Source organism: Streptomyces sp. NPDC001985, assembly GCF_040296845.1.
Taxonomy (GTDB): domain Bacteria; phylum Actinomycetota; class Actinomycetes; order Streptomycetales; family Streptomycetaceae; genus Streptomyces.
Map to the genome: position 1 here is coordinate 1 of NZ_JBEOYB010000020.1, position 57,509 is coordinate 57,509.

Sequence of the window (57,509 nt, forward strand, 5' to 3'; positions counted from 1 at the left end):
GGGGGCCCCGAAGACCCGGGGGCCCGGAAGACCCGGGGGCCCGGAAGACCCGGGGGCCCGGAAGACCCGGGGGCCCGGAAGACCCGGGGGCCCGGAAGACCCGGGGGCCCGGGCGGCCCCGGGCCCCCGCACCGGAGCGTGCCCGGTGGGCCGGAGGGGAGCGCCGGGGAGCCATCGGTCCGGATCGGGCCGGCTCAGCGAGCGGGGTCCGGTGCAGGGCGCCGCGAGGCGGACGATTGCGCCACTGCGGCGCCCGGGCGCAGGGGTGGGGGGTATCTTTCATGCCCGCCGGTGCACAGGGCAGGGAAACCGCCCGTACACGCCAGGCCACAGCGTGGAGGAACCTCCCGCGCCCACCACGGCACAGGGCGAGGGAACCTCCCGTACCCGCCGGCGCACAGCCTGGGGAAACCACCCGCACCCACCACGGCACAGGACAGGGAAACCACCCGCACCCGCCGGCGCACAGGGACCCCTCCGCGAGGAACGACAACGCGGCCAGGTGCCGTGCAGGGCACGCCGGCCCAGCCCGATCCCGGCCGGAAGGCCCTACCGTGGCGGCGCCTCGCACGAGCCTTCGGGGGCGCAGGTGCCGGCGGGGGGCGCCGGGGTGGGGGTGTGGTTCTGCCAGGCCTGCTCCAGGGCCTTGGTGAACAGCTCGGCCGGCTGGCCGCCGGAGACTCCGTAGCGGCCGTCGAAGACGAAGAACGGCACCCCGGTCGCGCCCAGCTCCGCCGCCTCCCGCTCGTCGGCGCGGACCTCGTCGGCATAGGCGCTCTCGTCGGCGAGGACCGCCCGCGCCTCGGCCGGGTCCAGTCCGGCCTCGACGGCGAGTGCGGCCAGGGTCTCGGGGTCGTAGACCGAGCGCTCCTCGGCGAAGTTGGCACGGTAGGCGCGGTCGAGGAGTTCGTTCTGGAGGCCCCGGGCGCGGGCGAGGTGGAGCAGCCGGTGGATGTCGAAGGTGGAGCCGTGGTCGCGGCCCTCGGTGCGGTAGCCCAGCCCCTCGGCGCGGGCGTTGGAGGCGACGTGCTCCTCCATCGCGAGGGCCTCCTCGCGGGTGCGCCCGTACTTCCGCGCCAGCATGTCCACGACGGACCCGGTGTCGCCCTTGGCCCGGGCGGGGTCCAGCTCGAAGGAGCGGTGGACGACCTCGACCCGGTCGCGGTGGGCGAAGTCCGCGAGGCCCTTCTCGAAGCGCGCCTTTCCGATATAGCACCAGGGGCAGGCGATATCGGACCATATTTCCACGCGCATGCTGTTCTCTCCAGAATTCGTGCGGGGCCGGGGGCCGGTTACGGGGGAGGGCGGGCGAGGCCGCCACCCCAGGCACAACGCGTACGGCGCCCGGCGGATTCCGCCCGTACGGCCGGGAATGTGCGACGGGAATGTACGACGAGGATGCGCGGCAGGGATGCGCGGCAGGGGCGTACGGGAGGGCGCCGGCTCCGCGCGGGCCCGCCGTGAGCGCTCAGGAGCCGTCCCGCAGGCCCGAGGGGGCCACCGCCCGGTACTCCACCCGGTCGAAGGCCACCTCGCACCCCTCGCCCGCAGGCGACTGCGCCAGAAAGCCGACCCGCGCCGCCCGCGCCTCCTCCTCTGTGCCGAGGGCGAAGAGCCGTGCGAAGGTCCAGCGGACGCCGTCCGCCGAGGCGTGGAAGGCGAAGGCCCGGCCGGTGCGGCTGACCCGGAGCCAGGCGGTGCCGTCGCCCGGCACCTCGTACGCGTTCGCGTCGTCGGAGTGCCCGCGCGTCACCACCGTGCAGATGGTGGGGCGCTCCGGGGAGCGCTCAAGACAGAGCTTGGCCCACTCCCGCTCCCCGGTCCGCACATGGAGCGCCCCGGCGTCGAAGGCCGCGCGGAAGTCCACGGCGACCCGGGCGATGAGCTGGAAGTCGCCCGCGGGGACGCCGAGCAGCCGGGGGGCGTCGGAGGCGGGGTCGAGCGCGGTGCCCGTCGGCGGGACGAAGAGGTCCTGGCGGGGGCCGGCCCGGCCGGTCAGGGTCCCGTCCGCGTACGCCCAGCCTCCGTCGGGGCCGTGGGCGCGCAGCGGGAAGGGGAGTTCGGGCAGGCGCGTCGGGTCGGTCACCGGCTCAGCCTCCCGCGCTCTCCGGGCGCCCGTCCACCCGCCGGGGCAGACCGAGCGGATTGTCCTCGCGCAGCTCCGGCGGGAGCAGGGGTCCGGGGGTGGTCTGGTAGGTGACCGGCCGCAGCCAGCGCTCCACGGCGGTGATCCCGACCGAGGTCCCGGTGGAGGTGGTGGCCGGGTAGGGCCCGCCGTGGTGCTGGGCGTGCGCGACGGCGACCCCGGTGGGCCAGCCGCCGATGAGGACCCGCCCGGCGAGCGGGGTGAGCAGCCGGACCAGGTCGGCCCCCCGCCCGCCGTACTCCGCCTCGGTGAGGTGGAGGGTGGCCGTGAGGCTGCCCGGCAGCCGGGACAGGACGGCGGCGATCTCCTCGTCGGAGTCGTAGCGGGCGACGACGGTCACCGGGCCGAAGCACTCTTCGAGGAGCAGATCGTGCGGCCCGGCGGCGGCCAGCAGCCGGGCCGGTACGCGGAGGTGCCCGGCGCGGACGGTGTGGTCGCCGCCGGGTCCGGGGAGCGGCGGGGCCTCCACCCCGGGGAGCGCCGCACGTTCCCGCACCCCGTCGAGGAAGGCGGTGCGCATCCGGTGGTCGAGCATCACCCCGGGGGCGGTGTCGCCGAGGGCGGCGGCCAGGGCGGTCAGCAGCCGGTCGCCCGCCTCGCCGGCCGGGGCGAGCACCAGGCCGGGCTTGGTGCAGAACTGCCCCTCCCCCAGGGTCATCGAGGCCGCGAGCCCGGCCCCGAGCCGGTCGGCCTGTTCGGCGGCGGCGCCCGGCGTGATCACGACGGGGTTGAGCGAGCCGAGTTCGCCGTGGAAGGGGATGGGTACGGGACGGGCCGCGGCGGCGTCGTGCAGCGCCCGCCCGCCCCGCACGGAGCCGGTGAATCCGGCGGCCGCGATCAGTGGGTGGCCGATCAGCCGGACGCCCGCGTCGAAGCCGTGGACCAGGGTGAGGACGTCCTCGGGCAGTCCGCTGTCCCGGGCGGCCCCGCGGAGCAGCGCGGCGCAGAGTTCGGCGGTGGCGGGGTGGCCGGGGTGGGCCTTGACGACGACCGGGCACCCGGCGGCGAGGGCGCTCGCGGTGTCGCCGCCGGGGACGGAGAAGGCGAGCGGGAAGTTGCTCGCGGCGTAGACGGCGACGGCCCCGAGGGGGATCTTGTAGCGGCGCAGATCGGGCCGGGGCGGGGTCGTCGTGGCGTCGGCGTGGTCGACGCGGATGTCGAGGAAGGCGCCCTCGTCCACGGCGTCGGCGAAGGCCCGCAGCTGCGCGGTGGTGCGGGCCAGCTCCCCGCCCAGCCGGGTGGGGCCGAGCGCGGTCTCGGCGTCGGCGGCCCCGACGACGGGCCCCGCGGCGCCGTCCAGCGCCGCGGCGGCGGCCCGCAGCAGCCGGGCGCGGGCGGACCGGTCGGCGAGTGCGGCGCGGGTGCCGTGGGCGGCGGTCACCGCGCGGTCCACCTCGGCCGCGCCCGACTCGGACGCGACCCGCTCCCGCGGGTTCCCGGTTCGGGGGTCGACGCTCCAGACTGGTGCTGCTGTCACCGCGGCTTCCTTCCGGATTTCCGCACCAGAACGCCCCCCACCAGCAGTTGTTCGGTAGTGTGAACAGCGTTCCCGGTGCTGAATGGTAAGGGGACTCTATTTCCGCGCGTTCCGCACGGTCAAGAAGGAGCGATACAGCGATGCCGACGGCCGATTCCGGTGGAGCACAGGTCAAGTCCGCTGTGCGGACGGTGGAGTTGCTGGAGTTCTTCGCCGGGCGCCCCGGCATGCACTCGCTCGCCGCAGTCCAGGAGGCCGTCGGCTATCCCAAGTCGAGCCTGTACATGCTGTTGCGGACCCTGGTCGAGCTGGGCTGGGTGGAGACGGACGCGACCGGCACGCGGTACGGCATCGGGGTGCGCGCCCTGCTGGTCGGCACGTCCTACATCGACGGGGACGAGGTGGTGGCGGCGGCCCGCCCCACCCTGGACCGGCTCTCCGACGACACCACGGAGACCATTCACCTGGCCCGGCTCGACGGCACCAATGTGGTGTATCTGGCCACCCGCCAGTCGCAGCACTATCTGCGCCCCTTCACCCGCGTCGGCCGCCGGCTGCCCGCGCACTCCACCTCGCTGGGGAAGGCGCTCCTCGCGACCCACAGCGACGAGCAGGTGCGGTCGATGCTCCCGCCGGCGCTGGCCGCGCTGACCGAGCACACTCTCACGGACCGCGAGAAGCTCATCCGGGAGCTGCGGGTCATCCGGGAGCAGGGCTATGCCGTGGACCGCGAGGAGAACACCCTCGGGCTGCGCTGCTTCGGCATCGCGATCCCCTACCGGACCCCGGCGCGGGACGCGATCAGCTGCTCGGTGCCGGTGGCGCGGCTCACCCCGGCCCATGAGCAGCTGATCAAGGACGCCCTGTTCGACGCGCGGGACCGGCTGACGCTGGCGACCCGGCGGCTGTGACCCGTACGCCCGGACATATGAGGAATTCCTGAGAAGCGGCCGGACCGGGAACGGCCGGGCGGGGGCCGTTCGTCTATCGGTGGGATGAACAGGACGATCAGACACTCCGCCGTCTTCAGTCTTCTCCTGGTGCTCGCCCTGCTGGTCAGGGCCACCTGGCTCCAGGCGTACAAGGCCGACGCACTCGCGGAGAACGACAGGAACCCGCGCCCGACCATCGCCCGGTACGCGCAGCCGCAGGGCGATGTCATCGTGGCCGGAGCCCCGGTGACCGGTTCGGTGAAGAGCTCCGGCGACACCTTCGCGTACCAGCGCGACTACCCCCACGGCGGGCTGTACGCGCCGGTGACGGGGTACAGCTCGCAGGCGTACGGCGCGACCCAGCTGGAGGGGATCCACGGCGACGTGCTGGACGGCTCCGACAGCCGGCTGAAGAACCCGGCGGACGCGCTCACGAACAAGCGGCAGGAGCCGGGCGATGTGCTGACCACCATCGACCCCGCCGTGCAGAAGGCGGGGTACCGCGCGCTGGGCGACACCAAGGGCGCGGCGGTGGCGATCGACCCGGAGAGCGGGGAGATCCTCGCGATGGTGAGCACCCCGTCGTACGACCCGTCCACCATCGCCGGCGCCTCGGACGGCGAGGAGTGGCGAAAGCTCCTCGCGGACGAGGACAAGCCGCTGGTGAACCGGGCGCTGCGGCAGCCGCTGCCGCCCGGCTCGACCTTCAAGCTGGTGGTCGCCGCCGCGGCGCTGGAGGAGGGTCTCCACGGCTCGGTGGACGAGCCGACCGACAGCCCGATGCCGTACACCCTGCCGGGCACCGTCCGGGAGCTGCCCAATGACATCGCCGGCGCTCCCTGCGAGAACGCCTCGCTCCGGACGGCCCTGCGGTACTCCTGCAACAACGTCTTCGCCCAGATCGCCGCCGATCTGGGGCAGGACGCGGTGCGCGCCACGGCGGAGCGGTTCGGCTTCAACGAGAAGGAGCTGGACGTCCCGGTCCGCGCGCACGAGAGCATCTATCCGACCGGGATGGACCAGGCCCAGACGGCCCTGACGGGCATCGGGCAGTTCGAGGTGACCGCGACCCCGCTCCAGATGGCGATGGTCTCCGCCGCGATAGCCAACGGCGGGGAGCTGAAGGAGCCGCACATGGTCTCCGAGGTGGTCGACGGCGACGGGAACACGCTGGACGCGTACGACGGCGGCGACCCGAGGCGGATCGTCTCCGCCGAGACGGCCGAGCAGCTGCGCAGCGCCATGGTCACCGTCGTGGAGGACGGCACCGCCTCCAACGCCCGGGTCGCGGGCGCCGAGGTCGGCGGCAAGACGGGCACGGCCCAGCACGGCGAGAACAACAGCGAGACGCCGTACGCCTGGTTCACCTCCTACGGCGAGACCGGTGACCGGCAGGTCGCGGTGGCGGTGATCATCGAGGACGCGGGCGGTCCGCGCTCCGAGGTCAGCGGCAACGGCCTGGCCGCGCCCGTCGCGCAGAAGATGATGGCCGCGGCGCTGAAGTGAGCCGGCGCTACCCGGCGTACGGATCGGGGGTGCGGCCCTCCCGGGCGAGGAAGCCGAAGTCGCAGCCGGTGTCGGCCTGGGTGATGTGCTCGGCGTAGAGCGCGCCGTACCCCCGCTGGAACCGTTCGGGCGGGGGTGTCCAGGCCGCGCGGCGGCGGGCCAGCTCCGGGTCGGGGACCTCCAGGCGCAGGGTGCGCGCGGGCACGTCGAGCGTGACGGGGTCACCGCTGCGGACCAGCGCGAGAGGGCCGCCGACATGGGACTCGGGGGCGATGTGCAGCACGCACGCGCCGTAGCTGGTGCCGCTCATCCGGGCGTCGGAGATCCGCACCATGTCCCGTACCCCCGCCCGCAGCAGGTGGTCGGGCAGCGGCAGCATGCCGTACTCGGGCATGCCGGGGCCGCCCAGGGGGCCCGCGTTCTGGAGGACCAGCACATGGTCGGGGGTGATGCCGAGCGCGGGGTCGTTCAGGGTGCGCTGGAGGGTGCGGTAGTCGGGGAAGACCACGGCGGGCCCGGTGTGCCGCAGCAGCCGGGGCTCGGCCGCGATGTGCTTGATCACCGCTCCGTCCGGGCAGAGGTTGCCGCGCAGCACCGCCACTCCCCCCTCGGCGGCCAGCGGGTCGTCCCGCTCCCTGATCACCCGGGGGTTGTGGACGCGCGCGCCCGCGAGCTGCTCGCGCAGGGTGGCGTGGGCGACGGTGGGCCGGTCCAGATGGAGCACGTCGAGGAGCCGGGTGAGAAGTCCGGGCAGCCCGCCCGCGAAGTGGAAGTCCTCCATCAGATAGCGGCCACCGGGGCGGACGTCGGCCAGCACCGGGACCGTACGGGCGATCCGGTCGAAGTCGTCGAGGGTGAGGCGGACCCCGGAGCGTCCGGCCATCGCGATCAGATGGATCACGGCGTTGGTGGAGCCGCCGAGCGCGAGGACGGTGGCCACGGCGTCCTCGTACGCCTCCCGGGTGAGGACGGCACGGGGCCGCAGGTCCCGGTGGACGAGACCGACGATCAGCCGGCCGGACGCGGCGGCCATCCGCTCGTGCGCGGAGTCGACGGCGGGGATGGAGGAGGCGCCGGGGACGGTGACGCCGAGGACCTCGGCGGCGGCCATGAGGGTGGCGGCGGTGCCCATCGTCATACAGGTGCCGGGCGAGCGGGCGAGGCCGTTCTCCAGCTCGGCCAGCTCGGCGTCGCCGATGAGCCCGGCCCGCCGGTCGTCCCAGTACTTCCACATGTCGGTGCCGGAGCCGAGGATCTCGTCGCGCCAGTGGCCCGGCAGCATCGGGCCCGCCGGGACGAAGACGGCGGGCAGACCGGCGCTGGCCGCGCCCATCAGCAGGGCCGGGGTGGACTTGTCGCAGCCGCCCATCAGCACCGCGCCGTCGACGGGGTAGGAGCGCAGCAGCTCCTCGGTCTCCAGGGAGAGCAGATTGCGGTAGAGCATCGGGGTGGGCTTCTGGAAGGTCTCGGAGAGGGTGGCCACCGGGAACTCCAGCGGGAAGCCGCCCGCCTGCCAGACCCCGCGCTTCACGGCCCGGGCGCGCTCCCGGAGGTGGACATGGCAGGGGTTGATGTCGGACCAGGTGTTGAGCACCGCGATGACGGGCTTGCCGAGGTGCTCCTCGGGAAGGTAGCCGAGCTGCCGGGTGCGGGCGCGGTGGCTGAAGGAGCGCAGGCCCTCGGCGCCGTACCACTGGTGGCTGCGGAGGGCGGGGCCCCCGGGGCCGGTCACGCGTCCCAGCCCCGCACCAGGGCGGCGACCTCGGCCCGCCGGCCGGCCGGGAGTGTCCGGGCGGGCGGGCGGACGTCCCGGCGGCAGAGGCCCAGCGCGGCGAGGGCCTCCTTGACGACGCTGACGTTGTTCGCCGAACCCTCCTCGGCGCGCAGCTCCTCGAAGGGCCGCACCCGCTCCCAGACGGCCATGGCCTCGCGGTACGCGCCCGCCCGCAGGGCGTCGCGCAGCGCCAGGGAGAGCCGGGGGGCGACATTGACGAGCCCGGAGGTGAAGCCGGTGGCGCCGCCCGCCCAGTAGGAGGGGGTGTACAGCTCGGCGAGCCCGGCGACCCAGACGAAGCGGCCGAGTCCGGCGTCCCGGGCGAAGGCGGCGAAGGCGGCGGCGTCGGGGACGGCGTACTTCACCCCGACGACATTGGGGCAGCGCCGGCCCAGTTCGGCGAGGGCGGCGCCGGTGAGCCGGGGAGCGCGGATGTACGGGACGACCCCCAGCTCCGGCACGGCGTCGGCGATCCCCCGGTGGTAGTCGACCCAGCCGCCGTCGGAGACATAGGGGTTGACCGGCTGGTGGACCATGACCAGCCGGGCGCCCGCCGCCGCCGCGTGGCGGGCGGCGGCGACGGCGGCGGGCAGCTCATGGCCGACCCCGGCGACGACGGTGGCGCCGGAGCCGGCCTCCTCGACGGTCACCTCGACGGCGCGGCGCCGCTCGTCGGGGGTGAGCGCGTAGAACTCACCGGTGTTGCCGTTGGGGGTGAGGGTGGTGACACCGTGGCCGACGAGGCGCCGCAGCAGCAGCCGGTGGGCCTTCTCGTCGACGGTGCCGTCCTCGGCGAAGGGGGTCACGGGGATCGCCACCACATCGGCGAGCGCGGCGCGCACGGGGTCGGTGGGCCGGGTGTCCGTCATCTGCTGTCCTCCGTCGGGGGGTGCCGCCGTCAGGGGCCGGGGCCCGGGTGGCGCAGCCGGGTGAGGCCGCGGGCGACCGCCGCGAGGTCCTCGTCCGACGCCAGCCCGGCGTGGTAGAGCCGGAGTTCGCCCGCGCCCAGGGCGGCGGCCCGGCGGGCGTCCGCCTCCAGGGTGAGCGGGCTGCCGCCGAGCCCGCTCACCACGGTGAGGTTGGCCGCCAGCACGGAGCCCTCGGCGCGGCGGGCGGCGAAGGGCTTCAGCAGCTGGGGGCCGCCCGTACAGGGGACCACCACCCCGTCGGCCACCGACAGGATGTGCGCCGGGTCGACGCCGGCGTTCGCCCCGCAGTGGTACGCCACCGGGTCGGCGTGCAGCAGTACCCGGAAGCCCGCCGGGGCGGCGGCGCGGACCGCCGCGACGATGTCCTCCTGGAGGGTGCGGGCGGTACGGGTCCGGTAGTCGAGGGTGCCCGCGGTCAGCTCCGCGCCGAGGAGCTGCTCGATCCCGGCGCCGGGCGGCGCGCACCCCGCCCAGACCGGCTCCAGCGCGGTGCGCACGGCGGCGGCCAGCCGGTCGGGGTCCAGTCCGTGGCGGGCGCAGCCCTCCTGGCAGGCGGCGCAGAAGCAGAGGGACATCAGGTACTGGGCCGCGTCCCCGAGGGGGACTCCGGCGGTCTTGTCGTGGGCGTGCAGATGCGCGAGGCCGTACCAGCCGCAGGACTCCAGCTCGCAGCCGCGCGCGCCGGGCCGGACGGCGGCCTCGACGGCGAGTTCGGTGAGCAGGGCGCGGACATCGGGCCGGGCGATGCAGGGCGCCCAGGGGTAGCGGTCGCCGTAGGCGTTGACGGTGCAGACCTGGGGGTGCTCGGCGCCGAGGCGGGAGTTGTGGGCGAGCACCACCCAGGTGTGGACGTCGAGTCCGGCGCCGGTCAGGGCCGCGGCGGCCCGGCCGAAGGCGTCCCCGGGGGCCCAGTCGCCCGCCGGGGCGGGCCGCAGCTCGCGCCCGGCCCAGCGCCGCTCGTCCGGTTCGTAGAGCACCGAGGCGTACTCGGCGGTGACGATCCGGTGCCGGGGGTGGCGCGGGGTCAGCGCCCGGGTGGAGTGGTAGGCGGCGGCGAGGGTGACCTGTCCGGCGCCGAGCGCGGCGATCCGGGCGGGCGCGTCCGGATCGCCGACGACATCCCACGGGTAGAGGAAGACCGCGGCCTTCACCCGGCCTCCGCCAGCAGCGCGCGCCCCTGGTCGAGCAGGGCCGCGAGGGTCTCGACCTGGGCCGCCGACGGATCGCTCAGCGGTGGCCGCACGGGGCCCACGGGGAGCCCGGTGAGCCGTACGCCGGCCTTGACGAGCGAGACGGCGAAGCCGCGCCCCTCGTTGCGCAGGGCGACGAACGGCGCGAAGAAGCCATCGATGAGCCGGTTGGCGGTCCTGTCGTCGTGGCCGGTGAGCGCGCGGTGGAAGGCGAGGGCCAGATCGGGCGCGAAGGCGAAGACGGCGGAGGAGTAGAGGGTGATGCCGATGCCCCGGTAGGCGAGGCCGGTCAGCTCCGCGGTGGGCAGCCCGTTGAAGTAGAGGAAGTCCCGTCCGGGGGCGTCGCGGCGGACGGCGCTGACGACGCGCCGCATCAGATCGAGGTCGCCGTGGCCGTCCTTGAGGCCGGCGATATTGCCGGTCCGGGCGAGCCCGGCGACGGTGCCGGGGGTGAAGACGGCGTTGTCGCGCTGGTAGACGATGAGTTCCAGCGAGGTGGAGGCGGCCAGCCGGGTGTAGTGGCGCAGCAGACCGTCCTGGTCGGCGTGGACGAGATACGGGGGCAGGGCGAGCAGCCCGTCGGCGCCGGCCGCCTCGGCGAGCCGGGCGTACTGGACGGCGAGGGCGGTGCCGTAGCCGGTGCCCGCGATCACCGGGACCTCGCCCCGGGCGGCGGACACGGCGGTCTCGGTGCACCGGCGGAACTCGTCCGGGGCGAGGGCGTGGAACTCGCCGGTGCCACAGCAGGGGAAGACGGCGGCGGCGCCGGCCTCGATGCCGCGTCTGACGTGGTCGCGGTAGACGCCGAGGTCGAGTGAGCCGTCCGGGCCGTAGGCGGTGACGGGGAAGAACAGCGGGCCGGGGACCCGGGTGAGGCGTTCGGCGAGCGGGGCTGTGGTCACGGGCGCTCCCTGGCCGTGCGCCGAGCCGGCGGCGACTCGTGCACCGATCTGATCGATGTCCATGTCCCTGAACGCCGTCACGCTAAGGCAGCCCCCCGGGGGCGGTCAAGACGGAAAGCCGCAAGCGAGAGACGGATTCCGGTCCGCCGCGCCACACTTGACGGTGTCGGGACCACTCCCTAGCGTGTCCATGGATGTGAACAACATCCATGGACCTGAGCATCCCAAGGAGACTCATCCATGCCCGCACCCCGCACCGTCCTGCTCACCGGCGCCGCAGGCGGCCTCGGCACGCTGATGCGGGGGCTGCTGCCCGCGTACGGCTACACGCTCCGGCTCTTCGACGCCGCGCCCATCGAGGGCGAGCCGGACGCGATCACCGCCGACCTCTCCGACCGGCGGGCGCTGCGCGAGGCGGTATCGGGCGTCGACGCCGTCATCCATCTGGCGGGCATCTCGCTGGAGGCGCCCTTCGAGAAGATCCTCCACTCGAACATCGAGGGCGTGTACCACCTCTACGAGACGGTCCGCGAGGAGGGGATCGCCCGGGTGGTCTTCGCCTCCAGCAACCACGCGGTCGGCTTCACCCCCCGGCCGCGCGGCGAGCCGCCGCACGGCGCGGGCGAGCTGATCCCCGTGGACACCCCGCGCCGCCCCGACACCTACTACGGGCTCTCCAAGTGCTTCGGCGAGGATCTGGCCCAGCTCTACTGGGACCGGCACGGCGTGGAGACGGTCTCGGTCCGGATCGGCTCCTGCTTCATGGAGCCCTCCACGGTGCGGATGCTGTCGGTGTGGATGAGCCCCGGCGACGGCGCCCGGCTCTTCCACGCGGCCCTGACCGCCGAGGGCGTGGGGCACACGGTGGTCTACGGATCGTCGGCCAACACCCGGCTCTGGTGGGATCTGAGCAGCGCGCGCGCCCTCGGCTACGACCCCCGGGACGACTCGGAGCAGTTCGCCCCGAAGCTCGTCGCCGAGCAGGGGGAGCTGGAGCCGGGGAATCCGGCGCACGCGCGGCTGGGCGGCCATTTCGTCACCGATCCGCCGCGGTGGCCGCACTGAGACCGAGGCGAGGGGGGCGAGCGGGCGAGCCGCGGCCGGGGAGCGCGGCGGAAACAGGCAGGGGAACGGTGAACCGCCCTCGCTCGTTACTCCCGGCATGACAGCTATGACCCCCGGCTCGAACATCCCCCTCTCCGCCGCCCGCGTCACGGTGGACGTCGCCGCCCCGGTGCGGCTCGACGTATCGGGCCTGCTGCTCACCGCCGACGGCAAGGTGCGCTCCGACGACGATTTCATCTTCTACAACCAGCCGACGGGCCAGGGTGTGACCTACCGCTCCGGCGGCGGCAGCGCGCCCGACGCGATCGTGGTGGACACCGGAGCCCTCCCGCCCGGCATCGAGAAGGTCGTCGTCACGGCCAGCCCCGACGCCGCGGGCCAGACCTTCCAGGGCGTCGAGCCGACCGCCACCATCCGCACCGCCGACGACGGCGGTGTGCTCGCCACCTTCACCCCGCCCCGGCTGGGCACCGAGACCGCTCTCGTCGTCGTGGAGATCTATCTGCGCAACGGCGTCTGGAAGGCCCGCGCGGTCGGCCAGGGGTACGCCAACGGTCTCGCGGGCATCGCCACCGACTTCGGTGTCTCCGTCGACGAGGAGCCTGCGGCCGCCCCGGCGCCGGTCGCACCCCCCGCCCCGGCGGCCCCGGCGGCCCCGGTCCCGCCGTCCGCCCCCGTGGACCCGAGGGTGGCGGCGGCGCCCGCCGCTCCGGCCGCTCCCCCGGCGGCGCCCGCCCCGGGCACCGGAAAGATCAACCTGGACAAGGGCCGGGTGAGCCTCCAGAAGAACCAGACGGTCTCCCTGGTCAAGGGCGGCCGTCCGCTGCTCTCCCAGGTCAGGATGGGTCTTGGCTGGGAGCCCGCGTACCGGGGCAAGGACATCGACCTCGACGCCTCCGTGATCGCCTACGGCCCCAACCGCAACCACCTGGACAGCTGCTACTTCGGCAAGCTGTCCATCCTCAACGGCTCGGTCAAGCACTCCGGTGACAATCTGACCGGCGAGGGCGCGGGCGACGACGAGGCCATCACCGTGGACCTCGGCCGTCTCCCGGCGGAGGTCACCGGCCTGGTCTTCACGGTGAACTCCTTCACGGGCCAGAAGTTCAGCGAGGTCGCCAAGGCCTACTGCCGGCTGCTGGACGCGGCGACCGGTGAGGAGCTGGTGCGCTTCGACCTCACGGGCGCCGAGCCGCAGACGGGCGTGATGATGGCGAAGCTGATCCGGCAGTTCTCCGGCGAGTGGGAGATGACCGCGATGGGCGAGTTCGTGAAGTCACGCACCGTGCGGGGCATGGTGAAGCCGGCCGGGAAGGCGCTGTAGGGAGTTTCTTCCGGATCAGCCGTCGGGGCGCGGGGCGGGCGCGTCCGGGCCGGACATGCCGCCGGGGCCCACTGCCTATGGCGGCGGGCCCCGGCGGGGATCGGTTCTCAGAGCTTGGCCAGTTTGGCGAAAGGGCTCAGAATCCTGCCCTTGCGCCCGGAGAAGTCGACAAGCACCGCGGCGTTGTCGTTTTCGACCGCGATGATTCTTCCCAGGCCGAATTGATCATGTGAGACCCGGTCGCCCACCGCGTACTGTTCGATTGGCGGGGCTGCCGGGTTGTTGCGGTTGAAGGGACTGGACGGCAGGTGGCGCCGGGAACCGGCTGACTTCGTCATTACTGCAAGTATGGTCTCTCCGACCGTAATGCGACAGCGCCCGCGTCAACCGTGGTCAGATCGCAACCGGAGTCGGCCGCCGAAACCCCCGGTCGGCGGGGCATCGGGAACGACTGAACACCAGGTCAGAACGGCTGGCCGGAGGAGCGGGCCGGAGGCCGCGACCGTCCGACGACCCCCCGGCGCGGGCTCGGCGGACGGTCGTACCGGATCTCGATCACCCCGGCGGTGACCAGGTCGATCACCCCGGCCACCGGCTCTCTGCCGTGCGCCGGGCCGGTGGGATCGCGCTCTCCGCGCGCGGGCGCCGGGCCGCCGGCTCCGGGGCCGTCCCGGCAGGCATTCCGCCGGGCCCCGCACGGCGCGCCCGCGCGGCTCGCGCTCCACTCCAATGAGCGATGCGGCGTTCCGCGCGATCCGCTCCGGGGCCGGCGGCGCGACCGGGTGCCCGTACCGCCGCGAGGGGCCGTGCGGGCACCCGGCGGAGCGCTGTCAGTCGCGGTGCGCGTGGCGCTTCCAGGGGCCGGTGATCGCGAACATGATGCCGGGGCTCTGCATGTTCGCGTACAGGGTGCGGCCGTCGGCGGAGAACACGACCCCGGTGAACTCGCTGTACTCCGGGGCGTCCTCGGTGCCGAGGTTCCGTTCGTTGCGGGCTATGGGGTAGGTACGGCCCCGGTCGGTCGCGCCGAAGAGGTGCTGGGCTCCCTCGCCGTCCTCGGCGATGATCAGCCCGCCGTACGGGGAGACGGTGATGTTGTCCGGGCCGTCGTAGCCGCCGCCCCGGGTGGGGTCGTCGCTGACACCGAGGAGCACCTTCAGGGTGAGGGTGCGGCGCCTGGGGTCGTAGAACCAGACCTGCCCGGAGTGCGGGCCGGGGCTGTCCCCACGGGCGTACGAGGAGACGATGTACGCCCCTCCGTCGCCCCACCACGCGCCTTCGAGCTTCCGGCCCCGGGTGACGGCGCCGTCGGCGAACTGGAGCCGTACGGGGGTGGTGCGGGCGTCCCGGTCGGGTACATCGGTCCAGTCCACGCCGTAGACCGTGCCGAGCCTGGTGGCCCGGGAGAGATCGTCGACGAACCGGCCGCCGGAGTCGAAGCAGCGGGGGGCCTGGAGCACCCCGGCGTCGTCCGCGAGGGTGCGGAGCCTGCCGCGCCCGTGTTCGAAGCCGGCCGGGGGGACCCAGCGGTAGAAGAGGCCGTGGGGTTCGCCCGCGTCCTCGGTGAGGTAGGCGTGGCCCCGGCGGGGGTCGATGACGACGGCCTCGTGGGCGTAGCGGCCGAAGGCCTTGACCGGGCGGGGGTCGCGGTTGGCGCGGCGGTCGTAGGGGTCGACCTCGAAGACATAGCCGTGGTCCCTGGTCATGCCGTTCTGGCCGGCCAGCTCCTCGGTCTCCTCGCAGGTGAGCCAGGTGCCCCAGGGGGTACCGCCGCCGGCGCAGTTGGTGGAGGTGCCGGCGACGCCGACCCACTGGGCCACCTCGCCGTGCCGGTGCGCCTCGACGACGGTGCAGCCGCCCGCAGCGGCCGGGTCGTAGACGAACCCCTCGGTGAGCGGCACCGGATGGCGCCAGCGGGGGCGGGTGCCGCGCAGCTCGTGGTTGACGACGAGGAGGTTCACACCGCGGGGGCCGGGGAAGGCGGCGGTGCCGTCGTGGTGGGACGGGGTGAACTCGCCGGTGTCCAGGCGGGTGACACCGGCTTCGGTCAGGACGCGGTAGGAGAATCCTTCCGGCAGTGCGAGCAGCCCGTCCGGGTCGGGGAGCAGCGGCCCGTAGCCGGGCCCGTGTTCCCCTTCGTCGTCCCCGCCCCGCTCCGGTGAATCCTCGGCGGCGAGGGCTCCGGGGGCGGTGGCGAGGGCACCGACGGCACCGGTCAGGGCGATGCCCGCGCCGGTGAGCGCGGAGTGCCGGCTGAACTCTCTTCGGGTGAAGGGCATCGGGTGTCTCCTGAGGGGGGTCGGGGAGGGGAGTGAGCAAACGATTCCTCCCTCGTGAGGGAGGGGTTTGAACACGCGCTCGCCGCAGGGAAAGGAACTGGCCACGGGGATGGCTTGACTTCCCCCCTCCCCAACGCCCCAGGACGGCCCCCGCGCCCCGGTCCCCCGCACGGTGCGGGCCACCGTCGGGGGCCCGCCCCCGAACCCCCGCGCCTCAAACGCCGGCGAGGCTGAGAATCGCACCCCAGCCCACCCGGCGAGACTGAGACACCCCAGCCCGCCCGGCGAGGCTGAGACACCCCCAGCCCGCCCGGCACTTGAGGACAGACCCGCACACCCCCAGCCCGTCCGGCGCTTGAGGACGGACCCTGAGCCACAGGACCCCGCACAGACCCAGCCCCGTCCGGGGCACCTCCCAGAGGTAGCTCTGGGGGAGGTTGAGGACGCACCCCGCGCCACAGGAAACCCGCACCCGCGGGGGCGGACCCTCAGGCTCGCTGGGAGCGGGACTTGAACGCGGCCTTCTTCGCATCCTTCGCCGCCCGCTTGTCCGGGTGCACGCGCCCGATCGCGTCCAGCACCTCCGCGGTCGCCGGATGATCCACCCGCCAGACCGCGTCGAAGAACCCACTGTGCTGCCCCGTCAGCCCCACCACCAACCCCCTCAGCTCCTCCGTCTCCCCCTCCGCGTCCAGCTGCGCCGCGATCGTGTCCACCGACAACCAGAAGATCATCGCCTCGGGCGGCGCCGGCACATCCCCCGCGCCCCGCTCGGCCAGCCACACCCGCGCCAGCCCGCCCAGCTCCAGATCGTCCAGGACCGCCCGGACCTCCCCCTCCGCCCGCTCCCCCACCAGGGTCAGCGCCTGCTGGCAGCGCAGCCGCCGCAGCGGACCGCCCTCGTCGGCGCCGCGGGCCGCCGCGAGCAGCTCATGGGCGGCGGCGGCCGGCTCGCGCCGGGCCAGCCACTGCTCGGTCTCGGCGCGCGCGGCCGGCTCGGGGTAGTGGGCGATCCCGTCGAGCAGCGCGTCCGCCCCCTTGTCCGCCAGCTCCCCCACCGCGGGCGCCCCCACGCCCGCCTCCAGCATCCGGGCCCGGATGCCGTAGAGCCCCAGGGGGGTGAGCCGGACCAGTCCGTACCGGGAGACGTCCTCGTCGTCGACGGAGGGCGCGGCGGCCCCCGCCGCCTCGCCCTCCTCGATCATCAGCGACTCGTCCACCGGCTGGTAGTCCACCAGCCCCACCGGCTCCAGCAGCCGGAACTGGTCGTCCAGCCGCATCATCGCCACCGACACCTGCTCCAGCACGTCGTCGGTGGGCTCCCCCATGTCGTCGGGGACGATCATCGAGGCGGCGAGCGCGGGCAGCGGCACCGGCTGGTCGGCCGCGGCGCCGTCCGAGACGGTGAGCAGATACAGATTGCCGAGCACCCCGTCGAGGAACTCCGCCTCCGCCTCCGGGTCCCAGTCCAGCAGCCCGAGGTCGATCTCGCCGTCGTCGCCGATCGCGTCGGAGACATCGTCCAGCAGCGGGGCGATGGCGTCCGCGTGCACGGCCTCCAGCGCCTCCAGCCAGATGGTGAGGATGTCCTGCGGGCTCCCGGAGGTGATCAGCGCCAGATTCTCCCCCGCGGTGACCGTGCCGTACTCCGCGCTCTCGTCCTCGGGGTCCTGGACCTCCACCAGACCGGCGTCCACAGCGGTCCGCCAGGCCTCACTGGCGTACGCCGGTCCGTCCTCGTCCTCGCCGAGCCCCAGCTCCCGCGCCGCCGCGGGCAGTTGCTCGTCGGCCAGCTCGCCGCCCGCGCCCACGCGGGTCTCCGGCCCGGCCCAGCGGGCGAGCCGGACCGCCCTGGTCAGCAGGGGGGCGGCGAGCGCGTCCCGCGCCAGCTCCGCGTCCGAGAGCAGCCGTACGGGCGGGAGGATGGGAGCGTCTTGGGACATCTGGCGGTTTCTCCTCGGGGCGTGCGGGGTCCTGACGTGACCCCGGGACGCTCTCCAGCGTAGACGTATTTCACCGGGTTTCGCCGCCCGGACGGCGTTCCCCGGACACCCCTCGCGGCGCCCGGACACCCGGCGGACGACCCCGTGCGCGCCGGCCGCGCCCCCTTTCATCCGCCGGACCCCCGCCGTCCATCCGGAGGCTCTTGACAAGTTCCCCGCCCACCCAAGAGATTGACGCGCGTAGAGCACCGCCCCCGGGGTCGTCCGGCCCCACCACCAGCGGTGCGACCCGCACTCCCCGCCCCTCGATCCCGGAGCACTCGATGCCTTCCTCCGCCGTACCGAGAACCGCCGCCCTCGCGGCCGCCGTCGCCGCAGCGCTCGCCGCCGGTCTGCTCACGGGCTCCGCCGCCGCGGCCGGCCCCTCGGCCGACGATGTCCGGATTCATGACATCCAGGGCACCACCCGGATCTCCCCGCTGGCCGGCCGGCAGGTCGCCGGGGTCCCCGGCATCGTCACCGGCGTACGGACCTACGGCTCGTCGCGGGGCTTCTGGTTCCAGGACCCGGACGCCGACACGAACCCGGCCACCAGCGAGGGCGTCTTCGTCTTCACCGGCGCCGGCTCCACCCCGGGTGTGCGGGTGGGGGACGAAGTGCTGGTCTCCGGCACGGTGACCGAATTCGTCCCCGGCGGCGCCGCGTCCGGCAACCAGTCGCTGACCCAGCTCTCCCGCCCGGCGGTCACGGTGGTCTCGTCGGGAAACGCGCTGCCCGCCCCGGTGACCATCTCCGCCCGCTCCGTCCCCTCCGCGTACACCCCGGCGGGCGACCCCGCCGCCGGGGGCAGCGTCAACGCGCTGCCGCTGAGGCCCCGCGCGTACGCCCTGGACCACTACGAGTCCCTGGAGGGCAGCAATGTCCGGATCGGCACCTCCCGGGTGGTCGGCGCGACCACCCCGTTCTCCGAGCTGTGGGTGACGGTCAAGCCGCACGAGAACCGCACCGGGCGCGGCGGCACCCGCTACGGCTCGTACACCTCGCAGAACACCGGCCGGCTCCAGATCCAGTCGCTGACCCCGGTCGCGGAACGGCCCTTCCCGAAGGCGGACGTGGGCGATGTGCTCACCGGCCGGACCGAGGGGCCGCTGGACTTCAACCAGTTCGGCGGCTACACCCTGACCGCCCGGACCCTGGGCACCCTCGACGACAGGGGGCTCGCGGCCGAGCGGACCCGTCCGCAGCACCGTGACGAGCTGGCGGTGGCGACGTACAACGTCGAGAACCTCGACCCGTCCGACCCGCAGGAGACCTTCGACGCGCTCGGGCGGGCGGTGGTGGAGAACCTGGCATCGCCCGACATCCTCGCCCTGGAGGAGATCCAGGACAACAGCGGCGCGAGGAACGACGGCACGGTCGCCGCCGACCGGACGGTCCAGAAGTTCACCGAGGCGATCGTCGCGGCCGGCGGACCGGCGTACGACTGGCGCTCGGTCTCGCCCGAGGACGGCAAGGACGGCGGCCAGCCCGGCGGCAACATCCGTCAGGTCTTCCTCTTCAACCCGGAGCGGGTCTCGTTCACCGACCGCGCGGGCGGCGACGCCACCACCCCGACCGGTGTCGTGCGCGACCGGGGCCGGGCGGCCCTGACCCTCTCCCCCGGCCGGATCGACCCGGCCGACAGCGCCTGGGAGTCGAGCCGCAAGCCGCTCGCGGGCGAGTTCGGCTTCCGGGGCCGCCCGGTGATCGTCATCGCCAACCACTTCGGCTCCAAGGGCGGCGACGAGTCCCTCGTCTCGCACCACCAGCCGCCGAACCGCTCGTCCGAGGTCCAGCGGCTGCGGCAGGCGCAGTCGGTGAACGCCTTCGTCAAGGATGTCCTCAAGGCCGACCGGCGCGCGGACGTGCTGGTCGTCGGCGACATCAACGACTTCGAGTTCTCGGCGACGACGGAGGCGCTCACCGACGGCGGGGCGCTCCACCCGGCGGTCGAGTCCCTGCCCCGGAAGGACCGTTACTCCTATGTCTTCCAGGGCAACAGCCAGGTGCTCGACCAGATCCTGACCAGCCCCGCGATCGGCGGCTTCGCGTACGACAGCGTCCACATCAACGCGGAGTTCGCGGACCAGAACAGCGACCACGACCCGCAGGTGCTGCGCTTCCGTCCCTGACGTACCTGACGTCCCTGACGTACGGGGCCTACGCGCCCGGGTGGAGGCTGAGCCCGGGCGCGTAGCGGTTCACCCGCGACACCCGCACCCCGGGGTAGTCCCGCACACGGTGCCAGGGGCCGGTGTCCGAGCCGACGCCGGCGCCGGGGGCCGCGAGGGCCGCCCGGTGGGCGTCGGCGCTCTCCCACTCGGCGTAGTTGAGAACCCTGGTGCCGTCGGTGCCGAGATGGAACGACCCGGAGATCCCGCCCGCGCGCTGCCCGTCGGGGGCCGCGGCGTCGGACCCGATCGCGGTGAGCACGGTGTCCGCCCACTCCCGCTGCCGCACCGGGTCGGGTCCGTCGAACTCGACTTCGACGATCACCACACAGCCGGGCACCCGGGGGTCGTCCGGGCCTCCGCCCACGGACTCGTACAGCTCGTACGAGTGGAGGCCGAGCCGCTCGATCCCGGGCACGGCGGCGTCGATCTCGGCGTTCTTCTCGTCCCGGTAGCGGGCGAAGAACTGCTGGTAGGCCTCCTCGGCGGTCCACTGCGAGTAGTGCAGCAGGGTATGGCCGTCCTCCCCGATGTGGACGGTGTAGGAGAGCAGCCCCACATCCGGCCACTCCCGGCTGTGCCAGGCGCGGGCGATGGCGTCGACGGCCGCCCGCTGGCGCTCCGGGGTCCCCACCTCCCAGGTGGAGATCTTGACCAGGCCGACCCCGGGACGGCGCGGATCGGGACGGGCGTCGGGCTGCTCGACGACGGACTGGGACACGGCGGGACCCCTCTCCCCGGCGCGCCCCGCTGGCGCGCCGTCGGTCACCATCGTGAAACGTCAACTCCGCTTGAGGTCAAGGGCGCGGCCAATCTTCAGTGCTGCTTACAGGTGAACCGGAGCGGAACTAAGTGGACCTTGACGGTCGGCTCACCGAAACTGCCGGACATGAGCACACCACGCCCCTTCGCCCGGGCCCTCTGCGCCATGGTCACTCCCTTCGCCGCCGGCGGGGGGCTCGATCTCGCGGCGGCGGCGCGCCACGCGGTCCATCTGGTGGCCGGGGGCTGCGACGGCCTCGTCCTGAACGGGACCACCGGCGAGTCGCCCACCACCTCCGACGCCGAGAAGACCGCGCTGGTCCGGGCGGTACGGGAGGCGGTCGGCCCGGGGGTGCCGCTGATCGCGGGCGTCGGCAGCGCGGACACCCGCCACACGGTGGAGCTGGCCCGCTCGGCCGAACGCGCGGGAGCGGACGGGCTGCTGGTGGTCACCCCGTACTACAGCCGTCCGCCGCAGCCGGCCGTCGAGGCCCACTTCCGCAGGGTCGCGGACGCGGTCGGCGTGCCGCTGATGCTGTACGACATCCCGGGCCGCACCGGCACCCGTATCGAGGTGGAGACCCTGCTGCGGCTCGCCGGCCACCCGAGGATCGTGGCCGTGAAGGACTGCGCCGGTGATCTGGCCGGCTCGGCGAAGGTGCTGGCGCGCACCCCGCTGGCGTACTACTCCGGCTGCGAGGAGCTGAATCTGCCGCTGTACGCGATCGGCGGCGCGGGGTTCGTGAGTACGGTCGCGAATGTGGCGCCGGGTCCGCTGCGGGCGGTCCTGGACGCCTTCGACGCCGGGGACACCGCGCGCGCGGCCGAACTGCACCGGCGGCTGCTGCCGCTGACCGAGCTGATGATGGCCTCGGGGCTGCCGGGCACGGTGACGGCGAAGGCGCTGCTGGGCGCGGCCGGCGGGGCGGGGCGGATGCGGGAGCCGCTGCAGCCCGCCGGGCCGGAGGTGGCCGACGGGCTGCGCCGGGCGTACGAGGAGCTGACCGCCGGTGTCCGCGATCCGGGTGTCGTCCGTGTCTAGTTGTGGCTGTGGAGCACGTCGTTGAGACCGCCCCAGACCGCGTTGTTCGGGCGGGCCTCGACGGTGCCGGTCACGGAGTTGCGGCGGAAGAGGATGTTGCTCGCGCCGGAGAGCTCCCGGGCCTTGACGACCTCACCGTCGGGCAGGGTGACCCGGGTGCCGGCCGTGACATAGAGCCCGGCCTCGATGACGCACTCGTCGCCGAGCGGGATGCCGACCCCGGCCTCCGCGCCCACCAGGCAGCGCTCGCCGATCGAGATGATCACGCTGCCGCCGCCGGAGAGGGTGCCCATGGTGGAGGCGCCGCCACCGATGTCGGAGCCGTCGCCGACGACGACTCCGGCGGAGATCCGGCCCTCGACCATGGACGTGCCGAGCGTCCCGGCGTTGAAGTTGACGAAGCCCTCGTGCATCACGGTGGTGCCCTCGGCGAGGTGCGCGCCGAGGCGGACGCGGTCGGCGTCGGCGATGCGGACGCCCTTGGGGACGACGTAGTCGGTCATCCGGGGGAACTTGTCGATGCTGGTGACCGCGAGGTGCAGGCCCTCGGCGCGGGCGTTGAGACGGACCGTCTCGATCGCGTCCACGGCGACCGGGCCGAGCGAGGTCCAGGCGACATTGGCGAGCAGGCCGAAGACGCCCTCCAGGCTCTGGCCGTGCGGCTTGACCAGGCGGTGGGAGAGGAGGTGGAGGCGGAGGTAGGCGTCGTGGGCGTCGAGCGGCTTCTCGTCGAGCGAGGAGATGACCGTCCGGACGGCGACGACCTCGACGCCCCGGCGGGCGTCCGGTCCGATCGCCTTGGCGGCGCCCGCGCCGAGGAGTTCCGCGGCCCGCTCGGCCGAGAGCCGCTCGGTCCCGGAGGGGCCGGGCTCGGAGAGCAGTTCGGGGGCGGGGAACCAGGTGTCGAGGACGGTGCCGTCGGCGGTGAGGGTGGCGAGGCCGGAGGCGGCGGCGCCGGGGGTGGTGATATCGCTCATGGGGAGAACCTAACGCGCCCCCGGCCCCCCGGGCCAACCGTCCTCCGCCCGCTTCCCGGGAGCCCCCGGCCGACCGTGACCCCCGGCTGCCCGGGGTACTCATCATCCGGCTCCCCCCGGCCAAGGCCGAGCCGGCGACTCCCGGACCCACCCCGCCCCACGCGGGCACCTGTGACGCGGGGTCCGCCCTCAAACACCCCCAGAGCCGCCTCCGGGAGATGCCCCCGGACAGGCTGGGTCTGCCCGGGCTCCCCCAGTCCGCCGCCTCCGGGAGGTGCCCCCCCAGACGGGCTGACACACCCAACCCCGCCGGAAACCCGGGCAAACCCAGCCCCGCCGGCGATTGAGGCGCGGGGGCTCGGGGGCAGGCCCCCGACCGAGGCCCGCACCACGCGGGCACCTGTGACGCGGGGTCCGCCCTCAAACACCCCCAGAGCCGCCTCCGGGAGATGCCCCCGGACAGGCTGGGTCTGCCCGGGCTCCCGCAGTCCGCCGCCTCCGGGAGGCACCCCCAGACGAACCGGGGTTCACCCAGCCTCAGCCGAAGACCCCGGGCACGAAAGCGCATCGCCCCCGAAAGACGGAAACGGCCGCGCCCACCGGTGGTACCGGTGGGCGCGGCCGTGTCCCGTGCGTCCTCAAGACCTCTCAGACGTTGAACCCGAGCGCCCTCAACTGCTCGCGCCCATCATCCGTGATCTTGTCGGGCCCCCACGGCGGCATCCAGACCCAGTTGATCTTCAGCTCGCTGACAATCCCGTCCGTCGCCGACTTCGCCTGGTCCTCGATCACATCCGTCAGCGGACACGCCGCCGACGTCAGCGTCATGTCCAGCGTCGCGATGTTCGCGTCGTCGATGTGGATACCGTAGATCAGCCCGAGGTTGACCACGTCGATCCCCAGCTCGGGGTCGACCACGTCGTACAGCGCCTCGCGGACCTCTTCCTCCGAGGCCGGCTTCAGGGCCGCTCCTGTGTTCTCCGTCATGCCGTCTTCCTCTCAGGGCTTTCACCCAGAGCCTGGGCGGTCGCGTCCTTCCACGCCATCCAGCTGAGCAGCGCGCACTTCACCCGGGCCGGGTACTTGGAGACACCGGCGAACGCGACCGCGTCCTCCAGCACCTCCTCCATCGCCTCGTCCGGTTCGAGCTGGCCGCGCGACTGCATCAGTTCCAGGAAGGTCGCCTGGATCTTCTGCGCCTCGGCCAGTTCCTTGCCGACCAGCAGCTCGTTGAGGACCGACGCACTGGCCTGGCTGATGGAGCAGCCCTGGCCGTCGTACGACACGTCCTCGACGCGCGAGCCGTCGTACTTCACGCGCAGGGTGATCTCGTCGCCGCACGTCGGATTGACGTGGTGCACCTCGGCGTCACCGTCCCGCAGACCGCGCCCGTGGGGGTGCTTGTAGTGGTCGAGGATGACGTCCTGGTACATCGAATCAAGCTTCACAAGGGCTCCGCTCTACCCGAAGAAGTTACGGACGTGCTCCAGCCCGTCGACCAGCGCGTCGACCTCACCGGGCGTGGAGTACAGATAGAACGACGCCCGCGTGGTCGCAGGAATTCCGTACCGCAGACAGACCGGCCGCGCGCAGTGGTGGCCGACCCGGACCGCGATGCCCTGCTCGTCCAGGACCTGGCCCACGTCGTGGGGGTGGATGTCACCGAGGGTGAAGGAGATCGCGGCGCCGCGGTCCTCGGCCGAAACCGGGCCGATGATCCGCAGATCCGGGACCTCCAGGAGGCGCCGGACCGCGTACTCGGTGATCGCGTGCTCATGCGCCGCGATCTTCTCCATGCCGATGGCGTTGAGATAGTCCACCGCCGCGCCGAGGCCCACGGCCTGGGCGACCGGCGGCGTACCGGCCTCGAACTTGTGCGGCGCGGGCGCGTAGGTGGACGAGTGCATCGACACGGTCTCGATCATCTCGCCGCCGCCGAGGAACGGCGGCAGGTCCTCCAGCAGCTCCTGCCGGCCCCAGAGCACCCCGATACCGGTCGGACCGCACATCTTGTGGCCGGTGAAGGCCACGAAGTCCGCCTGGAGCGCCTGCACGTCCAGCGGGGCGTGCGGGGCCGCCTGGGAGGCGTCGATCAGCACCAGCGCGCCGACCTGCTGGGCGCGGCGCACGATCGCCTCGACCGGGTTGACCGTGCCCAGGATGTTGGAGACCAGCACAAAGGAGACGATCTTCGTCTTCTCGGTGATGACCTCCTCGATGTTGGACAGATCGAGCCGGCCGTCGTCGGTGAGACCGAACCACTTCAGCTTCGCGCCGGTGCGCTGCGCGAGCAGCTGCCACGGAACGATGTTGGAGTGGTGCTCCATCTCGGTGATGACGATCTCGGTGTCGCGGTCCACGCGGTAGGGCTCATCGGCCCAGCCGAGCATGTTGGCGACCAGGTTCAGCGACTCCGAGGCGTTCTTGGTGAAGATCACCTCGTCGCGGCTGGGCGCGTTGATGAAGGACGCCACCTTGGTGCGGGCGCCCTCGTACAGCGCGGTGGCCTCCTCGGCGAGGACATGCACTCCGCGGTGGACATTGGCGTGGTGCTGCTCGTAGTAATTGCTGAGCGCGTCGATCACCTGACGCGGCTTCTGCGAGCTGGCCGCGCTGTCCAGATAGACGAGCTTCTTGTCACCGTGGATCACCCGGTCGAGGATCGGGAAGTCCTTGCGGATCGCCTCTGTGTCGAGGAGGCCGGGGAGGCCGGGGAGCCCCTGACGGGGGTCGGTCACTGGGATGCGCCACCCTTCGCGTAAGCCTCGTAGCCCTCCGCCTCCAGCTTGTCCGCCAGCTCGGGGCCACCGGACTCGGCGATCCGCCCGGCCGCGAAGACATGGACGTGGTCGGGCTTGATGTACCGGAGAATGCGGGTGTAGTGCGTGATCAGCAGGGTGCCGACCTCACCGGACTCGCGGACGCGGTTGACGCCCTCGGAGACGACGCGCAGGGCGTCGACGTCGAGGCCGGAGTCGGTCTCGTCCAGGATCGCGATCTTCGGCTTGAGCAGCTCCAGCTGAAGGATCTCGTGGCGCTTCTTCTCACCGCCGGAGAAGCCCTCGTTCACATTGCGCTCGGCGAAGGCCGGGTCCATGTTGAGGCGCTCCATGGCCTCGCGGACCTCCTTCACCCAGGTGCGCAGCTTGGGGGCCTCGCCGCGGATCGCGGTGGCGGAGGTGCGCAGGAAGTTGGAGACCGAGACGCCCGGGACCTCGACCGGGTACTGCATGGCGAGGAAGAGCCCGGCGCGGGCCCGCTCGTCCACGCTCATCTCCAGGACGTCCTCGCCGTCCAGGGTGACCTGGCCGCCGGTGATCGTGTACTTGGGGTGGCCGGCCAGCGAGTACGCGAGGGTGGACTTGCCGGAGCCGTTGGGGCCCATGATGGCGTGGGTCTCGCCCTGCTTCACGGTCAGGTCGACGCCCTTGAGGATCTCCCGGGAGCCGTTGTCGGCTTCGACGGAGACGTGCAGGTCGTGGATTTCAAGCGTTGCCATGGGTGACTCAGGACTCCTGGGTGACGGAGACGAGCACATCGTCCCCTTCGATCTTTACGGGGTATACGGGGACGGGGCGCGTCGCGGGCAGCCCGGACGGCTTGCCGGTACGGAGGTCGAACGCGGAGCCGTGCAGCCAGCACTCGATCTGGCAGTCCTCCACCTCGCCCTCCGAGAGCGAGACATTCGCGTGCGAGCAGATGTCGTGGATCGCGAAGACTTCGCCCTCGGTGCGGACGACCGAGACGGGGGTGCCGCCGAGTTCCACCCGCAGCGGGGTGTCCTCGTCCAGCTCGCTCAGCCCACAGGCTCGGACGAAGCTCATCAGACCGACGCCTCCAGCTCTTCCTCGATCTTGGTGATCAGGCGCTCCTCGACGTCCGGCAGACCGATCTGCTGGACCAGCTCGGCGAAGAATCCGCGGACGACCAGACGGCGGGCGTCCTGCTCCGGGATGCCGCGGGCCATCAGATAGAAGAGCTGCTCGTCGTCGAAGCGACCGGTGGCGGAGGCGTGGCCGGCGCCGACGATCTCACCGGTCTCGATCTCCAGATTGGGTACCGAGTCGACCCGCGCGCCGTCGGTGAGGACGAGGTTGCGGTTCATCTCGTAGGTGTCGGTGCCCTCGGCGTTGACCCGGATCAGCACATCGCCGATCCAGACCGCGTGGGCGTTCTCGCCCTGGAGAGCGCCCTTGTAGACGGCGTTCGACGTGTTGTGCGGGTTGTTGTGGTCGACCAGGAGGCGGTGCTCCTGGTGCTGGCCCCGGTCGGTGAAGTAGAGCCCGAACAGCTCCGCCTCGCCGCCGGTGGCCGCGTAGGCGACCCTCGGCTGGAGCCGTACGAGATCGCCGCCGAAGGTGACGATGACGGACTTGAAGGAGGCGTCCCGGCCGACGAGGGCGTTGTACTGCCCGACGTGGACGGCCTTGTCGTCCCAGTCCTGGACCGAGACCACGGTGAGCTTGGCGCCGTCGCCGATGAGGTAGTCCACATTGGCGGCGAGGACCGCGTCGCCGGTGTGGTCGATGACCACGACCGCCTCGGCGAAGGGGGCCAGCTCGATGACCTGGTGGCCGTAGGCGACACCGCCCTGGCCGTGCACCGCGATCCGGATCGGCTCGGTGAGCACGGTCTCCTTGGGAACGGTGACGACCGACGCCTGCTCGAAGGAGGTGTACGCCTGTGCGGCGACCCGGTCCACGGGGGTGCCGGCCCGGCCGAGGCGGGCGTCGTCCCGGCCGACGGTCTCGACGACGACGCCGTCGGGCGCGTCGATGACGACCTTGACGCCGTCGCCGGTGGCGACGGCGGTGCCGTCGTGGAGGCCGGCGAGGCGCTCCAGCGGGGTGAAGCGCCACTCCTCCTCACGGCCGTGCGGAACCGGGAAGTCCGCCACGTCGAAGGACGGGGGCGCACTCATACGGGTGGCGACGGTCGACTCGGCGGCCACCGCGATCGCGCCGGCGGTGGTGGAGCCCGCCGGAATGTTCTGAGCCTCAGCCATGGCTGTCGTCGTGCTCTCTCTCTGCCTTCTGGGTCAAGAAATCTGTCGCTGGCGGGGCGGGCGGCGGCGCCGCCCGTCCCGCGGAGGTCGCCGGGGTCAGCCGACCGAACCCTCCATCTGGAGCTCGATCAGCCGGTTCAGCTCCAGCGCGTACTCCATCGGCAGTTCCTTGGCGATCGGCTCGACGAAGCCGCGGACGATCATCGCCATCGCCTCGAACTCGGTCATGCCGCGGCTCATCAGATAGAAGAGCTGGTCCTCGGAGACCTTGGAGACGGTGGCCTCGTGGCCCATGGAGACATCGTCCTCGCGGACGTCCACATAGGGGTAGGTGTCGGAGCGCGAGATGGTGTCGACCAGCAGCGCGTCACAGAGCACATTGGACTTCGCGCCCGGCGCGCCCTCGCCGATCTCGATCAGACCGCGGTAGGAGGTCCGGCCGCCGCCTCGCGCCACCGACTTGGAGACGATGTTCGAGGAGGTGTTGGGGGCCATGTGGACCATCTTGGCGCCGGCGTCCTGGTGCTGGCCCTCGCCCGCGAAGGCGATGGACAGCGTCTCGCCGCGGGCGTGCTCGCCCATCAGGTAGACGGCCGGGTACTTCATGGTGACCTTGGAGCCGATGTTGCCGTCGACCCACTCCATGGTCGCGCCCTCGTAGGCGACGGCGCGCTTGGTCACCAGGTTGTAGACGTTGTTCGACCAGTTCTGGATCGTCGTGTAGCGGCAGCGGCCGCCCTTCTTGACGATGATCTCCACCACGGCGCTGTGCAGCGAGTCGGAGGAGTAGATCGGGGCGGTGCAGCCCTCGACGTAGTGGACGTAGGCGTCCTCGTCGACGATGATCAGCGTCCGCTCGAACTGGCCCATGTTCTCGGTGTTGATCCGGAAGTAGGCCTGGAGCGGGATGTCCACATGGACGCCCTTGGGCACGTAGATGAACGAGCCGCCGGACCAGACCGCCGTGTTCAGCGAGGCGAACTTGTTGTCACCCACCGGGATGACGGTGCCGAAGTACTCCTGGAAGAGCTCGGGGTGCTCCTTCAGCGCGGTGTCGGTGTCGAGGAAGATGACGCCCTGCTCCTCCAGGTCCTCACGGATCTGGTGGTAGACGACCTCCGACTCGTACTGCGCGGCGACACCGGCGACGAGGCGCTGCTTCTCCGCCTCGGGGATGCCGAGCTTGTCGTAGGTGTTCTTGATGTCCTCGGGCAGGTCCTCCCAGGAGGCCGCCTGCTTCTCCGTGGAGCGGACGAAGTACTTGATGTTGTCGAAGTCGATGCCCGACAGATCCGAGCCCCAGCTCGGCATGGGCTTCTTGTCGAACAGCCGCAGGCCCTTGAGGCGCAGCTTCAGCATCCACTCCGGCTCGTTCTTCTTCCCCGAGATGTCGCGGACGACATCCTCGGAGAGTCCGCGCTTGGCCGCGGCACCTGCCGCGTCGGAGTCGGCCCAGCCGAATTCGTACGTGCCCAGCCCTTCGAGTTCGGGGTGGGCAGTCTCCGTGGGGAGAGTCATGCGGGGTTCCTCCCGGCCGTGCTTCCAGATGCTGATGGTGTGGTGGTGCTGCGCGGAATGAACGTCGTGCACACTCCGTCGCCGTGGGCGATGGTGGCGAGACGCTGCACATGGGTCCCGAGCAGACGGGAGAAGATCTCGGTCTCCGCCTCGCACAGCTGCGGGTACTGCTCGGCGACATGGGCGACCGGGCAGTGGTGCTGGCAGAGCTGCTCGCCCTGCTGCGGGGTGGGGGCGCTGCGCGCCGTAGCAGCGTACCCGTCGGCGCTGAGGGCCTTCGCCAGCGCTTCGGTGCGCTCCTCGGGGGGCGCCGCCTCGACGGCCTCGCGATAGGGCCCGGCCTGGGTCTCGGCGCGGTGGCGCGCGAAGGCGGCGACCGCCTTCCCGCCCGCCGTGCCGCCGCCGGCGGCCTGCTCGATCCAGCGCAGGGCGTCGACGGCCAGGGAGTCGTACGACTGGTCGAAGGCGTCCCGGCCGCAGGCGGTCAGGGCGAAGACCTTGGCGGGCCTGCCCCGGGTGCGGGCGCCGTAGACCCGCTGCTCACGGGCCTCGACGACGTTCTCGGCGACCAGGGTGTCCAGGTGCCGGCGGACGGCCGCCTGGGTGAGCCCGAGACGGGCGGCCAGATCGGCCACCGTGGACGGGCCGTGGTCCAGGACGGAGCGCGCGACCCGGTTGCGCGTCGGATGATCGGCGCGTGTCCCGGTCGCGAGTTCCTCCTGAGGGGGCTCGCCAACGTTTTTCACAACACCATTGTTGCGTAATTCACGGGAGGGTGACAACCGCCGTCCACCCCGGGGCGCGGTGCGCTTCGTCACTTAGGGTTACCTAAGGAAAGGGCTTCCGGAGGGGGGTTCACACTTGGTCTGACCAGCGATTTTACCCCCGATCAGGGGGCTGTGCGACCTCCGTCCGCCCCCTGCGGGACCGGCGCTTCACTGGCAGATACATGCCACGTCCGTGCCATGCGCACCACGCCGGACAGGTGCCCCGTACGGCGCAGAGCGCGCGCGGCACGTGCGCGGGGACCCGCGCCCCCGCGCACGGACCCCCCGGCCCCCTCGCACCGAGCCCCCCGGGCGCCCGCCTAGACTCGCGGGCATGCTTAGCGAGCCCGCCGTCCGGATCAGGGGCCTGGTCAAGCGGTACGGAACGAGAACCGCTGTGGACGGCCTCGATCTCGATGTCGCCCCCGGCCAGGTCACCGCCGTCCTCGGCCCCAACGGCGCCGGCAAGACCACCACCGTCGAGATCTGCGAGGGCTACCGCCGCCCCGACGGGGGCACCGTGCGGGTCCTCGGCCTCGACCCCGTCGCCGACGCGGCCCGGCTGCGGACCCGCGTCGGGGTGATGCTCCAGTCGGGTGGCGTCTACTCCGGCGCGCGGGCCGGCGAGATGCTCCGCCACATGGCGAGGCTGCACGCCCACCCGCTGGACGTGGACGCCCTGATCGAGCGGCTCGGCCTCGGCGGCTGCGGGCGCACCGCCTACCGCCGGCTCTCCGGCGGCCAGCAGCAGCGGCTCGCGCTGGCGCTCGCCGTCGTCGGCCGGCCCGAGCTGGTCTTCCTGGACGAGCCGACGGCCGGGCTCGACCCCCAGGCCCGCCGCGCCACCTGGGAGCTGGTGCGCGAGCTGCGCGCCGACGGCGTCACCGCCGTGCTGACCACCCACTTCATGGACGAGGCCGAGGAGCTGGCGGACGAGGTCGCGATCCTCGACGCGGGCCGGGTCATCGCCCGGGGCACCCCGGAGCAGCTCTGCCGGGGCGGCGCCGAGAACACCCTGCGCTTCACCGGCCGGCCCGGACTGGACGTCGGCTCCCTGCTCAAGGCGCTGCCCGACGGCACCCAGGCCGCCGAACCGGTCCCGGGGACGTACCGGATAGCCGGACAGGTCGACCCGCTGCTGCTGGCGACGGTCACCTCGTGGTGCGCGCAGCACGGGGTCATGCCCGACGGCATCTCGGTCGAGCGGCACACGCTGGAGGACGTCTTCCTCGAACTGACGGGCAAGGAGCTGCGCCCATGAGCGCCGGTACGCACACCCCGAAGCCGGGTGCGGCTCCGCTGGGCCGCATGATCGCGGCGCAGACCGCCTTCGAGACGAGGATGCTGCTGCGCAACGGCGAGCAGCTGCTGCTCACCGTCGTCATCCCGTCCCTGCTGCTCGTGCTCTTCTCCACCGTCGACGTCATCGACACCGGGGCCGGCGACCCGGTGGACTTCCTGGCGCCCGGGGTGCTCGCCCTCGCCGTGATGTCCACCGCCTTCACCGGCCAGGCCATCGCCACCGGCTTCGAACGGCGGTACGGAGTCCTGAAGCGGCTCGGCGCCTCCCCGCTCCCCCGCTGGGCCCTGATGTGCGCCAAGACGCTCTCCGTGCTGGTCACCGAGGTGCTCCAGATCGCGCTGCTGACGGTGATCGCCCTAGCTCTCGGCTGGTCCCCGGAGGGCGGCCCGCTCTCCGTTCTGCTGCTCCTGGTGCTCGGCACCGCCGCCTTCAGCGGACTGGGGCTGCTGATGGCCGGCACCCTGCGGGCCGAGGCGACGCTCGCCGCCGCGAATCTGGTCTTTCTGCTGCTGCTGGTGGGCGGCGGGGTGATCGTGCCGCTGGAGAAGTTCCCCGAGGGCGCGCAGTCGGTGCTCGCGCTGCTGCCGATCTCCGCGCTCTCCGAGGGGCTGCGCGATGTGCTGCGGGACGGCGCCGCGCTGCCGTGGGAGCAGCTGGGCATCCTCGCCGTGTGGGCGGTGGCCGGTCTCGGCGCGGCGGGCCGCTTCTTCCGCTGGGAGTAGCAGCGCCCCGCGCCGCGCGGGGACTCGCGCCGTCCGTCTTCCGCCGGCCCCCGCCACACGCCACTATGAGCCTGCGCAAGATCGGCGGTTCGGGTGGCCCGGTCGGCGTGAGCGGCGCGTGGAGGCCACGATGGAGCGGACGGCGGCACTGCGACTGGACGCGGAGTGGGCCAGGATCAGATCCGGCAGGGCCGGTGTCCCGCCCGGGGAGCGGGAACGGCTGCTGCGGGAGCTGATAGCCGCCCTCACCCCGCTCGCCGACGCCGATCCGCCGCTCGCCGCCCGGCTGAGCCTGCGCTGGGCCGATCTCGCCCGGCACCACTTCGACGCGGGGCGGCGCGCCGACGCCCTCACCGCCGCGCACGAGGCCGTGCGCCGCTGCGCCGAGCCCGCCCGGCACGATCCGGAGCACGCCCGCTGGTACGCCAGGGCCCTGCTCGGCCAGGCCGTCTATCTCGCCGAGCCGCTCAGCGACGAGCTGGGGCTGCCCCGGTACGCCTTCCAGCCCACGGGCGACCGCCCGCCGGCCGACGCCCGCGCGGACGGGCTCGCGGCGCTGACCACCACCCGGCGGGCCATGGAGGTCTGGCGCGGCCTGGACCCGGCGGACCCGCGCAACGGGGAGGGGCTCGCGCAGTCCGAGGCCTTTCTCGGCGACCGGCTGGAGGAGCTGGGCGACCCGGTGGAGGCCGCCGCCTGGGCCGTCCGCGCGGAGCGCCGGTTCCGGGAGCTGGCCGTCCGGGACGGGGCGGAGCCGGAGTCCCGGTACGCCACGGCGCTGGAGCACCTGGGGGAGCAGATGGAGCGCCGGCTGCGGCGCTGCCCCTTCCAGGGCGGGCTGACCCGGCTGCGCTCCGGCGGGCTGCTCCCGGAGCGGCTGCTTCCGCTGGCGGTGGTGGCCGCCAGGATCGAGGGGGCGGAGCCGGACGCCATCGCCGCGGGTCTGGCGCTGGAGGGCACGGAGGTGCGGCGGCTGCTGCGGGCCCGCTCCTGGCGGGCGGTGTGGCGGTTCGACGTCCGGGAGGCCGATGGGGCGCCCTGGACCCCGCTGGCGTACCCCTGGCGGGGGACGGACGCGGTCACCGACCGGAGCGCGGCGGCGGTCGCGGCCGAGCTGACCGACGCGTTCCTGCACGCGCCGGGGAGGCCGCCGGCCCCGGCGCGGTGGCGGCTCGCGGTGTGGTGGGAGGAGGAGGACCAGCTCGCGGGGGCCCGCTTCCGGTGCGCGTATCCGCGGGTCCCGGCGGGCGGGGGGACGCGCCCGGGCGACCCCTCGTGAAAACATGCACAAGGGCCGTCCTACGATTGTTCCCGTGCTGACCCCCCTCGCTCTCATCGCCCGGCGCTGGACGCCCGAACCCCGGACGGTCCGGCGCGCCGCGTTCTCGGCCGTCGCCATGACGGTGCTGATCATCGTCACCGGCGGCGCCGTCCGGCTCACCGGTTCAGGTCTCGGCTGCGACACCTGGCCCAAGTGCACGGACGACAGTCTCTTCGCCACCCCCGAGCAGGGGCTGCACGGCGCGATCGAGTTCGGCAACCGGCTGCTGACCTATGTGCTGTCGGCGGCGGTCGGCTGGGCCATCGTCTCGCTGCGCTCCACCAAGCCGCTCCGGCGCGGGCTGCTCCGGATGGGGTGGCTCCAGTTCTGGATCGTGCTCGGCAACGCCGTCCTCGGCGGGATCACCGTCTGGGCGGGTCTCAACCCCTGGACCGTGGCGGGTCACTTCCTCCTCGCCAACGCCCTGCTGACGGTCGCCGTGCTCACCTGGCACCGCACCGGCGAGGGCGACGAGCCGCCGCGCCCGCGCGTCCCGCGCCCGGTCCGCAAGCTCTCCTGGGCGATCGTCATCACCTCCGGGGCGCTCATCACCCTGGGCACCGGGGTGACCGGTTCGGGCAAGCACGCGGGCGACAGCAGCGATGTGCCCCGGATGCCGTGGGACTGGTCGAACGCGGCCCATCTGCACGCCGCGTCGGCCTGGCTGGTCTGTGCGCTGGCGGTCGCCATGTGGCTGGTGCTGCGGGTGGTGGACGCTCCGAACGACATCCGGGCGCGCGCCCGTGAGCTGCTGATCGTGCTGCTGGCGCAGGGCGCGATCGGCTATCTCCAGTACTTCACCGGGGTCCCCGAGATCCTGGTCGGCGTGCACATGTTCGGCTCGGCCCTGATGTGGATCGCGGTGCTGCGGCTCGCGCTGAGCCTGCGGGAGCGCCCGCACGCCCGGGTCCCGGTACCGGCCCCGGCCGGCCCCGCGCTCTCCAACGTCGCCTAGGGAGTCCCTCTGGGATCTCGCCGGGCTCGCGAGCCCGGCGAGATCCGGGAGGACGACGAGCCCCCCGCGTCCCGCCCGTCGGCGGTACGGCCCCGGTCACCGGTGGCTCGTACCGCCGACGCGCCGTTCCCCGGGCGGCTCAGCCGTGGGAGGGCCCGGCCGGGCGGGAGGGGTTGGCGGGGCCGCCGAGCTGGATGCCGGCCATCCGGGTCCACTCGTACGGCCCTGTGCGGACCTTGGCCGCGAGGGCGCCGTCGAAGGACTCGTGGACGGTGAGGCCGGCCTTCTCGACGGCGGCGGTGGCGATGGCGTGGTCCGGGGCGACCAGGTCGCCCCAGGCGCCGTCCTCGCCGACGAGGACGATCCGGGTACCGGCCTGGCCGAGATGGGCGAGTTGCGCCTCGGCTCCGCCGTGGGAACGGGAGAAGGCCGCCATCTCCCGGGAGAGCTTGGCGGCCTTGCGCTCGGCGTGCTTGGTGGTGTGGGACATGCCGGGATGCTACTGGCGGGTACCGGGCGGGGACCATGGCGCCGGGGCGTGGCGTGGGCCACGGCCCGGGCCCCGGAGGGGGAGGGTCAGCCCACGAAGGGGTCGACCGCCACCGCCACGAAGAGCAGCGACACATAGGTGATCGACCAGTGGAACAGCCGCATCTCCTTGAGCTTGGCGCCCGTCGCCCCGGCCTTGGCGCGGGCCTGGAGGGCGTGCGCCTCCCAGAGCCACCAGCCACCGGTGGCCAGGGCCACGGCGGTGTAGAACCAGCCGGTGTACCCCAGCGGGGTGAGCAGCAGGGAGACGGCGACCATCACCCAGCTGTAGAGGACGATCTGGCGGGCCACCACCCTGTTGGAGGCGACCACCGGGAGCATCGGCACGCCCACCCGGGCGTAGTCCTCCCTGACCTTCATCGACAGCGGCCAGTAGTGCGGCGGCGTCCAGAAGAAGATGACCAGGAAGAGGATGACCGCGGCCCACGACATGGAGTTGGTGACGGCGGACCAGCCGATGAGCACCGGCATGCAGCCCGCGATCCCGCCCCAGACGATGTTCTGCGAGGTGCGCCGCTTGAGGATCATCGTGTAGACGACGACGTAGAAGAGGAGCGCGCCGAGCGAGAGCCAGGCGGAGAGCCAGTTGACCAGCAGGCCGAACCAGAGCGTGGAGATCACCGCGAGGGCGAGGCCGAAGACCAGCCCCTCGCGCGGCGAGACCATGCCGGTGACCAGCGGGCGCTGGGACGTGCGGTCCATCAGCGCGTCGATGTCGCGGTCGATGTACATGTTCAGGGCGTTGGCACCGCCGGCGGAGAGATAACCGCCGAGGCAGGTGACCAGCACCAGTCCGAGATCGGGCACCCCTTGCGCGGCGAGGAACATCACCGGCACTGTAGTGATCAGCAGCAGCTCGATGATCCGCGGCTTGGTCAGCGCCACGAACGCCTTGACGCGGGCCCCGAACGGCCGGTTGACCGGGCTCGCCCCAAGCACCCCGGCTGGACGGGATTCGACGGCCGTCACGCACACCCCTGACAGAGACTCCCAGCAAGCTCCCGGGCCGCATCAGGACATCCATGGGGCCGGTGAAGACTTGCGCGTACGACGTCACTTTAGAGGCTGCTCCCGCGTCGCCCCGCACGGGGGTGGGGTCGTGTTGGGGTCCGGCCCCGCCCCCGGTCACCACCGTGGGGACCGGCCGCCGGGCCTGTCGCGGGTAGGCTCGGCAGGGCCCGGTGCTTCCGTGTCACCGGGGCATGACATGGAGACATGTGGAGAGGAGCCCTGACCCAGGGTGAGCACCAAGCCGACCACCACAGACCTTGAGTGGACCGATCTGGACCAGCGGGCCGTCGATACCGCCCGCGTCCTGGCCATGGATTCCGTACAGAAGGTCGGCAACGGCCACCCCGGTACGGCCATGAGCCTCGCGCCCGCCGCGTACGTTCTCTTCCAGAAGCTGATGCGGCACGACCCCGCCGACGCGGACTGGACCGGCCGTGACCGGTTCGTCCTTTCCGCGGGCCACTCGTCGCTGACCCTCTACATCCAGCTCTACCTGGCCGGGTACGGCCTGGAGCTGGACGATCTGAAGGCGTTCCGCACCTGGGGCTCGAAGACCCCGGGCCACCCGGAGTACGGCCACACCGTGGGCGTCGAGACGACCACCGGCCCGCTGGGCCAGGGCGTCGCCAACGCCGTGGGCATGGCGATGGCCGCCCGCTACGAGCGCGGTCTGTTCGACCCGGAGGCGGCGCCCGGCACCTCGCCGTTCGACCACACCATCTGGGCCATCGCCGGTGACGGCTGCCTCCAGGAGGGCATCTCCGCCGAGGCCTCCTCGCTGGCCGGGCACCAGAAGCTGGGCAATCTGGTCCTGCTCTGGGACGACAACCACATCTCGATCGAGGGCGACACCGAGACCGCGGTCTCCGAGGACACCCTCAAGCGGTACGAGGCGTACGGCTGGCACGTCCAGCGGGTCGAGCAGCAGGCCAACGGCGACCTGGACCCCGCGGGTCTGTACCGGGCGCTGAGGGCCGCGCAGGCCGAGACCGAGCGCCCCTCCTTCATCGCGGCCCGGTCGATCATCGCGTGGCCCGCCCCGCACGCCCAGAACACCGAGGCCGCGCACGGCTCGGCGCTCGGCGATGAGGAGGTCGCGGCCACCAAGCGCGTCCTCGGCTTCGACCCCGGGCAGAGCTTCGAGGTCTCCGACGCGGTGATCGGGCACACCCGCGCCGCGCTGGACCGGGGCCGTGAGGTCAGGGGCGAGTGGGAGAAGACCTTCGCCGCGTGGCGCACCGCCAACCCCGAGCGCGCCGCCGAGTTCGACCGCATCCGCTCCGGCGAGCTGCCCGAGGGCTGGGAGGAGCACCTGCCGGAGTTCGAGACCGGCAAGGGTGTCGCCACCCGCGCCGCCTCGGGGAAGATCCTCCAGGCGCTGGGCGCGGTCGTGCCCGAGCTGTGGGGCGGCTCCGCCGACCTCGCGGGATCGAACAACACGACGATCGACAAGACGTCGTCGTTCCTGCCGAAGGGCAACCCGCTGCCCGAGGCCGACCCGTACGGCCGCACGGTCCACTACGGCATCCGCGAGCACTCGATGGCCGCTGTGATCAACGGCATCGCGCTGCACGGCAACACCCGTATCTACGGCGGCACCTTCCTCGTCTTCTCCGACTACATGCGCAACGCCGTGCGGCTGTCGGCGCTGATGCACCTGCCGGTGACCTATGTCTGGACGCACGACTCGATCGGTCTGGGCGAGGACGGCCCGACCCATCAGCCGGTGGAGCACCTGGCGTCGCTGCGGGCCATCCCGGGCCTGAACATCGTCCGTCCGGCGGATGCCAACGAGACGGCGATCGCCTGGCGCGAGATCCTGAAGCGGTACACGAAGGAGTTCGGCGTGGGTGCTCCGCACGGTCTGGCGCTGACCCGCCAGGGTGTGCCGACGTACGAGCGCAACGAGGACGCGGCCCGGGGCGGCTATGTCCTGTTCGAGGCCGAGGGTGGTGAGCCCCAGGTGGTGCTCATCGGCACCGGTTCCGAGGTGCAGCTGGCCGTGGAGGCGCGGGAACGGCTCCAGGCCGCCGGGGTGCCGGCGCGGGTGGTCTCGATGCCGTCGGTGGAGTGGTTCGAGGAGCAGGACCAGGAGTACCGGGACGCGGTGCTGCCGCCGTCCGTGCGGGCGCGGGTGGCGGTGGAGGCCGGTATCGGGCTCACCTGGCACCGGTTCGTCGGCGACGCGGGCCGCATCGTCTCGCTGGAGCACTTCGGTGCCTCGGCGGACGGCAAGGTGCTGTTCCGCGAGTTCGGGTTCACCGCCGAGGCGGTCGCGGCCGCCGCGCGGGAATCTCTCGCCGCCGCCGCGCGCTGACGCCGATATACGTACTACGCAGGAGTTGCCATTCTCATGACAGACGCACTCAAGCGCCTTTCCGACGAAGGTGTCGCGATCTGGCTCGACGACCTGTCGCGCAAGCGGATCACCTCCGGCAATCTCGCCGAGCTGATCGACCAGCAGCACGTGGTCGGTGTGACCACCAACCCGTCGATCTTCCAGAAGGCGATCAGCAGCGGTGACGGCTACGAGCAGCAGCTCACGGAGCTGGCCGCGCGCAGGGTGACCGTCGAGGAAGCCATCCGCATGATCACGACGGCGGACGTCCGCGACGCCGCCGACATTCTGCGGCCGGTCTTCGACGCCACCGGGGGCCAGGACGGCCGGGTCTCCATCGAGGTCGACCCCCGGCTGGCCCACAACACCCTGGCGACGGTCGCCGAGGCCAAGCAGCTCGCCTGGCTGGTGGACCGCCCCAATACGCTGATCAAGATCCCGGCCACCCGGGCGGGCCTGCCGGCGATCACCGAGACCATCGGCCGCGGGATCAGCGTCAATGTGACGCTGATCTTCTCGCTGGCGCGGTACCGCGAGGTGATGGACGCGTACCTGGCCGGCCTGGAGCAGGCCAAGGAGCGCGGACTCGACCTTTCGAAGATCCATTCGGTGGCTTCCTTCTTCGTCTCCCGGGTGGACGCGGAGATCGACAAGCGCATCGACGCGCTGGACACCGCCGAGGCCAGGGCCGCGCGCGGCAAGGCCGGTCTCGCCAATGCCCGGCTCGCCTACGAGGCGTACGAGGAGGTCTTCTCCTCGGACCGCTGGGAGGTACTGGACCGGGCGCGGGCCAACCGCCAGCGCCCGCTCTGGGCCTCGACCGGGGTCAAGGACAAGGCGTACAAGGACACGCTGTACGTGGACGACCTGGTCGCTCCCGGCACGGTGAACACCATGCCCGAGGCGACCCTGGAGGCCACCGCCGACCGCGGCCGGATCACCGGTGACACCGTGCGCGGCACCTACGAGCAGTCGCGGGCGGAGCTGGCGGCCGTGGAGGCCCTCGGCATCTCCTACGACGACGTCGTCCAGCTGCTGGAGGACGAGGGCGTCGAGAAGTTCGAGTCCGCCTGGAACGACCTCCTCACGTCGACCGAGGCGGAGCTGAAGCGCCTCGCCCCCTCGGAGGGCTGACCACCGTGTCCGGTACCGGCGAGGCCAATCCGCTTCGTGACACCGCAGACCGACGGCTCCCGCGCATCGCGGGGCCGTCGGGCCTGGTCATCTTCGGCGTCACGGGCGATCTGTCCCGCAAGAAGCTGATGCCCGCCATCTACGACCTGGCCAACCGCGGACTGCTGCCGCCGGGTTTCTCCCTGGTCGGCTTCGCCCGCAGGGAGTGGCAGGACGAGGACTTCGCCCAGGAGGTCCACGACGCCGTCAAGGCGCACGCCAGGACTCCCTTCCGCGAGGAGGTCTGGCAGCAGCTCAACCAGGGGATGCGTTTCGTCCAGGGCGACTTCGACGACGATGACGCCTTCGAGACGCTGAAGAAGACGATCGCCGAGCTGGATCAGGAACAGGGCACGGGCGGCAACTTCGCCTTCTACCTCTCGGTGCCGCCGAAGTTCTTCCCCAAGGTCGTCCAGCAGCTCAAGAAGCACGGGCTGGCCGACCCCAAGGAGGGCTCCTGGCGCCGGGCGGTCATCGAGAAGCCGTTCGGGCACGATCTGGTCTCCGCGATGGAGCTGAACCAGGTGGTGCACGAGGTCTTCCCGTCCAACGAGGTCTTCCGGATCGACCACTACCTCGGCAAGGAGACCGTCCAGAACATTCTGGCGCTCCGGTTCGCCAACACCCTCTTCGAGCCGATCTGGAACCGGTCGTATGTCGACCATGTGCAGATCACCATGGCCGAGGACATCGGTATCGGCGGCCGTGCCGGGTACTACGACGGCATCGGCGCCGCCCGTGACGTCATCCAGAACCATCTGCTCCAGCTGCTGGCGCTGACCGCGATGGAGGAGCCCGCCTCCTTCGACGCGGACGCGCTCGCGGCCGAGAAGACCAAGGTCCTCGGTGCCGTGCGGCTGCCGAAGGACCTGGGTGAGAACACCGTGCGCGGGCAGTACGCGGCGGGGTGGCAGGGCGGCGAGAAGGCCGTCGGCTACCTCCAGGAGGACGGGATCGACCCCGAGTCGACGACCGACACCTACGCGGCCGTCAAGCTGGAGATCGACAACCGCCGCTGGGCGGGGGTGCCGTTCTATCTGCGCACCGGCAAGCGGCTGGGCCGTCGGGTCACCGAGATCGCGGTGGTCTTCCAGCGCGCTCCGCACTCCCCCTTCGACCACACCGCGACCGAGGAGCTGGGCCAGAACGCCCTGGTCATCCGCGTCCAGCCGGACGAGGGCGTGACCCTGCGGTTCGGTTCCAAGGTCCCGGGCACCTCGATGGAGGTGCGGGACGTGTCGATGGACTTCGCCTATGGCGAGTCCTTCACCGAGTCCAGCCCCGAGGCGTACGAGCGGCTCATCCTCGATGTGCTGCTCGGCGACTCCAACCTCTTCCCGAGGGTGGAGGAGGTCGAGCTGTCGTGGAAGATCCTCGACCCGATCGAGCGGTTCTGGGACGAGAACGGCAAGCCCGCCCAGTACGCGTCGGGAACGTGGGGTCCGGTCGAGGCGGACGAAATGCTCGCACGAGACGGACGGAGCTGGCGCCGGCCATGAAGATCGATCTGACGGACACCACATCCAGCAAGATCAACAAGGCGCTGGTGCAGGGGCGCAGGGCGATCGGCACCCCGGCCGTCGGCATGGTGCTGACCCTGGTCATCGTCACCGACGAGGAGAACGCCTACGACGCGCTGAAGGCCGCCAACGAGGCATCGCGCGAGCACCCCTCGCGCACCCTCGTGGTCATCAAGCGGGTCTCGCGCACCCCGCGCGCCCGGGCGCAGGCACGCCTGGACGCCGAGGTGCGGGTGGGCGCGGAGGCCGGCACCGGTGAGACGGTGATCCTGCGGCTGTACGGGGAGGTCAGCGAGCACGCCCAGTCGGTCGTGCTGCCGCTGCTGCTGCCCGACGCGCCGGTCGTCGTCTGGTGGCCGGTGAGCGCCCCGCTCGACCCGGCGAAGGACCCGCTGGGCGCGCTGGCCCAGCGCCGGGTCACGGACACCTACGCGTCCGAGCACCCGGTCCAGGAGCTGAGCGCGCGCGCCGAGGCGTACACCCCCGGCGACACGGATCTCTCCTGGACCCGGATCACTCCCTGGCGTTCGATGCTGGCCGCCGCGCTCGACCAGGTGGTCTGCGAGGTCACCTCGGTGGAGGTGGAGGGCGAGGAGTTCAACCCGAGCGTGGAGCTGCTGGCCATGTGGCTGGCGGACCGGCTGAAGGTCCCGGTCATCCGGGCCCTGTCGGCGGGCCCGGGGCTCACGGCGGTGCGGATGGAGACGAGCTGCGGCCCGATCGTGCTGGACCGGGCGGACGGTTCGCTGGCGAACCTCTCCATCCACGGGCAGCCGGACCGGGCGGTGGCGCTGAAGCGGCGGGACACCGCCGAGCTGATCGCGGAGGAGCTGCGGCGGCTGGACCCGGACGACACCTACGCGTCGGCCCTGCGCTTCGGGGTGGACCGGCTGGGTGACGAGAGCCGGGCGACGGCGCCCTCGGGCGGCCGTGGTGGCGCGGCGGGGCGGAAGACCGCTTCATCGGACGCTTCCCCGGACGCGGGCTCGCCCGATGGCGGGTCCGCCGCTCCGGCCGCCGCCACCGATCCGGCTCCGGCTCCGGCTCCGGCTCCGGCGAAGAAGGCCGCCACGAAGAAGGCGGCGGCCAAGTGAGCGCTCCCCAGCTGGTCGTCCACCGCGACAAGGAGCTGATGGCGCAGGCCGCCGCGGCCCGGCTGATCACCAGGATCGTGGACGCCCAGGCCGCGCGCGGCTCGGCGTCGGTGGTCCTGACGGGTGGCCGCAACGGCAGCGCCGTGCTGGCCGCGCTCGGGGCCTCCCCGGCCCGGGACGCGATCGACTGGCGCCGTCTCGACCTGTGGTGGGGCGATGAGCGGTTCCTCCCCGAGGGGGACCCGGAGCGCAACGCGACCCAGGCCCACCGGGCGCTGCTCGACAGCGTCCCGGTGGACCCGGCGCGGGTGCACCCGATGGCCGCGTCGGACGGCGCGTACGGCGGTGATGTGGAGGCCGCGGCCGCCGCGTACGCCACCGAACTGGCCGCGGCGGCGGGTCCCGAGGACCACGGCGCGGTGCCGTCCTTCGATGTGCTCATGCTGGGCGTCGGCCCGGACACCCATGTCGCCTCGCTCTTCCCGGAGCTTCCGGCGGTACGGGAGACCGAGCGCACGGTGGTGGGTGTGCACGGCGCGCCCAAGCCTCCGCCGACGCGTATCTCGCTGACGCTGCCGGCCATCCGGTCGGCCCGTGAGGTGTGGCTGCTGGCCGCCGGCGAGGACAAGGCCAAGGCGGCGGCGATGGCGCTGTCGGGCGCGGGAGAGGTCCAGGCCCCGGCGGCCGGGGCACGTGGCCGCGGCCGCACCCTGTGGCTGCTGGACGCCGCTGCGGCCTCCGAGCTGCCGCGCGATCTCTACCCGCCGGCGCTGGCGTAGCACCCGGTGGGAGCGGAGGGGCCCGGTGAGCCGTCGTGGCGGCTCACCGGGCCCCTCCGTCTTCCGGACGGATTCAGTGGACGATCTGCTCGGGGGCCTGCTCCTGGAGATGGATGGCCTTGCGGGTGGCGGCCACGAAGTCGTGGAAGACCTGGGTGGTGCTGGTGGCCCGCCCGGCGCCGGTGTTGACGGTGAACATGGCTGCCCGGAGTTCACCGGTCAGCTCCAGCTGGGCGCCCATCCTGAGGATCGTCCGGTTGCAGATGTTGTTGGGCTGCTCCCCCGCCAGATTCGTGCCGGCTCCGTCGATGACCTGGAATCCGGCCGCCGTCAGCTGTGCCTTCAGCAGGTTCTTGAACGGCACGTTCAGCCCCCCGACGACCACGGCCTGCTTGTTGTCCGGGGTGGTGACCCCCTGCCAGTCGCAGCCGTGCACGCTCACGACGTTGAGGCTGCTCCCCGCCATGGAGAGGGCGACCCGGTCGTCCGCCTTCGACGATGTGACATGGAAGGCGTCCGCGTTGCCGCTGGTCTTCCGTCCCTCGAACATCCAGTAGTCGTGGAGCGGCAGACCGTCCCGGCCGGCGGGAGCGACCGGGGAGGTGTGGAATCCGGCGATCCCCAGACAGAGTTCCGAGGTCCCGGGTTCGATGCCGCCTCCGTGGATCGCCATGACGGTGGTGCGGGTGAAGTGGGGGGCGAGGTTGGGATCGGCGCGCCTGAACCGTCTGGAGTAGTCACGGCCCTCGACCAGGGCCGTGTTCGTGTAGATCTCCGTGTGCGACTCGGGCTCGGCCACCGCGGCGGGCGCGGCCACGGCTCCGGTGGCGTGCGCGGTTCCGGGCGCGGCGGTGGCGGTCTCCGCCAGCGCGGTGGTGCCCACGGCGGCGGTCGCGAAAGCGGTCAGTATGGTGCGGCGGCTTGCTTCAGTCATGATCAATGATCACCCGGGGCTGATTCCGCCTCTCCATCGGTCCCGGTGATCACCGCTCCGGCGGCGGCTCCAGGAAGGGCGTCAGCAGCCCCGGTACCGCCGCCGCCGCGAAGGCGATCCCCTCGGCCGCCTCCGCGTCGTACACGGAGTACGCCCCCGAACCGGCCGCCGTGGTCGCGGTCACGGTCAGCACCCCGGCGCGCCGCTGGAAGAACGACTGCCTGACCACCCAGCCGATGACCCCGGAGCGCCGGAGCGCCACGGTCGAGCGGCGGGCGGTGCCGGAGCGGGCCACGAGATAGTCGCCGCTGAGGGTGTGGCCGAGGCTGCGGTAGGCGTCCAGGGCCAGCAGCACCGCCGCCGGGACCGCCACCGACGCGGCGGCGGCGGCGATGTACAGCAGGACCGGGGTCAGCCGCAGACCCAGCAGGGTGAGCACCGCGAGCGGGCCGAGGACGGCGGCGAGCGCCCAGCGCAGCCTGCGGGTGCGGGCCGCGCCCGGGTGGCGGGTCAGGGGCGCGTCGGTCGGGGTGACGCTCTCGCGGAGCACCCGCGCCGCCACCTCGCCCGCGAGCGCGCGCGGCGCGGGCGGCAGCAGCACCTGGAGGTCGACGTGCTTGTCCTCGTCGTCCTGGCCTATCCCGGTGGCGACGGCGTCCACCCGGGCGGCGCCGGCCAGCCGTACGCCCAGGGGCTCGACCAGCTCGACACCGCGGAGCCGGCGCTCCTCCACGGAGATCGAGCGGACGGTGAGAAGTCCGCGCCGCACCCGCAGGGTGCCGCCGGGCTCGCGCTCCAGCCGGTAGTTCCACCACATCTCCACCCAGAGACCGAGGGCTCCGACGACCCCCGCGACCAGGGCGGCGAGGACGAGCGTGAGGACCAGCACCGCGACGGAGGTGTCCCGGAAGCGGTCGCCGACCCAGTCGATGACCGTTCCCTGGGCTCCGAACCAGTCGCTGACCTGCATCACGGCGCCCGCCGCCGCGCCGCCCAGCAGCGGGGCGACAAAGGAGAGCGGGGCGTACCGCATCCAGCGCGGGTCGAGACCGGCGAGGTTCCCGTCGTGGTCGACGCGGGGCCCGGCGGCCGGCGGGCGGTCGAGGAGGTCACGGCGGAGCCGTTCGCCCTCGGCCCGGGAGACCGGGTTGAGTTCCAGGGTGGACTCGCCGCTCCCGGCCTGTTCCCCGGTGCCGATGCGGACCGTGACGAGACCGAGGACCCGCAGCAGCGGATGGGCGGTCAGATCGACCGTGCGTATCCGCTCGCGGGCCAGCGAGCGCCGTTTGACCAGCACCAGCCCGGTGTGGAGTTCCACCCGTTCGGGGCCGACGCGGTAGCGGGTCTTGCGCCACTTGACGTACTCGGCGCCGACGGCGGCCAGGACCACCAGGGCGGCGGCGCCGAACAGCGGGAGCAGCCCGGCGCCGCGCCGGGAGGCGTGGGCGAACCAGGCGCCGCCGGAGAGGCCGAGCAGTACGGGGAGGCAGACACCGGCGGCCACCGAGCCCCAGACCGCCGCGGTGACGAGCAGGGCCTTGGGATCGATCCGCCGCCAGCCGTCGGCGGGGTCGGCGGACGGGAGGGCGGCGGGCCCCGGAGCGGCGGCCGGAGCGGTGGGCTCCGCGGCGGCGGGCCCGGCGACGCGGGCCGGACCGGGCTCGGCGCTCATGTCGCGTCCCCCGGCGTCGCCCGGGTGATGCGGGTCAGCCGCTCCGCGAGATCGGCCGCCACCTCGTGGTCCAGGCCCTCGATCCTGATGGCCCCCTTGGAGGAGGCCGTGGTGACGGTGACCGTGGCCAGCCGGTACGCCCGCTCCAGCGGCCCCCGTACCGTGTCCACGGTCTGGATGCGGGACATCGGCGCGATCCGCCACTCCTGCCAGAAGGCACCGGTGCGGACATAGACCGCCTCGTCCGTGGCCTCCCAGCGGTGCACCCGGTACCGCCAGCGGGGCAGCACCGCCGCCTCCACCAGCCCCAGCAGCGCCACCGCGCCGGCCGCGGCCAGCAGCCAGGTCCGTGCGGGGGCTATCAGCCAGCCCGGTATCGCGAGCACCGCCGTGCCCAGGGCGGTGACGATCAGCGACCGCGCCCGCCACCAGCGCACCGCCCGTCCGTCGAGCGGGTTGTTCGGCGGGCGCAGCCGTACGGTCCCCTCCCTCTCCGTCACCGGCTCAACGCCCCCGGAGCGCGCGGTAGGCCGCGGTGAGCGCCGCGGTCGAGCTGTCGAGCCGCTCCGCGCCCGTGCCCTCGGTGAGCACCGGCTCGATCGCGCGGGCGAGCACCTTGCCCAGCTCGACGCCCCACTGGTCGAAGGAGTCGATGTTCCAGACGGCGCCCTGGACGAAGACCTTGTGCTCGTAGAGCGCGATGAGCTGGCCGAGCACGGAGGGGGTCAGTGCGTCGGCGAGGATCGTGGTCGTGGGGTGGTTCCCGGGGAAGGTCCTGTGGGCCACCAGCTCCTCCGGGACGCCCTCCGCCCGTACCTCCTCCGGGGTCTTGCCGAAGGCGAGCGCCTGGGTCTGGGCGAAGAAGTTGGCCATCAGCAGATCGTGCTGGGCGACCAGCCCCTCCGGCAGGTCGGGGACCGGCCGGGCGAAGCCGATGAAGTCGGCGGGGATCAGCTTGGTGCCCTGGTGGAGCAGCTGGTAGTAGGCGTGCTGCCCATTGGTGCCGGGGGTGCCCCACACCACGGGCCCGGTCTGCCAGTCGACCCGGTCGCCCGCGCGGTCCACGGACTTGCCGTTGGACTCCATGTCGAGCTGCTGGAGATAGGCGGTGAATTTGCTCAGATAGTGCGAGTACGGCAGGACCGCGTGCGACTGGGCGTCGAAGAAGGCGCCGTACCAGACACCCAGCAGTCCCAGCAGCAGCGGGGCGTTGGCCTCCGGCGGGGCGGTGCGGAAGTGCTCGTCCATCAGATGGAATCCGTCGAGCATCTCCCGGAAACGCTCCGGGCCGATCGCGATCATCAGGGAGAGCCCGATGGCGGAATCGTAGGAGTAACGCCCGCCGACCCAGTCCCAGAACTCGAACATGTTCGCCGTGTCGATACCGAAGCCGGCGACCTCGCCGGCATTGGTGGACAGCGCCACGAAGTGCTTGGCGACGGCTTCCTGGCCCGCGTTCAGCCCGCCGAGGAGCCAGTCGCGGGCGGAGGTCGCGTTGGTGATGGTCTCGATGGTGGTGAAGGTCTTGGAGGCGACGATGAAGAGCGTCTCGGCCGCGTCCAGGCCGCGTACCGCCTCGTGCAGATCGGCACCGTCCACATTCGAGACGAAACGGAGGGTGAGATCGCGCGCGGTGTAGGAGCGGAGCACCTCGTACGCCATCGCCGGACCGAGATCGGAGCCGCCGATACCGATGTTGACGATATTCCTGATCGGCTTTCCGGTGTGCCCCGTCCACGCACCGGATCGGACCTTCTCCGAGAACGCCGCCATCCGGTCGAGCACGGCGTGCACCGCCGGCACCACGTTCTCGCCGTCGACCTCGATCACGGCGTCCCGGGGGGCGCGCAGGGCGGTGTGCAGGACGGCACGGTCCTCGGTGGTGTTGATCTTCTCGCCGCGGAACATCGCGTCCCGCAGCCCCGCCACGTCCGTCGCGGCGGCCAGATCGCGCAGGAGCGCCAGGGTCTCCCCGGTGACCAGGTGCTTGGAGTAGTCGAGACGCAGATCGCCGACGCGCAGGGCGAAGGCGGTGCCCCGCTCCCCGTCGGCCGCGAACAGCTCCCGCAGCAGGGGCTGCCCCAACTGCTCCCGGTGCCTGCCGAGCGCGGTCCACTCGGGCATCTGGTCCAGCCTGCTACGGCCACGTGTGTTCACTCGGACATCAGCTCACTTCTCCTCGTACCTGGCTGCGCTCCGCCACCTCCCAACCTAATTGATCAGGAGTACTGGTGACGTGAAAGCGAAGCCGCGTCGGCTGTGAGCGGAGCCCGAGGGAACAAAAGAATCCGGCCGGCCACTCGAAAGTGTCCGGCCGGACCGCAAGTCCTAGATCTCGCCGCGCAGTTTGGCGAGCGCCTCGGCGAGAATCGCCTCGCCGTCCGCGTCGCTGCGCCGCTCGCGCACATAGGCGAGATGTGTTTTGTACGGCTCCGTGCGTGGCGGGTCCGGGGGATTGTCCCGGTCCTGTCCGGCCGGGAATCCACAGCGGGGGCAGTCCCAGGTGTCAGGGACCTGCGCGTCGCTGGCGAAGCTCGGCTGTGTCTCGTGCCCGTTCGAGCACCAGAAGGAGATGCGCAGGCGCGGCGCGGACTCGCCACGCTCGGCCTCGCCCATCGGCCCCGCCCCGACCCGGCTTCCCCGGATCGCGTTGCCACTTGCCACGGTCGTAACTCCCTGCGTGATGGTGCTGTACAGCGTCTCACAGCGGCTGCGCCGCGGTGCCCCAGTCTACGTAAGGCCCAACGCCCGTCCAGGGATTGGAGTTACATCCGAACCCGGACGGGGAAACCTGTGTGTCAGCTGTCCAGCTTCATCAGCAGACCAAGTACGACAATGCATGCGAACCACAGCAGACCGATCACCACGGTGATCCGGTCGAGGTTGCGCTCGGCGACCGATGAGCCGCCGACGGACGACTGCATACCGCCACCGAACATGTCGGAGAGGCCGCCGCCCTTCCCCTTGTGCATCAGCACCAGCAGCATCAGCAGCAGGCTGAAGACGATCAGGGCGATCGAGAACCCCATAACCACGGCTGGACCCTACTTCCTGGCAATTCTCGTGGAACATCTACGGACGACGGGGGCCCGGGCTCGTCAAAAGCCTCAGGCCCCCGCAAGGGTACGACGAATCCGCGCTACGGCATACTCACCGGTCGCGGGAGCCGCTCACTGAGCGTGCTCACTGATCACGGAAGCGCACGATCTTGACGAACTCGTCCGTGTCCAGTGCCGCGCCGCCCACCAGGGCGCCGTCCACATCGGGCTGCGCCATGATCGCGGCGACGTTCCCGGACTTGACCGAGCCGCCGTACTGGATGCGGACCTTGTCGGCCAGCTCCTGCGAGTACAGCTCGGCGAGCCGGCCGCGGATCGCGCCGCAGACCTCCTGGGCGTCCTCGGGCGTGGCGACCTCGCCGGTGCCGATCGCCCAGACCGGCTCGTACGCGATCACGATCGTCCCGGCCTGCTCGGCGGTGACGTCCTGGAGGCCGCCGTCGAGCTGGGCCAGCGTGTGCTCCACCTGCCGGCCGGCCTTGCGGACGTCCAGTCCCTCGCCGACGCAGAGGATGGGGGTGATGCCGTGCCGGAACGCGGCCTTCACCTTGGCGTTGCAGATCTCGTCGGTCTCGGCGTGGTACTGCCGGCGCTCGGAGTGGCCGACGGCGACATAGGCGCACTTCAGCTTCGCCAGCATCGGGCCGGAGATCTCACCGGTGTACGCGCCGGAGTCGTGCGCCGAGATGTCCTGGGCGCCGTACTTGATCTTCAGCTTGTCGCCGTCGACCAGGGTCTGCACGGAGCGCAGATCGGTGAAGGGCGTCAGCACGGCGACCTCGACGGCCTCGTGGTCCTTGTCCGCCAGGGCGAAGGCGAGCTTCTGGACGTGGGCGATGGCCTCAAGGTGGTTGAGGTTCATCTTCCAGTTGCCCGCCATCAGCGGGGTGCGAGTGGTCATGAAAGTGTCAGTCCTCCAGTGCGGCGAGGCCGGGAAGCGTCTTGCCCTCGAGGTATTCGAGGCTGGCGCCGCCGCCGGTTGAAATGTGGCCGAATGCCTTTTCGTCGAAGCCCAGGGTCCGCACCGCGGCTGCGGAGTCTCCGCCGCCGACCACGGTGAAGGCCGGGGATTCGATCAGCGCCTGGGCCACGGCCTTGGTGCCCTCGGCGTAGTCGGGGTGCTCGAAGACGCCCATCGGGCCGTTCCAGAAGACGGTGGCCGTGTCGGCGAGCTTCGAGGCGTACAGCTTGCAGGTCTCGGGGCCGATGTCCAGCCCCATCCGGTCGGCGGGGACGGAGTCCACGGCGACGGCGTCGGGGTGGGCCGGGGCCTTTGTCCGCAGATCCGGGAAGCTCCCGGCGACCAGGACGTCGACGGGGAGGACGAACTCCACGCCCTTCTCCTCGGCGCGCTTCAGATACTCCTGGACGACCGGGATCTGGTCCTCCTGGAGGAGCGAGGTGCCGATCTCATGGCCCTGGGCCCTGAGGAAGGTGTAGGCCATGCCACCGCCGATGAGGATGCGGTCGGCCCGCTCCAGCAGATGGTCGATGACCCCGAGCTTGTCGGAGACCTTGGCGCCGCCGAGGACCACGGCGTACGGCCGCTTGACGTCGTCGGTGAGCTTCCTCAGCACACCGACCTCGGTGGCGATGAGGTAGCCGGCGGCGTGCGGCAGCCGCGCGGGGAGGTCGTAGACCGAGGCGTGCTTGCGGTGCACGGCGCCGAAGCCGTCACCGACGTACACATCGGCGAGGGCGGCGAGCCGGTCGGCGAAGGCGCCGCGCTCGGCGTCGTCCTTGCTGGTCTCGCCCGGGTTGAAGCGGAGGTTCTCGATCACCGCGACGCGGCCGTCGGCGAGGCCGTCGACGGTGGCGCGGGCCGACGCGCCGACGGTGTCGGTGGCGAAGGCGACCTCGGTGCCGAGCAGCTCACCGAGGCGGGCCGCGGCCGGGGCCAGCGAGAAGGCGGGGTCCGGGGCGCCCTTGGGGCGGCCCAGATGCGAGGCGACGATGACCCGGGCGCCCGCGTCGGCGAGCCTGGCCACCGTGGGGACGACGGCCCGGATGCGGCCGTCGTCGGTGATGGTGGTGCCGTCGAGCGGCACATTGAGATCGGCGCGGACGAAAACTCGCCGGCCGGCGACCCCTTCGGCAAGAAGCTGGTCGATCGTCTTCATGGACGGGACTCCTCGGATGGCTGGACGTGCGACAGGGCCCGAACCGCGCTGCCGTGCGCTGCTCGGGCCCCGCCGCTCACCTCACTGAGCTGTTGGGAACCGTATGGTCCACCATCATGCTGGTCAGAGCTGGCCGCCGACGAACACGGTCAGGTCCACGAGGCGGTTGGAGTAGCCCCACTCGTTGTCGTACCAGCCGAGGATCTTGACCGAGTTGCCCTCCTGGACCATGGTCAGGGAGGAGTCGAAGGTGCAGGACGCCGGGTCGCTGACGATGTCCGAGGAGACGATCTGGTCCTCGGTGTAGGCCAGGATGCCCTGGAGCTCGCCCTCGGAGGCCTTCTTGAACGCGGCGTTGACCTCGTCCTTGGTGGTCTCGCGGGCCAGCTCGACCACCAGGTCGGTGGCGGAGCCGGTCGGGACCGGGACGCGCATGGCGATGCCGTCCAGCTTGCCCTTGAGCTGCGGGAGAACCAGGGCGGTGGCCTTGGCCGCGCCCGTGGTGGTCGGGATGATGTTCTCCGCGGCGGCGCGGGCACGGCGCAGATCCTTGTGCGGGAAGTCCAGGATGCGCTGGTCGTTGGTGTAGGCGTGGACCGTGGTCATCAGACCGCGGACGATGCCGAAGTTCTCGTCCAGGACCTTCGCCATCGGCGCCACACAGTTGGTGGTGCAGGAGGCGTTCGAGATGACGTGGTGCTTCGCCGGGTCGTACTTGTCCTGGTTGACGCCCATCACCACGGTGATGTCCTCGTCGCTGGCCGGAGCCGAGATCAGGACCTTCTTGGCGCCACCGGCGAGGTGCTTCTCGGCGTCGGCCTTCTTGGTGAAGATGCCCGTCGACTCGATGACGATGTCGACGCCCAGCTCGCCCCAGGGGATGTCCGCGGGGTTGCGCTCGGAGAGCACCTTGATGGTGCGGCCGTCCACGGTGATCGTGTCGGCGGTGTGGGACACCTCGGCCTTGAGGCGGCCCAGGATGGTGTCGTACTTCAGCAGGTGGGCAGTGGTCGCAGTGTCACCCAGGTCGTTGACAGCCACGATCTCGATGTCAGCACCCTGCTCCAGCAGCGCGCGGAAGTAGTTACGACCGATGCGGCCAAAGCCGTTGATGCCTACGCGGATCGTCACGAACCGATCTCCTCGTTGGTACGCCGGCGTTTTGACTGCCGGCGAGTTGTATGGGATGTCCCCGACCGCTTACGACCCTACCTCCCTGAGGCCCCTGAGGTGACATCGGAGGGCCTGGAAGGCGACCCGTGACCCCGTACCCCTCGGTACACCCCCCGAACGGCTCTCACCTGCGCAGGAGGCTTCCCGGATGAGCGCCTGCGGCTACGCTGGGTGACGACCCGGGCGCGCCACGTACCCAGCCCCGCAGCCTCGGGCCCCCGCGGCACAGGGTCCGTCCTCAAACGCCGGACGGGCTGGGTTCGCTCAGCCTCACCGGAGAGCCGAGGCAGGAAATCCAGCCCCCCGGGCGATTGAGGCGCACTCACCGAGCCCCGCCGGGAATTGAGCAGCACCACTCCAGCCTCTCCGGCGATTGAGGAGCGGGGGTTCGGGGGCTGGCCCCCGACCGTGGCCCGCAGGATGCGGGGTCCTGTGGCACAGGGTCCGTCCTCGAGCGCCGGACGGGCTGGGTTTGCCCAGGCGATTGAGGCGCGGGGGGGGGCGGGGCGGGGCCCCGGGAAAGGGGTCAGCCCACCAGGCCGTCGGCCATTTCCTCCGTGAGGTTGGACTCCGTACCCGGAATCCCCAAATCCTGCGCCCTCTTGTCCGCCATGGCCAACAACCGCCGAATCCTCCCCGCCACCGCGTCCTTCGTCAGCGGCGGCTCCGCCAGCGCCCCCAGCTCCTCCAGCGACGCCTGCTTGTGCTCCATCCGCAGCCGCCCCGCCGCCGCCAGGTGCTCCGGCACTTCCTCCCCGAGGATCTCCAGCGCCCGCTGCACCCGCGCCCCCGCGGCCACCGCCGCGCGCGCCGAGCGGCGCAGATTGGCGTCGTCGAAGTTGGCGAGCCGGTTCGCGGTGGCGCGCACCTCGCGCCGCATCCGCCGCTCCTCCCACGCGAGCACCGACTCATGCGCTCCGAGCCGGGTCAGCAGCGCCCCGATGGCGTCCCCGTCGCGCACGACGACCCGGTCCACCCCGCGCACCTCACGCGCCTTCGCCGCGATGGAGAGCCGCCGCGCGGCCCCCACCAGCGCGAGCGCCGCCTCCGGCCCCGGGCAGGTGACCTCCAGCGAGGACGACCGCCCCGGCTCGGTCAGCGACCCGTGCGCCAGGAACGCCCCGCGCCAGGCGGCCTCGGCGTCGCAGGTGGCCCCCGAGACCACCTGCGGCGGAAGCCCCCGGATGGGTCGGCCCCGGCCGTCGACCAGACCGGTCTGGCGGGCCAGCTGATCGCCGCCCGCCACCACCCGTACGACGTAGCGGGAGCCCCGGCGCAGCCCGCCCGGAGCCATCACCATCAGCTCCGACGTATGCCCGAAGATCTCCAGGATGTCGCGCTTGAGCCGGCGCGCCGCGATCCCGGTGTCCAGCTCCGCCTCGATCACGATGCGCCCGCTCACCAGGTGCAGCCCGCCCGCGAACCGCAGGATCGCCGAGACCTCCGCCTTTCTGCAGCAGGTCCGGGTGACGGGAAGCCGGGAGATCTCGTCCTTCACCGCTGCCGTCATCGCCATGGGCCGATCCTTCCATGCATCCGAAAAATACGGTCGTACGCGGCGGCCAACAGCTCCGGATCATGCTTGGAAACGCTGTCGGGCGAGGCCACGGGGGCCAGCTCGACCGCGGCACCGAGGCGTTTGGCGGCGTCGGCGAGGGAATCGCGGTCGGGCACGGCGGCCTCGTCGGCCAACACCACGTCCATGGTGAGTTTAGGCGCGTGTCGTCCCAAAACCTCCAAATGACGCTGCGGGGAGAAACCTTCTGTCTCCCCCGGCTGGGGGGCCAGATTGAGGGAGAGAACCCGGCGGGCCTTGGTCTCCACCAGCGCGTCGAGCAGCTCGGGCACCAGCAGATGCGGGATCACCGAGGAGAACCACGATCCGGGCCCGAGAACCACCCAGTCGGCGTCAAGAACGGCGGCCACGGCCTCCGGAACGGCGGGCGGATCGTTCGGCACGAGGTGGACGGACTGCACATCCCCGGGGGTGAGCGCCACGGTCGCCTGGCCTCTCACGGTCTCCACCGCGTCCGGGCGCGCCGGATCGTGCCCCCGCACCAGCGCCTGGAGCTCCAGCGGCACCGCCGACATCGGCAGCACCCGGCCGTGCGCCCCCAGCAGCCGGCCCACCAGGTCCAGGGCCTGGACATGGTCGCCGAGCTGCTCCCAGAGGGCGACGATCAGCAGATTGCCGACCGCGTGCTCATGCAGATCGCCCTGGGACTGGAAGCGGTGCTGGATCACCCGGGACCAGGTCTGCCCCCAGTCGTCGTCGCCGCAGAGCGCCGCGAGCGCCTTGCGCAGATCGCCCGGGGGCAGCACCCCCAGCTCCTCCCGGAGCCGGCCGCTGGAGCCGCCGTCGTCGGCGACGGTGACCACGGCGGTGAGATCGCCGGTGATCCGGCGCAGGGCCGCCAGCGACGCGGACAGCCCCCGGCCGCCGCCGAGCGCGACCACCTTCGGGGCGGCGCCGCGCCGGCGGCCGATGGGCATGGCGGACCCGCGCAGCCGCCGCAGGCGCAGGGAGCGTGCGGTCACTCGCGCCCCATGTCCCGGTGGACGACCACGGTCTCGACCCCGGCGGCGGAGAGCCGGGCGGCGAGCTTCTCGGAGGTGGCCACCGAGCGGTGCTTGCCGCCGGTGCAGCCGACGGCGACGGTCACATAGCGCTTGCCCTCGCGGCGGTAGCCCGCGGCGATGAGCTGGAGCAGCTCGGTGTAGCGGTCGAGGAACTCCTTGGCGCCGGGCTGGTTGAAGACGTAGTTCGACACCTCCTCGTTGAGTCCGCTGAAGGGGCGCAGCTCCGGGACCCAGTGCGGGTTGGGCAGGAAGCGCATGTCCACGACGAGGTCCGCGTCGACGGGCAGTCCGTACTTGAACCCGAAGGACATGACGGTGGCCCGCAGCTCCGGCTTCTCGTCGCCCGCGAACTGGGCGTCCATCTTGGCGCGCAGCTCGTGGACATTGAGGCTGGAGGTGTCGATGACCAGGTCGGCGTCGCCGCGCAGCTCCCGCAGGAGGTCCCGCTCGGCGGCGATCCCGTCGACGATCCGGCCGTCGCCCTGGAGCGGGTGGGGCCGGCGCACCGACTCGAAGCGCCTGACCAGGGCGTCGTCGGACGATTCCAGGAAGACGATCCGGCAGGTGACCTGCTTGGCGTCGAGGTCGGCGAGGGATTCGCGGAGGTTGTCGAAGAACCGGCGCCCGCGGACGTCGACGACGACGGCGATCCGGGCGACATTGCCCTGCGAGCGCGCGCCCAGCTCCACCATGGTGGGGATCAGCGCGGGCGGCAGGTTGTCGACCACGAACCAGCCGAGGTCCTCGAGACACTTCGCGGCCGTGCTCCGACCTGCTCCGGACATCCCGGAGATGATCACCAGCTCGGGGATGGCCGCCTCCGCGGTCCCGCCGGGCTCGGTGGTGGTGCCCGTACTCACGTCTGCTGCTCCGTCTGTCTCGTGCTCGGTCATGTCGTGCTGCCCCCGTCGTTCTCTTCCATGATCTCTCCTGTTGCCGTATTCACGGCAGGGGCGGCCGGAGCCGCCTGGGCGAGGGCCGTGACCACGGCTTCCGCGGTCTTCCGGCCCATGCCGGGTACGTCGCAGATCTGCTCGATTGTCGCCTGCCGCAGCCGCTTCACCGAGCCGAAATGCTTGATCAGTGCCTGTTTCCGGGTCTCGCCCAGACCGTGGACCGCGTCCAGGGGGCCGGTGCGGATGCGTTTGGCCCGCTTGGACCGCTGGTAGCGGATGGCGAAGTCGTGGGCGGTGTCACGGACCCTCTGGAGAAGGTAGAGCCCCTCGCTGGAGCGGGGCAGGATCACCGGGTCGCTCTCGCCGGGGAGCCAGACCTCCTCCAGCCGCTTGGCGAGGCCGCAGACGGCGACATCGTCGATGCCCAGCTCGTCCAGGGCGCGCCGGGCGGCGGCGACCTGGGGCCTGCCGCCGTCGACCACCACGAGCTGGGGCGGGTAGGCGAAGCGCTTGGGCCGTCCGTCGTCCGGCTCCGGGGCGCCCTGGAGCGGGTCCCCGGGCGCGCCGGGGGGCGCGGCCGGGTCGTCGGCGCCGATCCACTCCCCCGTACGGTCCTTCTCCGCGAGGTAGCGGCGGAAGCGGCGGCTGATCACCTCGTGCATGGAGCGGACGTCGTCCTGCCCGGCGAAGGTCTTGATCTGGAAGCGGCGGTACTCGCTCTTGCGCGGGAGGCCGTCCTCGAAGACCACCATGGAGGCCACGACGTCCTCGCCCTGGAGGTGGGAGATGTCGAAGCACTCGATGCGCAGCGGCGCCGAGTCGAGGCCGAGGGCCGCGGCGATCTCCTCCAGGGCCCGGGAGCGGGTGGTGAGGTCCCCGGCGCGCTTGGTCTTGTGCAGGGCCAGCGCCTGCTGGGCATTGCGCTGGACCGTCTCCATCAGGTCCTTCTTGTCGCCGCGCTGGGGGATGCGCAGGGACACCCGGGAGCCCCTGCGGTCGCCGAGCCAGCGGCTGACCGTCGCGCTGTCCTCGGGGAGCGCGGGGACCAGGACCTCCTTGGGGACGGCCTCGCCGCGCTCCTCCCCGTACAGCTGCTGGAGGGCGTGCTCGACGAGGCCGGCGGTGTCGACGGCCTCGACCTTGTCGGTGACCCAGCCGCGCTGTCCGCGCACCCGGCCGCCGCGGACGTGGAAGATCTGGACGGCGGCCTCCAGCTCGTCCTCGGCGACGGCGATGAGATCGGCGTCGGTGGCGTCGGCGAGGACGACGGCGTTCTTCTCCAGGGCGCGGCGGAGGGCCTCTATGTCGTCGCGGAGCCTGGCGGCCCGCTCGTACTCCATCTCCTCGGCCGCCGCCGTCATCTGCTTCTCCAGCCGGCGGATGTAGGTGCCGGCGCGGCCGGCCATGAAGTCGCAGAACTCCTCGGCGAGTTCGCGGTGCTCCTCGGGGGTGACCCGGCCGACGCAGGGCGCCGAGCACTTGCCGATGTAGCCGAGGAGGCAGGGGCGCCCCTTCTGCTGGTGGTTCCTGAGGACACCGGCGGAGCAGGTGCGCACGGGGAAGACACGGAGCATCAGATCGACGGTCTCGCGGATCGCCCAGGCGTGGCCGTACGGGCCGAAGTAGCGCACGCCCTTGCGCTTGGCCCCGCGCAGCACCTGGACCCGGGGGAACTCCTCGTTGAGCGTGACCGCGAGATAGGGATAGCTCTTGTCGTCGCGGTACTTGACGTTGAACCGGGGGTCGTACTCCTTGATCCAGGAGTACTCCAGCTGGAGGGCCTCGACCTCGGTGGAGACGACCGTCCACTCCACGGACGCGGCGGTGGTGACCATGGTGGCGGTGCGCGGGTGGAGGCCGGCCAGGTCCTGGAAGTAGCTGGCGAGGCGCTGGCGCAGGCTCTTGGCCTTGCCGACGTAGATCACCCGGCGGTGTTCGTCCCGGAATCTGTAGACCCCCGGAGAGTCGGGGATCTCTCCCGGTTTGGGACGGTAGCTGGAGGGGTCTGCCATGCCGTCCACCCTACTGGCGGGGACTGACACTCCGGCGACCTCCCGGGGCGGGGGCACGGCGACCTCCCGGGGCGGGCACGGCGACCTCCCGGGGCGGGCACGGCGACCTCCCGGGGCGGGCACGGCGACCTCCCGGGGCGGGCACGGCGAGCGCCCGCCGCCCGTGGGGGCGGCGGGCGCTCGTTCCCTGGAGGGGACGGTGTTCCCGGTCGGTCCGGGAGGTCAGGCCCTGCGGCGCAGCCTCAGCACGGTCACCGCGCCCAGGGCGAGGGCGAGGACCGCGCCCGCTCCGGCGGCGACCGATGTGGTGGTCAGCGCGGCGTTGTCCGGTGCGCCGGGGGCCGCGGCCACCGTCGCCTCGGCTCCGGCGGGAGCGGTGGCCGCGGCCGGTCCGTCGTACCCCCCGGCCACGCCCTTCTTGGCGTAGGCCGAGCCGGGAAGCTTGTCGGCGTAGGCGTCCGCGACCCGGGTCCGGTAGGCGCCCAGCGTGGTGCCCTTGGCGCCCACCGCCCGTACCGCGTCCTGGTCCAGCGGGAGCACCTTGGTGCCC

The 57,509-nt window shown here is 72.3% G+C and carries 51 protein-coding genes (1 of these 51 running past the window's edge); 15 read left to right on the top strand and 36 right to left on the bottom strand.

The features are described from left to right. Positions 1–549 precede the first annotated feature (549 nt). From ABT122_RS11515 to ABT122_RS11525, 3 genes are all read right to left on the bottom strand, one after another. Entirely contained in the window at positions 550–1,254 is a 705-nt protein-coding gene (locus ABT122_RS11515; protein WP_351548944.1) for a DsbA family oxidoreductase, read from the bottom strand. Positions 1,255–1,468: 214 nt separating this feature from the next. Beyond that, a complete protein-coding gene (locus tag ABT122_RS11520) occupies positions 1,469–2,086 on the bottom strand; it encodes a DUF1349 domain-containing protein (RefSeq protein ID WP_351548947.1) in 618 nt (205 codons plus the stop codon). A gap of 4 nt (positions 2,087–2,090) precedes the next feature. Continuing rightward, complete coding sequence (locus ABT122_RS11525; protein WP_351548950.1) at positions 2,091–3,623, bottom strand: aldehyde dehydrogenase (NADP(+)); 1,533 nt, start codon at positions 3,621–3,623, stop codon at positions 2,091–2,093. A gap of 140 nt (positions 3,624–3,763) precedes the next feature. On the opposite strand from ABT122_RS11525, the gene ABT122_RS11530 reads away from it, so the two are divergent. Both ABT122_RS11530 and ABT122_RS11535 read left to right on the top strand, forming a co-directional pair. Next, positions 3,764–4,534: an IclR family transcriptional regulator gene (locus ABT122_RS11530; RefSeq protein WP_351548953.1), complete on the top strand. Its 771-nt coding sequence runs from the start codon at positions 3,764–3,766 to the stop codon at positions 4,532–4,534. An 84-nt stretch (positions 4,535–4,618) separates the two neighbouring features. Then, positions 4,619–6,061 (top strand): peptidoglycan D,D-transpeptidase FtsI family protein, encoded by a 1,443-nt coding sequence (locus tag ABT122_RS11535; RefSeq protein ID WP_351548956.1) that lies wholly within the window; start codon positions 4,619–4,621, stop codon positions 6,059–6,061. A gap of 7 nt (positions 6,062–6,068) precedes the next feature. On the opposite strand, the gene araD is transcribed toward ABT122_RS11535, so the two are convergent. From araD to ABT122_RS11555, 4 genes are read right to left on the bottom strand one after another with little or no spacing between them, the layout of a single operon-like run. Then, entirely contained in the window at positions 6,069–7,793 is a 1,725-nt protein-coding gene (araD, locus tag ABT122_RS11540; RefSeq protein ID WP_351548959.1) for an L-arabinonate dehydratase, read from the bottom strand. After that, positions 7,790–8,704: a dihydrodipicolinate synthase family protein gene (locus tag ABT122_RS11545; RefSeq protein ID WP_351548962.1), complete on the bottom strand. Its 915-nt coding sequence runs from the start codon at positions 8,702–8,704 to the stop codon at positions 7,790–7,792. The genes araD and ABT122_RS11545 overlap by 4 nt, the downstream gene beginning before the upstream one ends. Before the next feature lie 29 nt (positions 8,705–8,733). After that, positions 8,734–9,915: a hypothetical protein gene (locus ABT122_RS11550; RefSeq protein ID WP_351548965.1), complete on the bottom strand. Its 1,182-nt coding sequence runs from the start codon at positions 9,913–9,915 to the stop codon at positions 8,734–8,736. After that, a complete protein-coding gene (locus ABT122_RS11555) occupies positions 9,912–10,856 on the bottom strand; it encodes a 5-dehydro-4-deoxyglucarate dehydratase (protein ID WP_351548968.1) in 945 nt (314 codons plus the stop codon). The genes ABT122_RS11550 and ABT122_RS11555 overlap by 4 nt, the downstream gene beginning before the upstream one ends. Before the next feature lie 240 nt (positions 10,857–11,096). On the opposite strand from ABT122_RS11555, the gene ABT122_RS11560 reads away from it, so the two are divergent. Further along, complete coding sequence (locus ABT122_RS11560) at positions 11,097–11,921, top strand: NAD-dependent epimerase/dehydratase family protein (protein ID WP_351548971.1); 825 nt, start codon at positions 11,097–11,099, stop codon at positions 11,919–11,921. A 97-nt stretch (positions 11,922–12,018) separates the two neighbouring features. Next, a complete protein-coding gene (locus ABT122_RS11565; protein WP_351548974.1) occupies positions 12,019–13,245 on the top strand; it encodes a TerD family protein in 1,227 nt (408 codons plus the stop codon). A gap of 107 nt (positions 13,246–13,352) precedes the next feature. Here the strand turns inward: ABT122_RS11565 and ABT122_RS11570 are convergent, their stop codons facing one another. The 3 genes from ABT122_RS11570 to ABT122_RS11580 all read right to left on the bottom strand — a co-directional run bounded on the left by ABT122_RS11570 (position 13,353) and on the right by ABT122_RS11580 (position 17,467). Next, positions 13,353–13,583: a hypothetical protein gene (locus tag ABT122_RS11570; protein ID WP_351548977.1), complete on the bottom strand. Its 231-nt coding sequence runs from the start codon at positions 13,581–13,583 to the stop codon at positions 13,353–13,355. A gap of 492 nt (positions 13,584–14,075) precedes the next feature. After that, positions 14,076–15,524, bottom strand: coding sequence for an alkaline phosphatase PhoX (locus ABT122_RS11575; RefSeq protein WP_351548979.1), 1,449 nt, complete (start codon positions 15,522–15,524; stop codon positions 14,076–14,078). Between the two features lie 488 nt (positions 15,525–16,012). After that, positions 16,013–17,467 carry a hypothetical protein gene (locus ABT122_RS11580; RefSeq protein WP_351548982.1) on the bottom strand — a complete coding sequence of 485 codons (1,455 nt, stop codon included), beginning with the start codon at positions 17,465–17,467 and terminating at the stop codon, positions 16,013–16,015. A 323-nt stretch (positions 17,468–17,790) separates the two neighbouring features. Here ABT122_RS11580 and ABT122_RS11585 point away from each other — a divergent pair, with 323 nt between their 5' ends. Beyond that, complete coding sequence (locus ABT122_RS11585) at positions 17,791–19,638, top strand: DUF8508 domain-containing protein (protein WP_351548985.1); 1,848 nt, start codon at positions 17,791–17,793, stop codon at positions 19,636–19,638. A gap of 28 nt (positions 19,639–19,666) precedes the next feature. Here ABT122_RS11585 and ABT122_RS11590 read toward each other — a convergent pair whose 3' ends face one another. After that, positions 19,667–20,398, bottom strand: coding sequence for an antibiotic biosynthesis monooxygenase (locus ABT122_RS11590; protein ID WP_351548988.1), 732 nt, complete (start codon positions 20,396–20,398; stop codon positions 19,667–19,669). Between the two features lie 168 nt (positions 20,399–20,566). Between ABT122_RS11590 and dapA the strand changes: the two genes are divergently transcribed. Next, positions 20,567–21,481 carry a 4-hydroxy-tetrahydrodipicolinate synthase gene (gene dapA, locus ABT122_RS11595; RefSeq protein ID WP_351548991.1) on the top strand — a complete coding sequence of 305 codons (915 nt, stop codon included), beginning with the start codon at positions 20,567–20,569 and terminating at the stop codon, positions 21,479–21,481. On the opposite strand, the gene dapD is transcribed toward dapA, so the two are convergent. The 9 genes from dapD to ABT122_RS11640 form a co-directional block, all read right to left on the bottom strand. After that, entirely contained in the window at positions 21,478–22,458 is a 981-nt protein-coding gene (gene dapD, locus ABT122_RS11600; RefSeq protein ID WP_351548994.1) for a 2,3,4,5-tetrahydropyridine-2,6-dicarboxylate N-succinyltransferase, read from the bottom strand. The two genes, dapA and dapD, sit on opposite strands and share 4 nt — an antisense overlap. A 648-nt stretch (positions 22,459–23,106) precedes the next feature. Next, positions 23,107–23,445: a metal-sulfur cluster assembly factor gene (locus tag ABT122_RS11605; protein WP_351548997.1), complete on the bottom strand. Its 339-nt coding sequence runs from the start codon at positions 23,443–23,445 to the stop codon at positions 23,107–23,109. Further along, positions 23,442–23,906: a Fe-S cluster assembly sulfur transfer protein SufU gene (sufU, locus tag ABT122_RS11610; RefSeq protein ID WP_351549000.1), complete on the bottom strand. Its 465-nt coding sequence runs from the start codon at positions 23,904–23,906 to the stop codon at positions 23,442–23,444. Before sufU ends, ABT122_RS11605 begins: the two co-directional genes overlap by 4 nt. A 12-nt stretch (positions 23,907–23,918) precedes the next feature. Next, entirely contained in the window at positions 23,919–25,196 is a 1,278-nt protein-coding gene (locus ABT122_RS11615) for a cysteine desulfurase (protein WP_351549003.1), read from the bottom strand. After that, on the bottom strand, positions 25,193–25,957 hold the full coding sequence (gene sufC, locus ABT122_RS11620; RefSeq protein ID WP_351549006.1) for a Fe-S cluster assembly ATPase SufC: 765 nt from the start codon (positions 25,955–25,957) through the stop codon (positions 25,193–25,195). The genes ABT122_RS11615 and sufC overlap by 4 nt, the downstream gene beginning before the upstream one ends. A 7-nt stretch (positions 25,958–25,964) precedes the next feature. Beyond that, a complete protein-coding gene (locus tag ABT122_RS11625) occupies positions 25,965–26,282 on the bottom strand; it encodes a non-heme iron oxygenase ferredoxin subunit (RefSeq protein ID WP_351549009.1) in 318 nt (105 codons plus the stop codon). Next, a complete protein-coding gene (gene sufD, locus ABT122_RS11630; protein ID WP_351549012.1) occupies positions 26,282–27,463 on the bottom strand; it encodes a Fe-S cluster assembly protein SufD in 1,182 nt (393 codons plus the stop codon). The genes ABT122_RS11625 and sufD overlap by 1 nt, the downstream gene beginning before the upstream one ends. A 96-nt stretch (positions 27,464–27,559) precedes the next feature. Then, positions 27,560–28,981: a Fe-S cluster assembly protein SufB gene (sufB, locus tag ABT122_RS11635; protein ID WP_351549014.1), complete on the bottom strand. Its 1,422-nt coding sequence runs from the start codon at positions 28,979–28,981 to the stop codon at positions 27,560–27,562. After that, on the bottom strand, positions 28,978–29,727 hold the full coding sequence (locus ABT122_RS11640; RefSeq protein ID WP_351549016.1) for a helix-turn-helix transcriptional regulator: 750 nt from the start codon (positions 29,725–29,727) through the stop codon (positions 28,978–28,980). The genes sufB and ABT122_RS11640 overlap by 4 nt, the downstream gene beginning before the upstream one ends. A 355-nt stretch (positions 29,728–30,082) precedes the next feature. Here ABT122_RS11640 and ABT122_RS11645 point away from each other — a divergent pair, with 355 nt between their 5' ends. The 4 genes from ABT122_RS11645 (at position 30,083) to ABT122_RS11660 (ending at position 34,049) form a co-directional block, all read left to right on the top strand. Then, positions 30,083–31,009, top strand: coding sequence for an ABC transporter ATP-binding protein (locus ABT122_RS11645; protein ID WP_351549018.1), 927 nt, complete (start codon positions 30,083–30,085; stop codon positions 31,007–31,009). Beyond that, positions 31,006–31,773: an ABC transporter permease gene (locus ABT122_RS11650; RefSeq protein WP_351549021.1), complete on the top strand. Its 768-nt coding sequence runs from the start codon at positions 31,006–31,008 to the stop codon at positions 31,771–31,773. The genes ABT122_RS11645 and ABT122_RS11650 overlap by 4 nt, the downstream gene beginning before the upstream one ends. A gap of 118 nt (positions 31,774–31,891) precedes the next feature. Continuing rightward, positions 31,892–33,052, top strand: coding sequence for a hypothetical protein (locus ABT122_RS11655; protein WP_351549024.1), 1,161 nt, complete (start codon positions 31,892–31,894; stop codon positions 33,050–33,052). Between the two features lie 4 nt (positions 33,053–33,056). Beyond that, the gene (locus ABT122_RS11660) at positions 33,057–34,049 is read left to right on the top strand and encodes a COX15/CtaA family protein (protein WP_351549027.1); all 993 of its coding nucleotides are present in this window, start codon (positions 33,057–33,059) and stop codon (positions 34,047–34,049) included. 139 nt (positions 34,050–34,188) lie between these two features. On the opposite strand, the gene ABT122_RS11665 is transcribed toward ABT122_RS11660, so the two are convergent. After that, complete coding sequence (locus ABT122_RS11665) at positions 34,189–34,539, bottom strand: hypothetical protein (protein ID WP_351549030.1); 351 nt, start codon at positions 34,537–34,539, stop codon at positions 34,189–34,191. Between the two features lie 86 nt (positions 34,540–34,625). Next, positions 34,626–35,573: a heme o synthase gene (locus tag ABT122_RS11670; RefSeq protein ID WP_351549032.1), complete on the bottom strand. Its 948-nt coding sequence runs from the start codon at positions 35,571–35,573 to the stop codon at positions 34,626–34,628. Between the two features lie 265 nt (positions 35,574–35,838). Here ABT122_RS11670 and tkt point away from each other — a divergent pair, with 265 nt between their 5' ends. The 5 genes from tkt to pgl are packed head-to-tail and all read left to right on the top strand — an operon-like array spanning position 35,839 to position 42,513. Then, a complete protein-coding gene (gene tkt / locus ABT122_RS11675; protein WP_351549035.1) occupies positions 35,839–37,926 on the top strand; it encodes a transketolase in 2,088 nt (695 codons plus the stop codon). 36 nt (positions 37,927–37,962) lie between these two features. Next, positions 37,963–39,081, top strand: coding sequence for a transaldolase (gene tal / locus ABT122_RS11680; protein ID WP_351549038.1), 1,119 nt, complete (start codon positions 37,963–37,965; stop codon positions 39,079–39,081). 5 nt (positions 39,082–39,086) lie between these two features. After that, the gene (zwf, locus tag ABT122_RS11685) at positions 39,087–40,619 is read left to right on the top strand and encodes a glucose-6-phosphate dehydrogenase (protein ID WP_351549041.1); all 1,533 of its coding nucleotides are present in this window, start codon (positions 39,087–39,089) and stop codon (positions 40,617–40,619) included. Then, complete coding sequence (opcA, locus tag ABT122_RS11690; protein WP_351549044.1) at positions 40,616–41,734, top strand: glucose-6-phosphate dehydrogenase assembly protein OpcA; 1,119 nt, start codon at positions 40,616–40,618, stop codon at positions 41,732–41,734. Before zwf ends, opcA begins: the two co-directional genes overlap by 4 nt. Continuing rightward, positions 41,731–42,513, top strand: coding sequence for a 6-phosphogluconolactonase (gene pgl / locus ABT122_RS11695; RefSeq protein WP_351549047.1), 783 nt, complete (start codon positions 41,731–41,733; stop codon positions 42,511–42,513). The genes opcA and pgl overlap by 4 nt, the downstream gene beginning before the upstream one ends. A 73-nt stretch (positions 42,514–42,586) precedes the next feature. On the opposite strand, the gene ABT122_RS11700 is transcribed toward pgl, so the two are convergent. From ABT122_RS11700 to ABT122_RS11765, 14 genes are all read right to left on the bottom strand, one after another. Next, positions 42,587–43,447, bottom strand: a complete 861-nt coding sequence (locus ABT122_RS11700) for a poly-gamma-glutamate hydrolase family protein (protein ID WP_351549050.1) — start codon at positions 43,445–43,447, stop codon at positions 42,587–42,589. Positions 43,448–43,496: 49 nt separating this feature from the next. After that, positions 43,497–45,119 carry a PH domain-containing protein gene (locus tag ABT122_RS11705; protein ID WP_351549053.1) on the bottom strand — a complete coding sequence of 541 codons (1,623 nt, stop codon included), beginning with the start codon at positions 45,117–45,119 and terminating at the stop codon, positions 43,497–43,499. Then, the gene (locus ABT122_RS11710) at positions 45,116–45,619 is read right to left on the bottom strand and encodes a PH domain-containing protein (protein WP_351549056.1); all 504 of its coding nucleotides are present in this window, start codon (positions 45,617–45,619) and stop codon (positions 45,116–45,118) included. The genes ABT122_RS11705 and ABT122_RS11710 overlap by 4 nt, the downstream gene beginning before the upstream one ends. 4 nt (positions 45,620–45,623) lie before the next feature. Next, positions 45,624–47,243: a glucose-6-phosphate isomerase gene (gene pgi, locus ABT122_RS11715; RefSeq protein WP_451068163.1), complete on the bottom strand. Its 1,620-nt coding sequence runs from the start codon at positions 47,241–47,243 to the stop codon at positions 45,624–45,626. Between the two features lie 204 nt (positions 47,244–47,447). Beyond that, positions 47,448–47,783: an RNA polymerase-binding protein RbpA gene (locus ABT122_RS11720; protein WP_003957010.1), complete on the bottom strand. Its 336-nt coding sequence runs from the start codon at positions 47,781–47,783 to the stop codon at positions 47,448–47,450. A gap of 134 nt (positions 47,784–47,917) precedes the next feature. Then, positions 47,918–48,148, bottom strand: a complete 231-nt coding sequence (gene secG, locus ABT122_RS11725) for a preprotein translocase subunit SecG (RefSeq protein WP_351549181.1) — start codon at positions 48,146–48,148, stop codon at positions 47,918–47,920. Between the two features lie 154 nt (positions 48,149–48,302). Beyond that, a complete protein-coding gene (gene tpiA / locus ABT122_RS11730) occupies positions 48,303–49,079 on the bottom strand; it encodes a triose-phosphate isomerase (protein ID WP_351549062.1) in 777 nt (258 codons plus the stop codon). A 7-nt stretch (positions 49,080–49,086) separates the two neighbouring features. Continuing rightward, complete coding sequence (locus tag ABT122_RS11735) at positions 49,087–50,298, bottom strand: phosphoglycerate kinase (RefSeq protein ID WP_351549065.1); 1,212 nt, start codon at positions 50,296–50,298, stop codon at positions 49,087–49,089. A 123-nt stretch (positions 50,299–50,421) separates the two neighbouring features. After that, entirely contained in the window at positions 50,422–51,429 is a 1,008-nt protein-coding gene (gap, locus tag ABT122_RS11740; protein WP_351549068.1) for a type I glyceraldehyde-3-phosphate dehydrogenase, read from the bottom strand. A 568-nt stretch (positions 51,430–51,997) separates the two neighbouring features. Further along, complete coding sequence (gene whiA / locus ABT122_RS11745; RefSeq protein ID WP_351549070.1) at positions 51,998–52,987, bottom strand: DNA-binding protein WhiA; 990 nt, start codon at positions 52,985–52,987, stop codon at positions 51,998–52,000. Beyond that, positions 52,978–54,009, bottom strand: coding sequence for a gluconeogenesis factor YvcK family protein (locus ABT122_RS11750; RefSeq protein ID WP_351549073.1), 1,032 nt, complete (start codon positions 54,007–54,009; stop codon positions 52,978–52,980). Before ABT122_RS11750 ends, whiA begins: the two co-directional genes overlap by 10 nt. After that, positions 54,006–54,944: an RNase adapter RapZ gene (gene rapZ / locus ABT122_RS11755; RefSeq protein WP_351549075.1), complete on the bottom strand. Its 939-nt coding sequence runs from the start codon at positions 54,942–54,944 to the stop codon at positions 54,006–54,008. Before rapZ ends, ABT122_RS11750 begins: the two co-directional genes overlap by 4 nt. Next, the gene (uvrC, locus tag ABT122_RS11760; protein WP_351549077.1) at positions 54,941–56,959 is read right to left on the bottom strand and encodes an excinuclease ABC subunit UvrC; all 2,019 of its coding nucleotides are present in this window, start codon (positions 56,957–56,959) and stop codon (positions 54,941–54,943) included. Before uvrC ends, rapZ begins: the two co-directional genes overlap by 4 nt. A gap of 222 nt (positions 56,960–57,181) precedes the next feature. Further along, a protein-coding gene (locus ABT122_RS11765; protein ID WP_351549184.1) for a hypothetical protein crosses the window boundary here: on the bottom strand, positions 57,182–57,509 show its 3' end. 509 nt of this gene lie beyond the right edge of the window; 328 of the gene's 837 nt are visible here — the last part of the coding sequence; its start codon lies off the right edge, out of view; the stop codon is at positions 57,182–57,184.

Coding starts and splice junctions, on each gene's coding strand:
- ABT122_RS11515 (WP_351548944.1), bottom strand. CDS start 1,254: ATGCGCGTGGAAATATGGTCCGATATCGCCTGCCCCTGGTGCTATATC.
- ABT122_RS11530 (WP_351548953.1), top strand. CDS start 3,764: ATGCCGACGGCCGATTCCGGTGGAGCACAGGTCAAGTCCGCTGTGCGG.
- ABT122_RS11535 (WP_351548956.1), top strand. CDS start 4,619: ATGAACAGGACGATCAGACACTCCGCCGTCTTCAGTCTTCTCCTGGTG.
- ABT122_RS11545 (WP_351548962.1), bottom strand. CDS start 8,704: ATGACGGACACCCGGCCCACCGACCCCGTGCGCGCCGCGCTCGCCGAT.
- ABT122_RS11560 (WP_351548971.1), top strand. CDS start 11,097: ATGCCCGCACCCCGCACCGTCCTGCTCACCGGCGCCGCAGGCGGCCTC.
- ABT122_RS11565 (WP_351548974.1), top strand. CDS start 12,019: ATGACAGCTATGACCCCCGGCTCGAACATCCCCCTCTCCGCCGCCCGC.
- ABT122_RS11570 (WP_351548977.1), bottom strand. CDS start 13,583: ATGACGAAGTCAGCCGGTTCCCGGCGCCACCTGCCGTCCAGTCCCTTC.
- ABT122_RS11575 (WP_351548979.1), bottom strand. CDS start 15,524: ATGCCCTTCACCCGAAGAGAGTTCAGCCGGCACTCCGCGCTCACCGGC.
- ABT122_RS11580 (WP_351548982.1), bottom strand. CDS start 17,467: ATGTCCCAAGACGCTCCCATCCTCCCGCCCGTACGGCTGCTCTCGGAC.
- ABT122_RS11585 (WP_351548985.1), top strand. CDS start 17,791: ATGCCTTCCTCCGCCGTACCGAGAACCGCCGCCCTCGCGGCCGCCGTC.
- dapA (WP_351548991.1), top strand. CDS start 20,567: ATGAGCACACCACGCCCCTTCGCCCGGGCCCTCTGCGCCATGGTCACT.
- dapD (WP_351548994.1), bottom strand. CDS start 22,458: ATGAGCGATATCACCACCCCCGGCGCCGCCGCCTCCGGCCTCGCCACC.
- ABT122_RS11605 (WP_351548997.1), bottom strand. CDS start 23,445: ATGACGGAGAACACAGGAGCGGCCCTGAAGCCGGCCTCGGAGGAAGAG.
- sufC (WP_351549006.1), bottom strand. CDS start 25,957: ATGGCAACGCTTGAAATCCACGACCTGCACGTCTCCGTCGAAGCCGAC.
- ABT122_RS11625 (WP_351549009.1), bottom strand. CDS start 26,282: ATGAGCTTCGTCCGAGCCTGTGGGCTGAGCGAGCTGGACGAGGACACC.
- sufD (WP_351549012.1), bottom strand. CDS start 27,463: ATGGCTGAGGCTCAGAACATTCCGGCGGGCTCCACCACCGCCGGCGCG.
- sufB (WP_351549014.1), bottom strand. CDS start 28,981: ATGACTCTCCCCACGGAGACTGCCCACCCCGAACTCGAAGGGCTGGGC.
- ABT122_RS11645 (WP_351549018.1), top strand. CDS start 30,083: ATGCTTAGCGAGCCCGCCGTCCGGATCAGGGGCCTGGTCAAGCGGTAC.
- ABT122_RS11650 (WP_351549021.1), top strand. CDS start 31,006: ATGAGCGCCGGTACGCACACCCCGAAGCCGGGTGCGGCTCCGCTGGGC.
- ABT122_RS11660 (WP_351549027.1), top strand. CDS start 33,057: ATGCACAAGGGCCGTCCTACGATTGTTCCCGTGCTGACCCCCCTCGCT.
- ABT122_RS11665 (WP_351549030.1), bottom strand. CDS start 34,539: ATGTCCCACACCACCAAGCACGCCGAGCGCAAGGCCGCCAAGCTCTCC.
- tal (WP_351549038.1), top strand. CDS start 37,963: ATGACAGACGCACTCAAGCGCCTTTCCGACGAAGGTGTCGCGATCTGG.
- opcA (WP_351549044.1), top strand. CDS start 40,616: ATGAAGATCGATCTGACGGACACCACATCCAGCAAGATCAACAAGGCG.
- ABT122_RS11700 (WP_351549050.1), bottom strand. CDS start 43,447: ATGACTGAAGCAAGCCGCCGCACCATACTGACCGCTTTCGCGACCGCC.
- ABT122_RS11705 (WP_351549053.1), bottom strand. CDS start 45,119: ATGAGCGCCGAGCCCGGTCCGGCCCGCGTCGCCGGGCCCGCCGCCGCG.
- pgi (WP_451068163.1), bottom strand. CDS start 47,243: ATGCCCGAGTGGACCGCGCTCGGCAGGCACCGGGAGCAGTTGGGGCAG.
- secG (WP_351549181.1), bottom strand. CDS start 48,148: ATGGGGTTCTCGATCGCCCTGATCGTCTTCAGCCTGCTGCTGATGCTG.
- tpiA (WP_351549062.1), bottom strand. CDS start 49,079: ATGACCACTCGCACCCCGCTGATGGCGGGCAACTGGAAGATGAACCTC.
- ABT122_RS11735 (WP_351549065.1), bottom strand. CDS start 50,298: ATGAAGACGATCGACCAGCTTCTTGCCGAAGGGGTCGCCGGCCGGCGA.
- whiA (WP_351549070.1), bottom strand. CDS start 52,987: ATGGCGATGACGGCAGCGGTGAAGGACGAGATCTCCCGGCTTCCCGTC.
- rapZ (WP_351549075.1), bottom strand. CDS start 54,944: ATGACCGAGCACGAGACAGACGGAGCAGCAGACGTGAGTACGGGCACC.
- uvrC (WP_351549077.1), bottom strand. CDS start 56,959: ATGGCAGACCCCTCCAGCTACCGTCCCAAACCGGGAGAGATCCCCGAC.